The following is a 55003-nucleotide window of genomic DNA, read 5'->3' on the forward strand; positions in this document are numbered from 1 at the left end:
GATTCGAACCCACGGTACGCTTTCACGCACACACGCGTTCCAGGCGTGCGCCTTAAACCACTCGGCCACCTGTCCTTGGTTGCTTTGCGTCGTCTGAGAAGCAAAACGTTGGAACGGCCGCGATATATACCGATCAATTCCCCGGGATCAACCCGAATCTGAACGTTTTTTGACAGTGGGCGGGAAAACCCGTCTGGCTGCGTTGCCAAGCCTTCGCGCGGGGACTATTTCTTCCCGCCAGAAACGCTGTCGCGCTGCAGGCGGCGCGACCGTGATCAACGACGCGGGCTTGTTCGGGATGGCAGTCATACGGTTCGTTTTCCATCTGCTCAGCGGGCTTGCATTGGTTGCCGCGATCGTTGCCGGCACGCTGGATTCGATCCAGTCCGTGTCGGCTTCGTCCATGGTGCTGACCAGCCTTGGTAACGCCTGGCTCAACCTCGATCCGGAAAGCCTGACGCTCGCGGAATTCGTGGTGAGCACATATGTCAGTCAGGATATCTGGCGGCCCTTCGTCACACCGGTGCTGGCGCAGCCGGCATTCGTGGTGTTTCTGGCGATCGCGCTGATCTTCTGGATGGCCGGATATAGCAGGCCGCATTTCGCCGGGCGGTTTTCCGCCTGAAGCCAGGCTGATCCCGCAGCCCTCTGAGATCTCGCCGAAAACTGTTGCCTGTAGCGTCGTAAGTGGTGCCGAGCCGCAATCATGGACTGTATGTTGGTTGCCCGCGATCCCCCTTGGCTCACCCGCGGGACCGCGCCTCAAGCCGTCCGTTTGTGCAGTTTTTCCAGAACATTGGCGAAGTTTTCAGCAGGCCGGTTGTTTTTTACCAGTTGAAAAAAATCTCGTGAATTTTTCGCAAACCCGTGCAAGAGTGCCCGAAGCCAGACCCTTCACAGAAAGGGCAGGTGGCCGCAGACATCACCGGGGAACGGGGATTGCGGGAGGACCTAACAGCTAAAAAACAGGGCTGCACGATGAAGAAAACCCTTTTGAGCCTCATTGCCATGGCTGCCATGTCGGCGACCGCGCTTGCTGCGGATATCAAGCCGGCGCTGGTCTATGGCACGGGCGGCAAGTTCGACAAATCCTTCAACGAGGCGGCCGCCAATGGCGCCGAAAAGTTCAAGAAGGAAACGGGGATCGAATTCCGGGATTTCGAGCCGACCAACGACACCCAGGGCGAGCAGGCGATCCGCAACTTCGCGAGCCGCGGTTTCAATCCCGTGGTCGCCGTATCGTTCGCCTGGACCTCGGCCATGGAAAAGGTCGCCGCTGAATTCCCGGACACCAAGTTCGTGATCGTTGATTCGGTCGTCAAGCTGAAGAACGTCCGCTCTGTCCTCTATAAGGAAGAAGAAGGCTCCTACCTCGTCGGCCTTCTCGCCGGCATGGCGTCGAAGACCGGCAAGGTCGGTTTCGTCGGCGGTATGGACATCCCGCTGATCCGCAAGTTCGCCTGCGGTTACGTTCAGGGCGTCAAGGCGGCCAAGCCCGATGCGCAGGTCTTCCAGAACATGACCGGCACGACCGGTGCTGCTTGGAACGACCCCGTCCGCGGTGGCGAGCTTACCAAGAACCAGATCGACCAGGGTGCTGACATCGTTTACGCGGCTGCCGGTGCGACCGGCCTCGGCGTGCTGCAGACTGCCGCCGACAACAAGAAGCTGTCGATCGGCGTCGATTCGAACCAGAACCACCTGCATCCGGGTTCGGTCCTGACCTCGATGGTCAAGCGCGTCGATCTTGCCGTCTACAATGCCTTCAAGGACACCAAGGAAGACAAGTTCACGGCCGGCATCCTGGCGCTCGGCGTCAAGGAAGATGGCGTCGCCTACGCGCTCGACGACAACAACAAGGCACTGATCACGCCTGAAATGAAGACTGCTGTCGAAAAGGCCAAGGCCGACATCATCGCCGGTACCGTCAAGGTGCATGACTACATGTCGAACAACGCCTGCAACAAGTAAGGCGGGTTTAGAGGGGGCGCAGGGCGATGATGATCGCCATGCGCCCTTTTTGCATATCAGGCGGAAGGGCGGACCATTGAGCCTCGATTCTCCGAAGGATCCCGCGATCGAGCTTGTCGGCATCGACAAGAAGTTCGGCACGGTACACGCGAACAAGAACATCAATCTGACGGTCGCCAAAGGCTCGATCCACGGTATCATCGGGGAGAACGGCGCCGGCAAATCGACCCTGATGTCGATCCTCTATGGCTTCTACCAGGCCGACCATGGGGAGATCCGCATTTCCGGAAAGCCGGTGACGATCCGGGATAGCCAGGCGGCCATCGCCGCTGGCATCGGCATGGTGCACCAGCATTTCATGCTGGTCGAGAATTTCACCGTGCTGGAAAACGTCATGCTCGGGGCCGAAGGCGGCCAGCTGCTGGCCAAGGGCGTCGCGAGCGCCCGCAAGGAACTGAAGCGGCTGGAGGACGACTACGGCCTCGAGGTCGATCCGGATGCGGTCATCGAGGAACTGCCGGTCGGCAGCCAGCAGCGCGTCGAGATTTTGAAGGCGCTTTATCGCGGTGCCGACATCCTCATCCTCGATGAGCCGACCGGCGTGCTGACGCCGCCGGAAGCGGACCACCTCTTCAAGGTCCTGCGCGTGCTGCGCGATCAGGGCAAGACGATCATCCTCATCACCCACAAGCTGCGCGAGATCATGGCGATCACCGACACGGTGTCGGTCATGCGCCGCGGCGAAATGGTCGCGACCCGCAAGACCGCCGAAACGACCGTCGAGGAGCTTGCCGAACTCATGGTCGGCCGCCGCGTCCTGCTGCGCGTCGAAAAGGGTGCCGCCCATCCGGGCGCCGTCCTGATGTCGGTCAGGAACCTGACGGTCAAGGACAGCCGCGGCGTCACCATGGTCGATGATGTCTCCTTCGATGTCCGCGCCGGCGAGATCGTCGGTATCGCGGGCGTTGCCGGCAACGGCCAGTCGGAGCTTCTCGAAGCGATCGCCGGCATCCGCAAGCCATCGTCCGGCGAAATCCTTATCCACGGCAAGCCTGTCGCGGGGGTCGATCCGGCGGGCCTGCGCGATCTCGGGCTGGCGCATATCCCCGAAGACCGCCACCACATGGGCCTGGTCCTGAAATTCGAGGAATACGAGAACTCGGTCCTCGGCTATCACCGGGATGCGAAATACGGCCGGGGGCCGCTCCTGGACCTCGATGCGATGCGCAAGGATGCCGAGGAAAAGATCGCGAAATACGATATCCGCCCGCCGAACCCGCGGTTGCGGACGGCCAATTTTTCCGGCGGCAACCAACAGAAGATCGTCGTGGCCCGCGAAATCGAGCGCGATCCGAAAATGCTGATCATCGGTCAGCCGACCCGCGGCGTCGATATTGGTGCGATCGAATTCATCCACAAGCGGATCATCGAGATGCGCGATGCCGGCAAGGCGGTACTGTTGGTCTCGGTGGAGCTCGACGAGATCCGTTCGCTCTCCGACCGCATCCTGGTGATGTTTGCCGGCAAGATCGTCGGCGAAAAGTCGAGCGAGGCGGGCGAGCAGACGCTGGGCCTGATGATGGCCGGGATCGCCGCATGACGCCCGGACCAATGACGCTTTCAGCAATGACCCATCCGGAGCATGGAATGATTGAACTTTCGGCGGCGGCACGGCGGACGAGGGCAGGGGCATGAGCACCGCATCCGTTCCGCTTCCCGCCTGGATCAATTACGGCCTCATTCCGCTGCTCAACCTCATCCTGGCGTTCTTTTTTTCCGGCCTGGTCGTCTGGGCGATCGGCGAAAGCCCGTTCGAGGCGCTGCAATTGCTGCTGGTCGGCGCGCTCGGCCGTGGCGAGGGCATCGGTTTCACGCTGTTCTACACGACGAGCTTCATCTTCACCGGTCTTTCGGTGGCGGTCGCGATCCATGCCGGCCTGTTCAACATCGGTTCGGAAGGCCAGGCCTATCTCGGCGGTCTTGGCGCGGCGCTCGTGGCGCTCGCCATGGACAGTTATGTGCCCTGGTATGTGACCATGCCGTTCGCTGTCATCGGCGCCGCGCTGTTCGGCGCGGCCTGTGCCGCCATTCCCGCCTGGCTGCAGGCCAAGCGCGGCAGCCATATCGTCATCACCACCATCATGTTCAATTTCATCGTCTCGTCGCTGATGAACTACGTGCTGGTGCGCCTGCTGATCGTGCCGGGCAAGATGGCGCCGGAAACACGCACCTTCCTGCCCGGGGGCCAGCTCCCGAAGCTCGACTGGCTGATCGCCATGTTCGGCGGCAAGATCGGCGCAGCCCCGTTCAACTTCTCCTTCCTGATTGCATTGGTCATGTGCTTCCTGGTCTGGGTACTGATCTGGCGCACGAAGCTCGGGTATGAAATGCGCACGCTCGGCATCAGCCCGACGGCCGCCAGTTACGCCGGCATCCGCTATTCCAGGATCGTCATGATCACCATGCTGATCTCCGGCGGCCTTGCCGGCATGATGGCGCTGAACCCGGTGATGGGCGCCTCCGCCCGCCTGCAGATCGAATTCGTCGGCGGCGCCGGTTTCGTCGGCATCGCCGTCTCGCTGATGGGCCGCAATCACCCGGCCGGCATCATCCTGGCAGCGCTGCTGTTCGGCATTCTCTATCAGGGCGGTGCCGAACTCTCCTTCGACATGCCGGGCATCACGCGCGACATGATCGTCGTCATCCAGGGCATGGTGATCCTGTTCGCCGGTGCATTGGAATACATGCTGCGCCCGTCCATCGTCCGGCTCTACCAGCAGCTCACCGGGAAGTAGGCTCATGGATTATTTCGATATTTTCATCAGCATTCTCGGATCGGCGGTTCGTCTTTCGATCCCGCTTCTGTTCACGGCGCTCGCCGGCCTCTTTTCGGAACGCGCCGGCATTTTCGATATCGGCCTGGAAGGCAAGATGCTGGCGTCGGCTTTCGCAGCGGCTTGCGTTGCCTATTGGACCGGCAATGCCTGGTTCGGCCTGCTCGGCGGCATCGGCGTGTCGATCGTGTTTTCGTTCGTGCACGGCTTTGCCTCGATCACCAATCGCGGCAACCAGATCGTCTCCGGCGTGGCGCTGAATTTCGTGGCTGCCGGTCTGACGATCGTGCTGGGCCAGGCCTGGTTCAGGCAGGGCGGACGCACCGGCCAGGTGCCGCCCGAGGGACGGTTCTCGTCCATCGTCCTGCCGGGCGCCGACATGATGCGCGACGTACCGATCATCGGCCCGCTATATGCCAACGTGATCTCCGGCAACAACATCCTCACCTACATCGCCTTCCTGATGGTGCCGATCTCCTGGTGGGTTCTCTATCGCACTCGCTTTGGGTTGCGCCTGCGCGCCGTGGGTGAAAATCCGGGTGCGGTGGATACCGCCGGCATTTCGGTTGCCTGGATGCGCTATCGCTCGCTGATCGTCGCCGGGTTCCTCTGCGGTTTCGCAGGCACCTATCTGTCGATCGCCCAATCGGCCGCCTTCATCAACAACATGTCGGCCGGCAAGGGTTATATCGCGCTCGCGGCGCTGATCTTCGCCAAGTGGAAGCCGGTGCCGGTCATGCTTGCCTGCCTTCTCTTCGGTTTCCTCGATGCGTTTGCCAATTTCATGCAGGGCAAGTCGCTGCCGCTGATCGGCGAAGTACCGGTACAGATCTTCCAGGCGCTGCCCTATATCCTCACCTGCGTATTGCTGGCCGGTTTCATCGGCACCGCTCGTCCGCCCAAGGCCGGCGGCGTGCCCTATACCAAGGAGCGCTGATAAGATGTCCCACGACCTTTTCGAAGCCGCCCGTGGCGCGATGGCCAAGGCCCATGCCCCCTATTCGAAGTTCCCGGTAGGTGTGGCGCTCCGTGCCGATGACGGCAAGGTCTATCTCGGCGCCAATATCGAGAACATCTCCTTTCCTCAAGGGTGGTGCGCCGAGCCGACGGCGATCGGCGCAATGATCATGGGCGGGGGAAAGAAGATCGTCGAGTTGGCGGTGATCGCCGAAAAGCTGGCGCTGTGCTCGCCCTGCGGCGGCTGCCGGCAGAAGATTGCCGAGTTCGCCTCCGCCGGTACACGTATCTATCTCTGCGACGATCTCGGCGTGCAGAAAACCGTCACCATGGCGGAACTCCTGCCATTTGCGTTCGAAACCGATGCGATCGGCTGAGGCGGTGGACATGAGGCAAGTCATCGATCTGCTCGTCGATCGCCTGAACGGCCTGGTGCCGCGCCACGCGGTCGTGCTCGGCTCCGGCCTCGGTTCGCTGGTGAACGAGGTGACGGAGGCTGTCCGCATACCTTACGGTGCGCTCGAGGGTTTCCCGGTGAGCGGCGTCACCGGGCATGCGGGCGAAATCGTCGCCGGTTATCTCGGAGCCGAGCCGGTTATCATGCTTTCCGGACGCGCTCACTATTACGAGCGCGGCGATGCCAAGGTGATGCGCCTTCCGATCGAGGTGATGAAAGGCCTCGGCGTCCAGTCGCTGATCCTGACGAACTCGGCAGGCTCCCTCAGGGAAGATATGCCACCGGGCTCGGTGATGCAGATTTCCGACCACATCAACTATTCCGGCATGAACCCGCTGATCGGCGAAGAAGGCGACGGGCGTTTCGTCGGCATGACCACCGCTTATGATGCAGACCTGGCACTCGACATGCGCAACGCGGCGATCCGTTGCGGCATCCCGCTGTTCTCAGGCGTCTACATGTGGTTCTCCGGACCGAGCTTTGAGACACCGGCGGAAATCCGCATGGCACGCACGCTTGGCGCCGACGCGGTCGGCATGTCGACGGTGCCGGAAGTCATCCTCGCACGCTATTTCGGGCTCAAGGTCGCGGCCGCATCGGTCATCACAAATTTCGGCGCAGGCATGACCGGTGCAGAGCTCAGTCACGCGGAAACCAAGGACATGGCACCCGTCGGCGGGCAGCGACTGGCGGCTATTCTGAAAGAAATGTTGGCCTGATTACACGATGTATTTCAATCGGATACGTCCCGTGCGGCCACGCGTTCCGCCGGTGCGGCTTGCATCTAATCGTTTGAACGGTAAATATGATCGGGCGCATGGCCCAGACGTCGAACAGACTTTGATCGGACCTGCGTCGCCTTTGAATTTACTGCGTCCCTGATGCGGCCAACGGTCGCCCGGCGCAGTAACCAAGCCGGGGAGGCACTCGACATGGAACTCCTGAGCCCGCGTGAGGCGGCAGCCTTAGCGCTATCGCTTCTCGACCTGACGAACCTGCGCGACGATTGCGATAATGCCGCGATCGAAAAACTGTGCCTGCGCGCCCAGACGCCTTACGGCAACACGGCGGCGATCTGCATCTGGCCGCGTTTCGTCGCCCATGCCCGCCAGATATTAGGCCCCGAACATCCGATCCGTATCGCGACGGTCGTGAACTTTCCGTCCGGCGATCTGGCCGTCGCGACCGTGATCGAAGAGACGCGGCAGGCGATCGACGATGGCGCCGATGAGATCGACATGGTCATTCCCTATCGCAAGCTGCTCGCAGGCGACGAGGCGGCGGTGACCGAAATGGTCGAGGCCGTCCGCGCTGCCTGCCCCGATGCGTGCCTGAAGGTGATCCTGGAGACGGGCGAGATCAAGGACAGCGCCGTCATCCGCCGTGCCTCCGAACTTGCGATCGCTGCCGGCGCTGATTTTATCAAGACTTCGACCGGCAAGGTCGCGGTCAACGCGACTCTCGAAGCCGCCGACATCATGCTGCAGGCGATCCGGGATTCCAAGAAGCGGGTCGGCTTCAAGCCCGCCGGTGGGATATCGACCGTTGCAGACGCCGATCTCTACTTCCGGCTTGCCGAAACGATCATGGCTCCGAACTGGATCATGCCCTCCACCTTCCGTTTTGGCGCATCGGGCCTGCTCGATGATATTCTCGGCGTGTTGAGCGGCGGCACCACCGTCCGTGCTTCGAGCGGTTACTGACGCGATGATCCCGCAGGAAATCATCCGCCGCAAACGCGACGGAAAAGTCCTCGCCGGCGAGGAGATCGCATCCTTCATTGCGGCCCTGACAAAAGAGGAAATCTCCGAGGGCCAGGCCGCTGCCTTCGCCATGGCTGTCTTCTTTCGGGGCATGTCCCGTGATGAGACAGTGGCGCTCACTCTCGCCATGCGCGATTCCGGGACAGTGCTGAATTGGGACGGTCTTGGCCGGCCGGTAGTGGACAAACATTCGACAGGCGGCGTCGGCGATAATGTCTCGCTGATGCTTGCACCGATCGTCGCGGCTTGCGGCCTTGCGGTTCCAATGATTTCCGGACGTGGGCTTGGCCATACCGGTGGCACGCTCGACAAGCTGCAGTCGATCCCGGGTTACAACGTGATGCCGGATGAGACACTGTTCCGGAAGGTCGTCGATGAGGTCGGCTGTGCCATTATCGGACAGACGAGCGATCTCGCTCCCGCCGACCGTCGGCTCTACGGCATCCGCGACGTGACGGCCACCGTCGAATCCGTACCGTTGATTACCGCCTCGATACTTTCGAAGAAGCTTGCGGCCGGGCTCGGCAGCCTCGTGCTCGACGTGAAGGTCGGCAACGGCGCCTTCATGGAAAGTCCGGAGGAGGCGGAGACGCTGGCCCGCTCGCTGGTCGAGGTGGCGAACGGTGCCGGCGTGAAGACTGCGGCACTCATCACCGACATGAACCAGCCGCTCGCCGATGCGGCCGGTAATGCGCTCGAAATCGTCAACTGTCTCGATTTCCTCGCGGGGCTTAAGGCCGGCACGCGGCTGGAAACCGTCGTCCTGGCGGAGGCGGCGGAAATGCTGGTTCAGGCAGGCGTTGCGAGCGATCCGGGACAGGCCGAGGAAACCGCGCGGATGGCGCTGACATCAGGCGAAGCGATGGAACGTTTCGCGCGCATGGTCCATGCGCTCGGCGGACCGGCAGATTTCTGCGAGCGGCCGGATACCTATCTTGAGCGCGCGCCGGTGCGTTTGCGCGTGCCGGCGCCCCGAGATGGATACCTTGCCGCCTGCGAGACCCGCGCCCTCGGCCTTGCCGTGGTCGAACTCGGCGGAGGCCGTAAACGCGCGGCGGATCCGATCGATCATCGCGTCGGTATCAGCGAGCTGCTGCCCCTCGGGAGCCGGGTGTCGGAAGGCGAGCCGATCGCCATGGTGCATGCCGGAACTGAACAGGATGCCAGACGGATTGCCGCGGATATCGGGCGTTTCTACACGATCTCCGATGCCCCCGCCGCAGCTGCGCCGGTAATCCTCCAGCGCATCGGCTGATCACTGCACCAGCTTCAGGTTCCCGCCTTCCACCTGGAAGGATTTCAGCTTCTTGAGGAAGCTCATGCCGACCAGGGTGCCGGTCAACGCCTTGTCGCGCAGTACGAAGGCATCGACATCCTTGACGCGCACGCCGCCGATCTCGATCCGGTCGAGGACCACATGCGCCGCCTCGGTGCCGCCGTTGGCGGTGTTGACCGTGTAGCGGAAATCCAGTCCGTTGGCGCTGTAGCCCAGCTTGCGGGCGGTGCTCTCGTTGATCGCCACCAGCGACGCGCCGGTATCGACGAGGCCGTCGACGGATTTGCCGTTCATCCGGAACGTGCCGTTGAAATGTCCGCGTCCATCCGCTTCCAGCGTCACGCTGCCGGACGTCACCGAGACAGGCGTCGCCTTTGCAGGTGCTTCGACGGCCGTCGTCTCCGGCGGATGATCGGCGCGCTGGATCATGGCTGGGATCTGTGTCGCCAGCAGTGCCGCAACGGTTGCAAAAATGACGGTGCGCAGGAGCATGAACAACCCTCTCGGCATGAACCGGATATCCGCTTCCTGCATAACCGACAAATCATAAGAAAACGGCCCGCGAAGTCTCCGCAGGCCGTTCAATTCAAAGCTTGGTAAGCGAATTCTAAACTACTTACTTGGTGCCGTACATGCGGTCGCCGGCGTCACCGAGACCGGGCACGATATAGCCCTTCTCGTTGAGATGGCTGTCAATCGAGGCGGTATAGATCCTTACATCCGGATGCGCCGCGTGGAAGTTTGCGATGCCCTCGGGTGCCGCGAGCAGGCACAGGAAGCGGATGTTGTGCGCCCCGCGTTCCTTGAGCTTGTCCACGGCGGCGATCGAGGAATTGCCGGTCGCCAGCATCGGATCGACGACGATGATCAGCCGTTCGGCGATATCTTCCGGCGCCTTGAAGTAATATTCGACCGGCTGCAGCGTCTCGTGGTCGCGATAGACGCCGATATGCGAGACGCGGGCCGAAGGCACCAGTTCCAGCATTCCTTCGAGAAGCCCGTTGCCGGCACGCAGGATCGATGCGAAGACCAGCTTCTTGCCCTCGACAACGGGCGCCTGCATCTCCACCAGCGGCGTCTCGATTGTTTCCATGGTCAGTTCGAGGTCGCGGGTGACTTCGTAGCAGAGCAGCATCGAGATCTCTCGCAGCAGCCGTCGGAAACCGGCCGTCGAGGTCTCCTTCTTGCGCATGATCGTCAGCTTGTGCTGCACCAGCGGATGATCGATGACAGTGACGCCGTCCATGAGCTTCCCCTTTTCTGTTTGCCTGTTTCTTCTTTCAGGAAAAAGGCCGGTTCCGCAACCCGTCAGGCGCGCATGGCCGCCTCATCCCCAGCCTCTGGCCCGCTCTGCGCATCAAGCCGGGCGATGAGCTTTGCCCTTGTCGCTTCATCCACGAAGGCAGCCTCGACCGCTGTCCGCGTCATCGCGTTGATTGCCCCGTCCGACATCCCCATGATCGCCGAGGCGATCTCGTATTCGCGGGCGAGCGAGGTGTGGAAGAAGGGCGGGTCGTCGGAGTTGACGCAGACCCGCACGCCGGCGGCCTTGAGGCGTTTCAGCGGGTGGCTGTCGAAATCCGGAAACACGTTCAGCGCAATGTTCGAGCCCGGGCAGACCTCCAGCACGGTGCCCAGCTCGACAAGCCGCTCCACCAGTGCCGGATCTTCGATTGCGCGCACGCCATGGCCAATCCGGGAGGGTTTCACCAGATCGAGCGCGTCGGAAACGCTGAAGGCGCCGCAGACTTCGCCGGCGTGGATGGTGAGGCCCAGTCCCGCATCGCGGGCGATATCGAAGGCGCGGGCATAGTCGGCGACGCGGCCCATGCGCTCCTCGCCGGCCATGTTGAAACCGGTGACCAGAGGGTTTTTCGCCCGGGCGGCGTATTCGGCGGCCGAGACCACCCGGTCCGGGCCGAAATGCCGCTCGCCGGTCACGATGATCCGCGCCTCGATGCCGGTCTTCTCGCGCGCCGCATGGATGCCGTCGCAGATCCCGGCGAGGTAGGCATCAGCCCCGAGCCCGATCCGGTCTCCGTGATCGGGCGAGACGATGATCTCGCTGTAGATCGTGTTGGCGGCGGCGAGTTCCAGAAGATAGGTCTCGGTCAAAAGCGCGTAGTCGTCGGCCGTTCTGAACAGGCTGGCCACCGCATCGTAACAGACGAGAAATTCGGAAAAGTCCGACCAGACATAGGCGCCGTCGCGCAAGATCTTGCTCGCATCGACGCCGTATTTCATGGCCTGGCTCGCTGCCAGCGCCGGCGGCGTGGCACCTTCGATATGGCAGTGTATCTCGGCCTTGAGGAGGTGGCTGGTCAAAGGAAGCTCCATCCGTTGGGACCGGGCGGGATCGACAGATGCGCGGCGATGGTCTCGGCAATGTCCGAATAGGTGGACCTGATCCCGATCGAGCGGGAGCGGATGCCCGGCCCGAACGCCATGACCGGCACCCGCTCGCGCGTGTGGTCGGTGCCGCGCCAGGTGGGGTCGCAGCCATGGTCGGCGGTCAGGATGACGAGATCGCCGGGCTTCAGCCGCCGATGGACGTCCGGCAGGGCGCGGTCGAAGGCTTCGAGCGCCGCGGCATAACCAGGCACATCACGACGATGGCCGTAGAGCATGTCGAAATCGACGAAATTGGTGAAGACGAGATCGCCGAGAGCCGCCTCGTCCATCGCGGCAAGCGTCGCCTCCATCAGCGCCGCATTGCCGTCCGCCTTGATGACGCGCGAGACGCCCTGGTGCGCGAAAATGTCGCCGATCTTGCCGATGGCATGTACCGACCGGCCGCCCCGGATCAGCCGGTCGAGCAATGTCGGTTCCGGCGGCGGCACGGAGAAGTCGCGGCGATTGCCGGTGCGCTGGAACGTCTCCGCCGTTTCGCCGAGGAAGGGCCGCGCGATCACCCGGCCTATATTCATCGGATCGAGTAGCACCCGGACGGTTTCGCAGAGCCTGAGCAACCGGTCGAGGCCGAAATGGGTTTCGTGGGCGGCGATCTGGAAGACGGAATCCGTAGATGTGTAGCAGATCGGCTTGCCGGTGCGGATATGCTCTTCTCCAAGCCGGGCAATGATTTCGGTGCCTGATGCGTGGCAATTGCCCAGAATGCCCGAAATGTTGCCTTCACGGCAGATGGCGTCCACCAGTTCGGGGGAGAAGGCCTCGCCTTCGGTCGGGAAGTAACCCCAATCGAACATCACGGGCGTCCCGGCGATTTCCCAGTGGCCGGATGGCGTATCCTTGCCGCGGGAGATCTCGTTGGCTGCGCCATAAAGGCCGAAGATCCGCTCCGGCATCGGCATCCCGGCTGGATAGTCGCCGCTGGCAAGCTTGGCGATTTCCAGAAGCCCGAGCGACGACATGTTCGGCAGATGCAGCGGGCCTTCCCTCAGGCCCGCCCGGTCGCCGACGCCGGCAGCGCAGAACTCCGCGATATGCCCGAGCGTGTTGGAGCCCAAATCGCCATACTCGTCCGCATCCGGGGCGCCGCCCACGCCGAATGAATCAAGAACGAACAGGAAGGCACGCGCCATCGGTCACCCGGAAGTTTGAATATCGTCAGGCCGACGGTTCTGCTGGCCGGCTCGAATCGGGATTCATATAGCCGCAGCGACGTATTGGCAAAGGGGATAACGTCCGACGCGCTTCAGCAGTTGGTGCAGTTGACACTGTCTCCGAGGCGCTGGCGGTAGAAATACTCGCGCGAAATGGTGAGGTCCCGCATCTCACTCGGCAAAAGACCGGGCATGAACATCAGGAGTTCATGGTGAACGGAGACCTCCGCCCGGACAAGGAAGGAATTGGCTATGTGCATATCGGCCGGCACCTGTACCGCAGAGCCGATCACATACGGCCTGCCATTGTCCTGGTCCCATGACCAGGCGACGGTCGGATTGCCAGTGGCATCGAGCGTCACCCCCGTGACTTTAATGCTGGGTGGGCTATCGGGCGTATAGGGCGCAAAAAGACTTGCGGTCACCGCCTTCATCGTGGTGAGCATCGTCTTGTCGACGCTCGTTTCCCGGGTCACGAGATCGGCGATGGTGCTGGCGCTGTGCGTCACCCGCTTGGAGACACTGAGGCCAATGGTAATCTCGAACGATGTAATATAGAGGCTGAGAAGCAGCGGCGCGATCAACGCGAACTCCACTGCTCCCACGCCGCGCCTGTCGGCCATCAACTGCTTGAGGCGGACCAAGAGGCCACGATATCGCTTATCCGGCTGGGACTTTTGCTCTTCGATCACGGGTAGTCCTCGGCTCGGAAGGCGGATGTTTCGACGATCAGGAAATAGTTCGGCCGTCCGCCGTCCGCAGGCCGGACGTTGGTGATATAAGGCCGGATCAAATCGGTGATGACGTCCCAGCGGTAATAGGCGCGCAGCATGTTGATGCTTTTCGCGGGGCCAGGTGCATAGGCGAAGGAGGAGGTGTCGAGTTCCCCGAATCGGCCGCCGGAAGCCGAGCGCGGAATCGTCGTCGGGATCAGTTCAAAGCTGGCGAACGAGCGGACATCGAGCAGGAGTTTATCCGGCGTCGTTATTTCCTCCTCGCTGCACTTGATCATGATCGATATTTCTTCGCAGAAGGCGCGGCGGAATTCTGTCTGGGTCTTGTCGGTGCCACGATTGAGCCCATAGGTAATGTTGCCGGTCCTGAGCTTGCGCGCCATCGTATCGACGGCATTGGCGACAAGCTGTTCGCCCGTATAGGCGATGAAGGTTTCGACGATCGCGAAGACGATCAGGAAATAGGGAATGGCCAGCAACGCGAATTCGATCGCGGCCGCACCGTCCCTGGAGCGGACAATCCGCCACCACGCGCCCTTGGCTCTCACCGGCCGAGGCGCCTTGCTTCTGGTATCGTCATAATCCTGGCACATGGTTCCCGTCCGACAGCCCGGCTTGAGCGTGCCGATCCTATGGCTGGATTATTGAGATTCCGTTGCGGCGATACACAGCAGTTTAACGACCTGTCCCCGATCAGGGCGAGCCGGTGTTCTTGAACTCGGCGTGCTGTTCGCAATTGGGTGTGCAGGAGAGGATGGAGCGTTCCGTTTGCCGGAAGACCCGCACCGTGTTCCCCTCATCGATGGAAACGAGGATGCGTTCGTCGGCGATCGCATTGCCCTCGGCATCCAGCAGCACGAGATTGGTGGTGCCGAAACTGCGGCCGGTGAGGACGATCGTCGTGGAATCCGCAACGGTGGCATCGGCAACGTTCGAATTGCCGACGATGACCTTGCTGACCGGCCTGTCGAGCTTCAGCACGCGCGCGTGATTCATGAATACGCGCAGAAGGTCCTCTTGATCCTGCGCCGCCACTTGCCCTGCGCCCGCGAAGACGACACCGCAAATGGCGAGGAGTCGAACCATGACGCTACGGAACAGCATTGGAGGGGCCTTCAGGTGAGGTTGTTATCTGCGCAAGGATGGCTGCGATTGGTGAATGAAGGGTTAAGCGGCACAGAAGGCTGTTCTTGTTCTCGTCTTAACGATTGCGGATTGGCCGGGATTGCAGCTCACAGAAGCGAATTTCAGACTTTCCGCATTCAGATTAAGGCGTTGTAAAAAAATGCACATTAGCAAATTTTGAGCAGGAGCGGGCGGTCGCTCGAATGCAAGTTTTCTTCTTTCCCCTTCGTTTACCACGCAACCGGCATTACCCCATTAACCGGAAGGTAACGATATTCCTTAAGCCGATGGCAATCGTCCCTCTGTAGGTTGCAGTCATCCGAACAACGGAAAACAGTTGTCGGGAAGTGCTGAACAACCAATGTGGAGTAGGAGAGTTCCATGACCAAGATTTTCGCTCGTTTTATGAAAGATGAGTCTGGTGCGACCGCCATCGAGTATGGCCTTATCGCAGCACTCATCTCCGTTGCCCTGATCGCTGGTGCGACGACTCTCGGCAATTCGCTGAACAACCAGTTTGCCAACATCGCCACGAAGCTCAAGTGCAGCAACAGCACAACCTCGTGCTGATTGCAGCCTTGATAAATTTCGGAAGCCGGCTCGATCACAATCGGGGCGGCTTCGTCTTATTTGGTAGTTCAGCAGGGATTTGCGGATCGCGCGCATTCTGCCCACGCAAATCCTGACTGATGGCGGCGGATTCAGCAATGATCGTGATCACTCTGGCCATTCTCACAATCCTGCCGCTTTGCCTGGCGCTTGCCGCCATTTCCGATTTCGTCAGCATGACGATCCCGAACCATGTTTCAGCGGTTGCTCTTGCCGCCTTTCTGGTCCTGGCGCCGTTTTCGGGTCTCGCATGGCCGGAGATCGGCATGAGTCTCGTTGCCGGCCTGGCAGTGTTCGCCGTCTGCTTCGCGCTGTTTGCTGCGAACGTCATGGGCGGCGGCGATGCGAAACTCCTGACCGCAACTGCCGTCTGGTTCGGCTTTAATCATTCGCTCCTCGTGTTGCTCGCCACGGTCGGTTATGTCGGTGGCGCCGTGACACTCGTCTTCCTGCTTCTGCGCTCCCAAGCGGGGTCGGTCATGGCTATGGGCATTCCCCTTCCGCCATCCCTCGTCAATGTCAGGAAGATTCCCTACGGGATCGCCATCGCGATCGCCGGTTTCCTGACCTTCGAGCAGGCACCAATATATTCCTTGGCCATGAAGGCGTTTCAATAAAGGTTTCAGCGATTGAAAGATCGCGTTAACCAGAATTGTAAGCTTCTCATTAACTATAATTACACCATTGGAGGCCATTCTCCGGGAAGTTAGTGTTCCCTCAAGGAATGGCCATGAAGCCCACCCGTATCATTATTCTAGCGGTTGCCGTGGTGGCGGCGGGCCTCGCCGGTATGCTCGCCATGCGCCTTTCAGGCACGAAGGCACCCGAACTGGTGGAAACGGTCATCCAGAAGGAGCCGACGGTCAAGGTGCTCGTGACGGCTGAGAACCTGCCCGTGGGCAGCCGGCTGAACGACAAGTCGATGGCGTGGATGTCCTGGCCGTCGAGCGGCATCGTCGACGGGTTCATCACCGATTCCACGCGCCCGAATGCGATGACCGAGCTTCAGGGCGTCGTCGTCCGCATGCCGATGTTCAAGGGCGAGCCGATGCGCGCCGAGAAGATCGCCGATTCATCCAGCCGGATCATGTCCTCGCTGCTGCCGTCGGGAAAACGGGCAGTTGCTACCGAGATCTCGGTTGCGACAGGCGCCGGTGGCTTCGTGCTGCCGAATGATCGCGTCGACATCATCATGGTGCGCGAGAACAAGGATAGCGGCAATTACATTACCGAAAACATCCTGAGCAACGTTCGCGTCCTCGCGATCGACCAGCAGGTCCAGGAAAGCGAGGACGGCAAGAAATCCGTTGTCGGCACCACGGCGACGCTGGAACTGACGCCGGATCAGGCAAAGGTCATCGCCGTCGCCCAGCAGATGGCTCAGCGGCTGACGCTCGCGCTACGTTCGGTCGCGGACGCGCAGGAGGCCGACACGGTGGCCCCGGACTACTTGCTGCACGGGGGTGATGGCAAGGCGGATATCCAGGTCATCAAATCGGGGGAGATCGTCAAGAGCACAGCGGCGGCGGTGCAGGCGAAATGAACGGAGCGTTCAAGTGAACAGTCTGAAACACAAGATTCGTAGCTCGGCAGCGGCAGGCATGGCTTTTTGCCTCGCCTTTTCCGGCGTTTCGCTGAATATCGCCCCGATCAGCGTTGAGCCGGCGCAAGCCCTTGCCGCCGAAAACAGCGTCGTCCGCATCACCGAAGGCGGTCCCGGAATACGCAAACGGCTTCAGCTCGGTCTCAACAAGGCCCTGGTCGTCGATCTGCCGTCGGACGCCCATGACATTCTGGTCGCCGACCCGACCATGGCTGATGCTGTGACGCGCACCTCCCGCCGCATCTACCTTTTCGGCAAGACCGTCGGGCAGACGAACATCTTCGTGTTCGGACCCAACGGCGAGGAAATCGTTAGTCTGGACGTCGCAATCGAGCGCGATATTTCCGGTCTCGAGCAGAACCTTCGCCGGTTTCTGCCGGAATCGAACATCAAGGTCGAGATCATCTCGGACAATATCGTGTTGTCCGGCAGCGTCCGCACGCCGCAGGATTCGGCGCAGGCGGAAAAGCTCACCACCGCCTTCCTCAAGGGCGGCGAGGCGACCACCCGCAATATCACGGCCCAGGGCAACAACGGCGACGCGGACATCTTCGCCGAAGACCGCCAGCAGTCCCAGATCGTCAACCTCCTGACGATCGAGGGCGAGGACCAGGTCACGCTGAAGGTGACGGTCGCGGAAGTCAGCCGGCAAGTGCTGAAGCAGCTCGGTTTCAATGGCTCGGTGGCTGGTCCCAAGGGCTCTATTGCCTTTGCCAATCCTGCCAACCTCGGAAATGCCGTCGGCTTGGCTGCTCAAGGCATCATGTCCGGCAACATCGGCAATGTCGGTCTCTCGACTTACATGAACGCTATGGAACAGGCGGGCGTCATGCGCACGCTTGCCGAACCCAGCCTGACCGCCATTTCCGGCCAGCAGGCGAAATTCTACGTCGGCGGCGAATTTCGCCTGCCTGGTCAGCAGGAAGTCGACAACGAGAACAACACTGTTACACAGACAGTCAACACGGTCGATTATGGCATCGAGCTGAACTTCAAGCCCGTTGTTCTGTCCCCCGGGCGCATCAGCCTGGTGATCGAAACCAACGTGTCGGAGCCGACATACGAAGGTTCTGCCGTGACGGGTAACGGTGCCTCGCTGCGGATACCCGGCAATACCTATATGTCGATCCGCAAGCGCGAGGCTTCGACCACCGTCGAATTGCCATCTGGCGGCTCCATCGTCATCGCCGGCCTGGTGCAGGACAATGTCCGGCAGGCAATGTCAGGCCTTCCGGGCATTTCAAAGGTTCCGGTGTTCGGGACGCTTTTCCGCAGCAAGGACTTTGTCCGCAACGAGACCGAACTGGTGATCATCGCGACGCCTTACCTGGTCCGTCCCGTTGCGCGCAACGAGATCGCCCGGCCGGACGACAACTTCAATCCGGAAAACGATGCCGCGAGCTTCTTCCTGAACCGCGTCAACAAGATCTACGGCCGTAAGGAACCCGTCGCGGCGGGCCAATATCACGGCGCCGTAGGCTTTATCTACAAGTGAGCGGTCATGGACATTGAAACCCAGAAAATCTCCGGCGAAGGACAGGATGCCATGGCCAAGGGTAGAACCAGCTCCCGTCGCCGCAGGATTGCCGCAGCCTTGGCGTTGACAGCATCCGGCCTGCTCCTGTCGGCCTGCGGCAACAGCCAGCTCACCACCGGCTCCATCCCCGACGATTATCGCACCCGCCATCCGATCGTGTTGGCGGAAGGTCAGTCGACGCTCGATATTCCGATTGCCTCGGGTGATGTCCGCCTGTCGACCGGGATGCGCGATACGGTCAAGGGATTTGCGCAAAACTTCATGTCGTCGCCCGCTGGCGTAGTACAGATCCAGGTGCCCCACGGCTCCTATAATTCCGGTGCGGCCCAGCATCTGGCGGGCGATATCCGCCGCGAACTGACGCGCTCCGGCATCAAGCCGCAGCGGATCCTGATGAGCAGTTACGCCGCCTCGCCGAACGGCGATGCCGCGCCGATCCGGCTGTCCTACGTGACGACCAAGGCGATGACCGGCCAGTGCGGCGAATGGCCGGCAGACCTGTCGGACAACACGTTCGGCAACAAGAACTGGTACAACTTCGGCTGCGCCAGCCAGAACAATCTTGCAGCTCAAGTGGCCAATCCCACGGACCTCATCGCCCCACGCGCCATAACGCCGATCGACGCCACCCAGCGCGCCAAGGTCATCAGCGACTACCGCACCGGCGGCACCGCCACGACGACGCCGTAAGCCAGTGAACCGGAGAACACGATGAGCGCGATCAACTACGAAATCCGCACTCCCGGCCAGGCTGAAGGGTTTGCCGAGGACGCCGATCGTCCGGGCGAATTCGACGCGCTGCGCCCACTGCCGCGTATCTCTATCCATTCCTTCTGCGAAAGCGACGGGATGCAGCGCATGATGGACCGCATAGCTCGCGATCGCCGCATGGCCAAGGTCAACCTGCGCGTGACGATCGGCGGCACCAGCGCTGCCGCCAACATGTTTTCGTCAACCCCGACCCCGAACCTCATCATCCTGGAAACCGACGCCGAGCCGAAGAACCTGCTCCATGAGCTCACGCCGCTTGCGGAAGTGTGCGACCCCTCGACCAGGGTCATCGTCGTCGGCCGCTACAATGACATCTCGCTCTATCGCGAGCTGATCCGCAACGGCATTTCCGAATACCTCGTCGGCCCCGTGCAGATGCCGGACATGCTCGCTTCGATCTCGGCGATCTTCGTGGATCCCGAAGCCGAGCCGCTCGGCAAATCGATCGCCTTCATCGGTGCCAAAGGCGGCGTCGGAGCCTCGACGATTGCGCATAACTGCGCCTTCGGTATTTCGAACCTCTTCTCGACCGAAACCATCCTGGCCGATTTCGATCTTCCCTTCGGCACCGCCAATATCGACTTCGATCAGGATCCGGCCCAGGGCATCGCGGAAGCCGTCTTCGCGCCGGAACGCCTGGACGAGGTCTTCCTTGATCGCCTTCTGACCAAATGCTCCGAGCATCTCTCGCTGCTGGCGGCTCCCTCGCTGCTCGATCGCGCCTATGATTTCGACCGCAACGCGTTCACTCCGATCATCGAACTCCTGCAGCGCAGCGCTCCCGTCGCAGTCCTCGATGTCCCGCACGGCTGGACGGAATGGACGCGCGCGGTTCTGTCGGAAGTCGACGAGGTGGTGATCTGCGCGGTTCCCGATCTCGCCAACCTGCGCAACACCAAGAACATGATCGATGCGTTGAAAAAGCTTCGCCCGAACGACCGTGCGCCGCATCTGATCCTCAACCAGGTCGGCATGCCGAAGCGTCCGGAGATCGCTCCGAACGATTTCATCGAACCATTGGAGATCGAGCCGATCGCCATCCTGCCGTTCGACGTGCAGTTGTTCGGCAATGCCGCCAATAGCGGCCGCATGGTTTCCGAAATCGATGCAAAATCGCCCGCCGCCGAAACCTTCTCCCAGATCGCCCATATCGTCACGGGTCGTGTCGCCATGAAGAAGGTGAAGAAGGGTGGCCTCGGCAAGATGCTCGGCATGCTCGGGCGCAAGAAGGCATAACACCAGGAAACCGGTATGTTTGGAAAACGCGGAAACGAGGGATTTGGGAAGAGCGGCAGCGTGGCGCCGCCGCTGCCGGCTGCACCTGCGCCTGCCGCGGTGCGGTCCGCCGCTCCGGAAGTCCTTGCCGAGCCGGTGCGCGATCCCGCCGCCCAGCGGCAGCAGATCTCTTCGCCGCCGCCGCTCGCCCCCCAATCGGCGGCTCGCAAGCGTCCGGCGCGCACGGAACTCTATTACGACACCAAAAGCCAGGTCTTCTCGGCGCTGATCGATACGATCGACCTTTCCCAGCTTGCCAAGCTCGATGCGGAAAGCGCGCGCGAGGAAATCCGCGATATCGTCAACGATATCATCACCATCAAGAACTTCGCGATGTCGATCTCCGAGCAGGAGGAACTGCTCGAGGACATCTGCAACGACGTTCTGGGTTATGGCCCGCTGGAGCCGTTGCTCGCTCGCGACGATATCTCCGACATCATGGTCAACGGCGCCGGGCAGACCTTCATCGAAGTCGCCGGCAAGACGATCGAATCCGAGATCCGCTTCCGCGACAATTCCCAGCTCCTGTCGATCTGCCAGCGCATCGTCAGCCAGGTCGGCCGCCGCGTCGACGAATCCTCGCCGATCTGCGACGCGCGCCTGCCGGATGGTTCGCGTGTCAACGTCATCGCCCCGCCGCTCGCCATCGACGGACCGGCGCTCACCATCCGCAAGTTCAAGAAGGACAAGCTCAACCTCGACCAACTGGTCAAGTTCGGCGCGATCACGCCGGAAGGGGCGACGCTCCTGCAGATCATCGGCCGCGTCCGCTGCAATATCGTCATTTCCGGCGGTACCGGTTCCGGCAAGACGACGCTCCTGAACTGCCTGACCAACTATATCGACAAGGAAGAGCGGGTCATCACCTGCGAGGACACGGCCGAACTGCAGCTGCAGCAACCGCATGTGGTCCGGCTCGAAACCCGCCCGCCGAACATTGAGGGCGAGGGCGAGATCACCATGCGCGACCTCGTCAAGAACTGCCTGCGCATGCGTCCCGAACGCATCATCGTCGGCGAAGTGCGCGGACCGGAAGTCTTCGACTTGCTTCAGGCGATGAACACCGGCCACGACGGCTCGATGGGCACGATCCACGCCAACACGCCGCGCGAATGCCTGAGCCGTATGGAATCGATGATTGCCATGGGCGGTTATTCGCTGCCGGCCAAGACCGTGCGCGAGATCATTACCGGTTCGATCGACGTGATCATCCAGGCGGCCCGCCTGCGCGACGGTTCGCGCCGCATCACCCAGATCACCGAGGTGGTCGGCATGGAAGGCGACGTGATCGTCACCCAGGACCTGATGCGCTACGAGATCGATGGCGAGGATGCGAATGGCCGCCTGATCGGCAAGCATATGTCGACCGGCATCGTGAAGCCGCATTTCTGGGATCGCGCCCGTTATTACAACGAGGAAAAGCGCCTTTCTGCGGCCCTCGACTCGATGGAAAAAACCAAGGACTAAGGAGCAGGGTTCCATGTTCGGGCTGGATATCAACGTCGTGGCGATCATCGCCCTCGTGGCGGTCGCCGCGGCGGCGGTCTGTTACGGGCTGTTGTTCTCCCGCATGGAAGTGGAAAAGAAGGCCGACAGCCGGCTCAACCGGGTGAAATCGGCGGAAACCGACCTCAACAAGGTCAAGGCCGCGCGCGACCGCGTGCAGGAGCTTTCCAAGCGGCGAAAGTCCATGCAGGATTCGATCAAGGACCTGGAGAAGAAGCAGGAAGAGAAGAACAAGAAGATGGCCGACGGCAGCTTGAAGGCCAAGCTCCCCCAGACCGGGCTTTCCCTGACGATGGGCCGCTTCTACATGTTCAGCGTCCTTTTCGGCGTCTTCGTTTTCCTCGTCACCCTGATCGCCGGCCTGCCGCTGCTCGCCGCCCTTGGTGCCGCCTTCGTCAGCGCGGTCGGGTTGCCGCGCTGGATCATCGGTTTCCTGGTCAAGCGCCGCCAGAAGAAGTTTCTGGAGGAATTTCCGAATGCGCTCGATGTCATGGTGCGATCGATCAAATCCGGTCTGCCGCTCAACGATGCGATGCGGTTGATTGCTTCCGACGGCCAGGAGCCGGTGAAGACGGAATTCCGCCGCGTGATCGAATCCCAGCAGGTGGGCCTGAGCATTCCGGAAGCCTGCACCCGCATGATGATGACCATGCCGCTGCCGGAGGTGAATTTCTTCTCGATCGTCATCACCCTCCAGGGCCAGGCCGGCGGCAATCTTTCCGAAGCGATCGGCAACCTTTCCAAGGTGCTGCGCGAACGCAGGAAGATGAAGGCCAAGGTGCAGGCGTTGTCGATGGAAGCCAAGGCGTCGGCGGTGATCATCGGGGCTCTGCCCTTCATCGTCTCGCTGCTCGTCTATCTCACGTCGCCTCAGTACATCTCGATCATATTCACTGATCCGCGCGGGCACCTGATCCTTTTGCTTTCCGGGGTCTGGATGTCGATCGGCATCTTCGTCATGCGCAACATGATCAACTTCGACATCTGAGGGGATGGAGCGATGGGACTGGCAACGACGCTCACCGATCCGACCACACTGCTCGCCATCCTGGTGGCCGTGGCGGTTTTCGCGACCCTCTACACGCTGGCGAGCCCTTTTCTCGAAAAAGGAGATCTCGACAAGCGCATGAAGGCGGTCTCCACGGAGCGCGAACAGATCCGCGCCCGCGAACGCGCCCGCATGAATTCCGAACAATCGAAGACGTCACTGCGCGCGCAGAACAATCAGTCGGTCCGGCAGATCGTCGAGCGCTTCAATCTGCGCAAGGCGCTGGTGGACGACAACACCGTCAACAGGCTTCGTGCCGCCGGTCTGAGGTCGCAGAACGCCCTCAACATGTTCCTGCTGGCCCGTTTCCTGCTGCCCTTCGTTTTCCTGGCAGCTGCCATCGTCTGGATTTTCGTGCTCGGCAACCTCGCCACCCGGCCGTTCCCGATCCGTATGCTGGCGGCGATCGTCGTCGGCTATATCGGTTTCTACGTGCCGAACATCTACATTTCCAACCGGGTGAATAAGCGCCAGCATTCCATCAAGCGGGCCTGGCCCGATGCGCTCGACCTGATGTTGATCTGCGTCGAATCCGGGATTTCCATGGAAGCGGCGATGCGACGCGTGGCCGAGGAGATGGCGCAGACATCGCCGCCGCTGGCCGAGGAAATGGTGCTGACGACGGCCGAGCTCTCCTTCCTGCAGGACCGCCGCACCGCACTCGAAAATCTCGGCATCCGTACCCAGCTCGATATCGTCAGGGCCGTGACCCAGGCGCTGATCCAGGCGGAACGCTACGGCACGCCGATTGCTTCGGCCCTGCGTGTGCTTGCCCAGGAAGGCCGCGACGAGCGGATGAACGAGGCGGAAAAGAAGGCAGCCGCCCTGCCGCCGAAACTCACCGTGCCGATGATCCTGTTCTTCCTGCCGGTGCTGATCGCCGTCATCCTCGGCCCCGCCGGAATCCAGGTCGCCGACAAGTTTTAATGAAGTCGGCCGCATCGCCGAGCCGACGGTGAACGCCACCTGAATTCCAGCTTCAGACCGCATTCAGCGGCGATCGATCAATATCCCCTTATCGAGCGAAAAATCTGTCCGTTTAACGAAGGCGGACAGGAGCGCCACATGATTTTGGAGGATACCGATGCTGGCAAGACTTTGCGTGAACCTCGTCCTGATCGGCGGAATCATCACGGTGATTTCGCGCCTCATCTGAAGGCGTATCGATGGAGGACCACCCGAAAACAGGAAAACCGGCGCAAGGCCGGTTTTTTGTTGGAATGACGGAAGCCTGATCAGTTCGTATTGTTAGGCTTGCTCTTGCCATCCTTGTCGGCGAGTTTCGCCCAGGCATTCTGCTGGGAGAGCATCGAGCGAAGATAGGTGACGTTGGCGTCGGCCTGCTGCTGCGAGAGTTCCTTGCGGGCGATCTGTTCGGCTTCCGCGAAACGGCCCTGAAGACCGACCACCAGCGCCAGATTCTGGCGGACGCGGCTGTCGGCCGCGGGCTGGCCGGCGGCATTGCGCATGTAGGTTTCCGCCGTCTTCAGGTCGCCGGAGAGCACGTAGGACATTCCGAGATTGGACATCACGCTCGGCTCGTTCGGCTGGGTATCGAGCGCCATGCGGTATTTCTGGCGGGCCTCCGCCGAGCGCCCGAGCTGGTCGAGCACCGCACCTTCGGCGGAATAGAGCCGCCAGTCGGGGTGATCGGGGGTCTGGGCGCGGTTGATCGTGGCGAGCGCCTGCTCGAGCTGGCCGGCACCGGCCTGGGCTTTGCCGTAGGCCGCCAGCACGTCGCGATCGGCCGGGTGGGCGATCGCCACCTGCTGCATCACGGCGAGCGCCTGCGCGTTCTTGCCCGTCATGCCGAGCACCGTCGCGTATTGCAGCCCGATCTGCTTGTTCTTCGGATCGCGGGCATAGCTCTCGCCGACAGACTTCTCGGTGCTGGCAAGATCGTTCGCGTTCATGCCGTCCATGGAGGCGGCCGAGGCCCTTGGGATCGAGCCCGTCGTTGCGACATCCCGCTTCGTCGCGCAGCCGGTGACCGAGAGAGTGGCGAGGATCACGAGGACGGCGGTCTGGGCGAGGCGGGTCTTGCGAAGCGTCACGGCTGCGGAAGCGGTCATGGGGTGCGGTCTCGTTCGGTCCGGTGCCACGTCTTCCGAATAAGGAGCGGGGCATATGGCGCATTTCCACTCCAGCAATAAACTGTTAACCCTAACAGATCGTTAAGATGAGCGATTCCAGCAGCTTCCGAAGGCCCGCCCATGACCCCTTATCAGTATATCGAACGCCCCTCTCCCTTCAGCATGAAAGGAGCGGCGACCAGGCCGATCCATGCGGTGACCCCTTCCGACCTCGACGCGGGGAAGCTCGATGCGGCAGCGCTCGCCTGGGCGAAGGCTTCGGGCTTCAAGGCGGAAGCCGGCGCGGTGCTTCTGTTGCCGACGGCCGGCGGTGAGGTGGGCAGCGCCCTGTTCGGCCTTGGCAGCGATCCCGCCGAGGCGCCGTTCATTACCGGAAAACTCTCCAAGCTCCTGCCCGCCGGTGACTGGCATGTCGAGACATCGCCGCTTGGCGCCGCGCATCTGGCCCTCGGTTACGGCCTCGGCACCTACGGCTTCAGCCGCTACAAATCCGAAAAGCCGAAGGATGTCCGGCTTTCGATCCCCGACACGGCCGATGCCGCCGATGTCGAGCGTCAGTTGGCCGGCGTTTTCCTGGCCCGTGACCTCATCAATATTCCGACCAACGAGATGGGGCCGATCGAACTGGAAGCCGCTTTCAGGGCGCTCGGTGAACATTACGGCGCAACCGTCACCTCGATCGTCGGCGAGGACCTGCTCGCCCGGAATTTCCCGCTCGTTCACACGGTCGGCCGCGCCAGCGTCTCAGCCCCGCGGCTGCTCGAAATGCGTTGGGGAGAGAAGGGTCATCCGCGCGTCACCCTGGTCGGCAAGGGCGTCTGTTTCGATACCGGTGGCCTCGACATCAAGGGTGCCGCCAACATGGCGCTGATGAAGAAGGACATGGGCGGTGCCGCGAACGTCATGGGGCTTGCCCTGATGATCATGGATGCCGGCCTCAAGGTGGATTTGCAGGTTCTGGTGCCGGCCGTCGAGAATTCCATTTCCGGCAACGCCTTCCGCCCCGGCGATATCTACAGGAGCCGCAAGGGCATCACCGTCCAGATCGACAATACCGATGCGGAAGGCCGATTGGTCCTTGCCGATGCGCTTGCCTATGCGGACGAAAACCCGCCGGACCTGATGATCGACATGTCGACGCTGACGGGGGCTGCCCGCGTGGCGCTCGGCACCGAGCTTGCGCCCTATTTCACCGACGACGAAGCGCTCGCCGGCAAGCTGATGGACGCGGGCCGGGCCGAGGCCGATCCGATGTGGCGCCTGCCGCTCTGGATGGGCTACGACAAGGATATCCGCTCCCGCGCCGCCGACATCACCAATTCGCCATCGGGCGGAATGGCCGGTGCGATCACCGCGGCACTTTTCCTCAAGCGCTTCGTCACCGCTACCAGGAGTTGGGTGCATTTCGACATCTACGGCTGGGTGGCGGCCGAAAGGCCGCAGGCGCCGATCGGCGGCGAGGCGTTTGCGATCCGCGCGCTCTACCGCACGATCAGCGACATGGCCGCGAAATAAACCGGAACCGAAACAAACCGGTAAGATCTTCGGCCTAAAATTCGTCGGATTGTGAAGCGAGGCCGGATTTTTGAACCGAGGTGGTGATGCCGGTTGAACTGACGGCCACGGAAGCGCTGGGCCTCTGGCACCGGGTATCCCTGGAGCAGGTGCGGCATGATGGCCGCGATCTGACATTGCGCCAGATGTCCATTCTGCTGCATATTTACCTCGTGCCGCCGCCCCACACGGTGCGGGGGCTCGCGGCGACGCTCGGCGTCACCAAGCCGGTCATCACCCGCGCGCTCGACACGATGGGCGAGATGGGTCTGGTGGACCGCCAGCGCGACGAGCGGGACCGCCGCAACGTGGTGATCAAGCGCACGGTGGCGGGTGCGCTCTATCTGGAAAAGCTGGGCGACCTGATCATCCGGGAGGGTCGCCAATGAGGGTTTCGACGGGGTATTTGAAGTGACGACACTGCTCGATAGACGCCTGCACGCCTTTCGCCCCGACCTTGCCGACGAGAAGCTGAAAGGCAGCGTCGAGGCCGGCCAGTTCGTCCGCGGCGAACCGGCGCGCATTGGAGTACCTGTCGCGCAGCTGCGTCCGGCACCGGACCTCGCCCGCGGCTTCGATAGCGAACTTCTCTTCGGTGAAACGGTGCGGGTCTTCGACCGCGCCGACGGTTTTGCCTGGGTGCAGGCCGATCAGGACGGTTATGTCGGCTACCTGCCCGAAACGATGCTTGGAAGCCTGGACGAGCCGACCCATCGCATCGCTGTGCCGCGCACTTTCCTTTATCCGGAACCGGAGCTCCGCAAGCCGCCGGTCGGCGCCCTGTCCATGGGCAGCCGCATCACCATCGTCGGCGAGGTGGAAACCCGCGGCACCCGTTATTTCGTCCTGGCGAACGGCGAGGCGGTGATCGCCCGCCATTGTCTCCCCATCGCCGAGACCTTGGGTGACGACTACGTCGCCGTCGCCGAAAAATTCATCGAGACGCCCTATCTCTGGGGTGGCCGTTCCGGTTTCGGTCTTGATTGCTCGGCGCTCGTACAGCTCGCCCTGATGATGACCGGCCAATCCGCCCCGCGCGATTCCGATATGCAGGCCTCGATCGGCAAAGAGATCGGCCGGGGGGAACTTCGCCGCGGCGACCTCGTTCTATGGATGGGTCATGTCGGCATCATGGAGAATGCCGAGACGCTTCTCCACGCCAACGGCCACACGATGAGCGTCGCCCGCGAGAATTTCGAAGCGGCCGTTCAGCGGATCGGCTGGCTCTACCAGCAGCCCACCGGTTATCGCCGCCTGGATAACCGCCGATGATCACGCAAACGTGGTCCCCGGCCCATGGATTGGACATCCTGCCGTCCATATCTCTCATTCGTCCGCAGCTTTCGTGGATGAGGAGTCGATTGATGCTCAAAGGTGCATGGATATTGCCGGCCGTGATGCTCGTGGCGCTGCTTGTCGCCGCGCTGGTTCCGGCTGAGGTATTCGCGGCCGAGCCCCAGGCCTTCCCCAAGGATGTGCAGACCTACTTCCGCAACCTGCCCGGCGTCGTGCCGGAGGAAGAACACGCGAAGAAACAGGCCTATGAGTGCACCAGCGATATCGAGAACGTCTATCGCAGCCGTGGCGGTTTCGACATTCTCTACGGCGACGTTATGCCGACGCGGATCTATCGCTGCAAGACGCCGAGCGGCATCACCTATACCGGTACGCGCATGCCCAATACCGAGTGGGTCCCCGGTCTCCACCCGCACCATCTTCCCGAATAAGGCAATCTTTGTTCAAAGCCGGCGCGGCGGAAGACCGTATCTTGCGATATCGGGCATGGGCGCCTCCGGCCCATTGACGACCTGCCGCCGCTGCCCCACAACTTCCTGATATACAAATTGGTACACCGGGAGGATGCAGGGTGTTCCACGCAAGCATGAACTTTGCGCTCGGCGAGGAGGTCGACGCTGTTCGTGAGACAGTCCACCGTTTCGCGCAGGAAAAACTCAAGCCTCGCGCCGAAGAGATCGACCGCAGCAACGAATTTCCCCGCGACCTCTGGCCGGAACTGGGCGCGCTCGGCCTGCTCGGCATTACCGCCGACCCGGATTTCGGCGGTTCCGGCCTTGGTTACCTCGCCCATGTGGTGGCCGTCGAGGAACTGGCCCGCGCCTCGGCCTCCACCTCGCTCAGCTACGGCGCCCATTCCAATCTCTGCGTCAACCAGATCAACCGCAACGGCAGCGCCGAGCAGAAGGCCCGTTACCTGCCAAAACTCTGCTCGGGAGAGCATGTCGGGGCGCTGGCCATGTCCGAGCCGGGCGCCGGCTCCGATGTCGTGTCGATGAAGCTCCGCGCCGAAAAGCGCGGCGACCGCTACGTCCTGAACGGAACCAAGATGTGGATCACCAACGGTCCGGATGCGGATGTGCTGGTGGTCTACGCCAAGACCGATCCATCCGCCGCCTCGAAGGGCATCACCGCCTTCCTGATCGAAAAGGGTTTCAAGGGGTTCTCGACCGCCCAGAAGCTCGACAAGCTTGGCATGCGCGGCTCCAACACCTGCGAACTGGTGTTTGAGGATTGCGAAGTGCCGGCCGAAAACGTCATGGGTGTCGAGGGTGGCGGCGTGCGCGTGCTGATGTCGGGGCTCGACTACGAGCGCGTGGTGCTCTCCGCCATCGGTATCGGCATCATGCATGCCTGCCTCGACGTGGTCATGCCCTATGTGCATGAGCGAAAGCAGTTCGGGCAGCCGATCGGCGAGTTCCAGCTGATCCAGGCCAAGGTCGCCGATATGTACACGGCGATGAATTCTGCCCGCGCCTATGTCTATGCCGTCGCCGCCGCCTGCGACCGCGGCGCGGTGACGCGGCAGGACGCCGCCGCCTGTTGCCTTTATGCCTCGGAACAGGCGACCCAGCAGGCACTCCAGGCGATCCAGATCCTCGGCGGCAACGGTTATATCAATGACAATCCGACCGGCCGTCTGCTGCGCGACGCCAAGCTGATGGAGATCGGCGCCGGCACGTCGGAAATCCGCCGCATGCTGATCGGTCGCGAACTCTTCAAGGAAACCGCCTGATGGCTGTCATCCGGTCGCAGGTCAATCTGAGGAGCGAAGCGGCCGAAGCCAATCGAGCCTCGATGCAGGCGAAGATTGTCGAGGTCGAGGCGGCCGTGGCGCTCGCCGAAGCCGGCGGCGGGGAAGAAGCGCGGGCGCGGCACATGAAGCGCGGCAAGCTGCTTCCGCGTGAGCGCATCGCCCGGCTGCTTGATCACGGCTCCCCCTTTCTCGAAGTCGGCGCCACCGCTGCCCACTGGCTTTACGGCGGCGCGAGCCCATCCGCCGGCATCGTCACCGGCATCGGCCGGGTCGAGGGCCGCGAAGTGATGATCGTCGCCAATGACGCCACCGTCAAAGGCGGCACCTACTATCCGATAACGGTCAAGAAGCATCTTCGCGCCCAGGAAATCGCCGAGGAGAACCGGCTGCCTTGCGTCTATCTGGTCGATTCCGGCGGCGCCAACCTGCCGAACCAGGACGAGGTGTTTCCCGACCGCGACCATTTCGGCCGTATCTTTTTCAATCAGGCTCAGATGTCCGCCAAAGGCATAGCCCAGATCGCCGCCGTGATGGGTTCCTGCACGGCGGGCGGCGCCTATGTGCCGGCCATGTCCGACGAGGCGATCATCGTCAAGGATCAGGGCACGATCTTCCTCGCCGGCCCGCCGCTGGTAAAGGCGGCGACAGGCGAGGAGGTCTCGGCCGAGGATCTCGGTGGCGGCGACGTCCACACAAGGCTCTCCGGCGTGGCCGATCATCTCGCCCGCGACGACGTTCATGCCCTGGCGCTGGTCCGCCGTGCCGTCGCCGGCCTCAACACCCGCAAACCCGACACTGTCGTGCTGGCGACCCCCGAGGAACCGCTTTACGATCCCGAAGAGATCGCCTCGATCGTGCCGTCCTCCCTCAGCACGCCCTACGATATCCGTGAAGTCATCGCCCGTGTGGTGGACGGCTCGCGATTCGACGAGTTCAAGGCCCGGTTCGGAATCACCTTGGTCTGCGGTTTCGCGCATGTCTTCGGCATCCCCGTCGGCATCATTGCCAACAACGGCGTGCTGTTTTCAGAAAGCGCCCAGAAGGGCGCGCATTTCATCGAACTCTGCTCGCAGCGAAAGATCCCGCTGGTCTTCCTGCAGAACATTACCGGCTTCATGGTCGGCCGCAAATACGAGGCGGAGGGGATCGCAAAGCACGGCGCCAGGCTGGTGACGGCGGTTGCCACCACGTCCGTGCCGAAGGTCACGATCCTGCTCGGCGGCTCCTTCGGCGCCGGCAATTACGGCATGGCCGGCCGCGCCTATTCGCCGCGTTTCCTGTGGACCTGGCCGAACAGCCGGATTTCGGTGATGGGCGGCGCGCAGGCCGCCGGTGTGCTGGCGACTGTGCGGCGCGAGGCCATCGAACGCAGCGGCAAGACCTGGGACGCGGAAGAGGAGGCGGCCTTCAAACAGCCGGTGCTCGATCAGTTCGAACAACAGAGCCATCCGCTCTATGCCTCCGCAAGGCTCTGGGACGACGGCATCATCCATCCTGCCAAGACGCGCCAGGTGCTGGCGCTGAGCGTCTCCGCAGCGTTGAACGCACCGATCGAAGAGACGCGCTTCGGCGTGTTCCGGATGTGAGGGGCGGATGAACACTTTCGCCCCCATCAGCTTAGCTGATGACGTTGCACAAGGCCGGCGCGGCAGGCTCCCGATCTCCCCCCTTGCGGGGGAGATGTCATCGGAGATGACAGAGGGGGGTGGCGCTCCGGGCTCAACTGAGGAGGAGTGTGCGGAGCTACCCCCCTCTGCCCTGCCGGGCATCTCCCCCACAAGGGGGGAGATTGACCTGCGCCGCCGCCGTTTTCCCAAATCGAGGACCGCCTCATGCTGAGAAAAGTCCTCATCGCCAATCGCGGCGAGATTGCCTGCCGCATCATCCGCACCTGCCACCGGCTGGGTGTCGCGACCGTCGCGGTCTATTCCGACGCCGACCGGGACGCCCTGCATGTGTCGCTTGCCGGCGAGGCGATTCATATCGGCCCGTCCCCCGCAGCGGAAAGTTATCTGCGCGGCGATAAGATCATCGAGGCGGCATTGCGGACAGGCGTAGATGCCATCCATCCCGGCTACGGTTTCCTTTCGGAAAATCCCGACTTTGCCGACGCGGTGACATCCGCCGGCATCCGGTTCATCGGCCCGTCGCCCGATGCCATCCGCGCCATGGGCCTGAAGGACGCCGCCAAGGCGCTGATGGAAAAGGCCGGCGTCCCCGTCGTGCCGGGTTATCACGGCACCGAACAGGACCCGGATTTCCTGCTGGCCGAGGCGGAGCGGATCGGCTTCCCGGTATTGATCAAGGCGCGCGCCGGCGGCGGCGGCAAGGGCATGCGGCGGGTCGAGGATGCCGAGGCCTTCAGGGAAGCGCTCGTTTCGGCGCAGCGCGAGGCTTCGGCCGCATTCGGCGATGCCGCCTGCCTGATCGAGAAATACATCGCCCATCCGCGCCACATCGAGATCCAGGTTTTTGGCGACGACCACGGCAATGTCGTGCACCTCTTCGAACGCGACTGTTCCCTGCAGCGCCGTCACCAGAAAGTCATCGAGGAAGCGCCGGCCCCCGGCATGCCGGACGACATGCGCATTGCCATGGGCGAGGCGGCGGTCAAGGCGGCGATGGCGATTTCCTATTCCGGTGCCGGCACGATCGAGTTCATCGCCGATGCCTCCGATGGGCTGAAGGCCGACCGTTTCTGGTTCATGGAGATGAACACCCGCCTGCAGGTGGAGCATCCGGTGACCGAGGCGATCACCGGCGTCGATCTCGTCGAATGGCAGCTTCGCGTCGCATCCGGCGAACCTCTGCCGCGCAGCCAGGACGAGCTGTTCATCAGCGGCTGGGCCTTCGAGGCGCGGCTTTATGCGGAGGATGCCGAGCGGGGTTTTCTGCCTGCGACCGGCAGGCTTGCCCATCTGGACTTGCCCGAGGGACTGGCGCGCGTGGACAGCGGCGTGCGCGCCGGCGACCGCATCTCGCCCTTCTACGATCCGATGATCGCGAAGATCATCACCCGGGGCCCGGACCGCCAGACGGCGCTCTCGCTGTTGTCGGCCGCCCTTGCCGAGGTTCGCGCCACCGGCGTCACCACCAATGCCCCGTTTCTTCGTCGGCTAACGATCCAGCCGGATTTTGTCGAGGGTTGGCCAGACACCGGCCTGATCGACAGGCATCTGGCGGAATTGACGATCGGACAGGCCCCGTCTCGCGAGGTCATGGCCCTGGCCGCTGTGAAGCTCTGCGGCGCCCTGGAGCCGAAGCCCGACAGCGAGCCCTGGGACCGCTTATCCGGATTCCGGTTATGGTCGCAAGCGTCCGATTTCGTTGAGCTGGACTACCGCGGCCAGCACGTGCCGGTTTCGCTCGGATCGGTCGGGGAGGGCGCATATGCGGCCATGGTCGATGGCAGGCCGGTCGATTTCCGCCTCTCACGCCTGGGCGCCGAGGCTTGTCTTCTGGAGGCCGCCGGCCGGAAACATCGCGTCCATCTGGTCTGCGGCGAACGTGACGTGACGATCTTCGGTGATGGCGAAAGCTGGCATTTTGGCCTCATCGACCCTCTCGCCGGCGAGGATGAGACTGCCGACGGCGGCGGTCGCATCGTCGCGCCCATGCCGGGCCTCGTCAAACTCCTTCGTGCCGCGCCGGGAGCCGCCGTTACAAAGGGTGAGGCCCTGGCCGTCATGGAAGCCATGAAGATGGAACTGACGCTGACCGCGCCGCGCGACGGGACGATTGCCGAGGTCCTGGTGTCGCAGGGCGAACAGGTAGTCGAAGGCGCGGTGCTGCTGACCCTTGAGCCGGAGCCGGAAGCCGGGGAGCCGAAGGATGGCTGACTTCGTCCGCGTCCACGAAATGGGCCCGCGTGACGGGCTCCAGAACGAGAAGCGGCTGATTTCCACCGCCGACAAGATCCGGCTGGTCGACCTGCTCTCCGCCTGTGGCTTCGAAAAAATCGAGGTGACGAGCTTCGTGCGTGCCGACTGGGTGCCGCAGATGGCCGACGGCGCCGAGGTCATGGCCGGCATCGCCCGCCGCCCGGGCACGCTCTACACCGCGCTGACGCCGAACGTGCAGGGATATGCGGCCGCCGTCTCGGCCAAAGCGGACGAGGTCGCCGTCTTCGCTTCGGCATCCGAAGGCTTCAGCCATCGCAACATCAATTGCAGTATCGCGGAGAGCTTTCAGCGTTTTGCGCCGCTGATCGAAAGCGCTCGCGGCGACGGCATCCCGGTCCGCGCCTATGTGTCCTGCGCCGTCGATTGTCCCTTTGACGGTCCAACGCCCCCGGCCCAGGTGGCGCGGGTGGCAACGGAACTCCACGCGCTCGGCTGCAGTGAGGTGGCGCTGGCAGACACGATCGGCACCGGCACACCGGAGCGGGTCGCCGCCATGCTCGATGCGGTCTTGGAGCACCTGCCGGCGGCTAAACTCGCCGGGCATTTTCACGACACCAACGGCCGGGCGCTCGACAACATCACCGTCTCGCTCAAAAAGGGATTGCGTGTATTCGATGCCGCAGCCGGCGGCCTTGGCGGCTGCCCGTATGCGCCGGGCGCCGAAGGCAATGTTGCAACCGGAAAAACGATCGATCATCTGCATGCACTGGGTTTCGAGACCCGAATCGACCGCGACCGGCTGACCGACGCAGAGGCTTTTGCCCGCAGCCTTAGAGGAGCGCGCTAAATGGGTGCTTACGACACGCTGACACTGGAACGGGATGCCCGCGGAGTGGCCACACTGACGCTCGCCCGGGCCGAGAAGCACAACGCCATGAACGCGCAGATGATCGCCGACCTGACGGACGCGGCCGGCAGGCTCGCGGTCGACGAGGCGGTCCGCGTCGTGGTTCTCGCATCCGCCGGCTCCACGTTCTGCGCCGGCGGCGATCTGCAATGGATGCGCGACCAGGCGGCGAGGGATCGCGCCGGCAAGATCGAGGGGGCGACGGAACTTGCCCTCATGCTGAAGGCGCTCGACGGCCTGCCGAAACCGCTGATCGGCCGGGTTCAGGGCAACGCCTTCGGCGGCGGTATCGGCCTGATGGCCGTCTGCGATATCGTTGTCGCGGTGGAAAGCGCCTGGTTTGCGCTCACCGAAACGCGGCTAGGGCTGATCCCCGCCACCATCGGACCCTACGTCGTCCGTCGGATCGGCGAAGGCCATGCCCGTCGCCTGTTCCTCAATGCCCGCCGCTTCGATGCGGCCACGGGTCGCGAGATAGGTCTCGTGTCCGTCGTTAGCACTGCCGGTGAACTCGATGCGGCAGTGGAGGAGGAGGCCTCGGCCTTTCTCGATTGCGCTCCCGGCGCCGTCGCCAGCGCCAAGAGCCTTGTGCAAAATCTCGCCCGTCAGGCGATCGAAGATCCGGTCGGCTACAGCACCGGTCTGCTCGCCGACCGTTGGGAAAGCGCCGAAGGCCGCGACGGCATCGACGCCTTCCTCAATCGCCGGCCGATGCCCTGGGCGGCTCCCAAGGCAGGCGAGGATTAGTCCCGGATCGCCTCCGGGACCGATCGAAGTGGTCATTGTTTCGGAATCCCGGCCTTCTGGATCACGTCCGACCATTTCTGGATATCGGCTTTCAGGCGGTTGCCGATCTCTTCCGGGGTGCTGGACCGGGCTTCGACCCCGAGATCCGCGAACCGTTTCTGGAGGGCTGGATCGGCCAGGACTTCGACAAGCGTGGCGTTCAGCTTCTTCACCGCTTCCGGCGGTGTACCCTTCGGCGCGAAGATGGCATTCCAGGACGTGACGTCGAAGCCCTTGACGCCTTCTTCCGCGGCGGTCGGGACGTTCGGCGAGAGACTGGAGCGCGCCGGGCCGGACGAGGCGATGGCGATCGCCTGGTTCTGCTGCAGGGCAGCTTTCAGCGCCGTCTGGCTGTCGATGATGACATCGAGTTCGCCGCCGAGCAGGGCGACCTGAAGATCAGGCGTGGCCTTGTAAGGAACGATGGTGAAATCGATCCCGGACGTCGACTTGAAGAGTTCCGCCGCAAGGTTCTGGCTGCTGCCCACATTGATGGTTCCGACATTGAGCGCGCCCGGCTTGGCCTTGGCGGCTTCCAGCACGTCCTTGAGGGTTTTGAACTTGCCGCCCGACTTGGTGACGAACACGAAATCGAAATAGGCAAGGCTCGATACCGGCACGAAATCGACGACGGGATCGAATTGCAGGTTCTTGAACAGCGGCACGCTGATCGCGGTTCCGTTCGAGAGAAGCGCGAGCGTGTAACCGTCCGCCGGAGCGTTCAGCGCCGCCCGGGCTGCGACGGAACCGCCGGCACCCGGCTGGTTCATGATCACGATCTGTTTGCCGAGTTTCTTGCCGAGCTGCTCGGCAACCAGGCGTGCCGTGATGTCGGCGATCCCGCCGGGACCGAAAGGCAGCACCAGGGTGATGTCCCGAGACGGATAGGCGTCCTGCGCAAAGGCGCCGGCCGGCAGCATCAGGGTCAGGACGACGGCCAGGGATTTCATCCATCGCGCCGGCTGTCGGAACCGCCCCGACGATCTCCCCGTAGTCTTGTAATCCATTCTTTCCTCCTCCTTATAAGGCCGCTCAGGCGGCAAAACCGTATAGACGTGCGGGATTGTCGACGAGCAGCCGCCGCCGGTCCTCTTCCGTCAGCGCGAACCTGGGCACGAGATCCACGAGATCGGCCTCCTCGACCGGCTCCTTGAGGTTCGGGTGGGGGAAGTCGGTACCCCAGAGGCTCCGCTCCGGGCTCGCCTCCACCAGTGCTTTCGCGAAAGGCATCGCCGCATCGAACGGAAAACGCGAAATCCGCTCCGAGCCGCAAACCTTGATCCAGCAGTTGTCCCGACGCACCAGTTCCAGCAGCGTCTGAAACGCCGGCTGGTCGGTGCTGAGGCTGGTGTCGACGCGCCCCATATGGTCGATGACGAAGGGCACCGGCAGGCGGGCGATCATGTCGGAAAGCGGAATGATGTCGCTCGCGTCGAGATGCAGCACCACGTGCCAGCCGCGACCCTTGATGCGGTCGATCACCCGGTTGAAGACATCCATGTCAGGCGCACCGCCGAGGTGGCGGACGAAATTGAAACGCACGCCGCGGACGCCGCCATCGTCGAGCGTCTGGTAGGCGCGGTCGTCGAAACCGTCGTCGACGATGGCGACGCCGCGGTAGCGATCCGGGCGCCAGGCGATCGCGTCGAGCATGGCGCGATTGTCGGTCCCGTGGCAGCTCGCCTGAACGATGACGGCGCGGTCTATACCAAGCCGGTCGTGGAGTTTCGCCAGGGCCTCCTTCGGGGCGTCCTCCGGCGTATAGCTGCGGTTGGGCGCATAGGGGAAAATGGCTCCCGGACCGAACACGTGGCAATGGGCGTCGCAGCTGCCGTCAGGCAACCGGAACTCAGGCTTCCGCCGTGCGGCCGCTGTCCCGTGACCGCTCTCCTGGCGATGTTCGTTCATTTTTCCTCCCATGCGAATTTCAGGTTGCCGCATATTGCCTGGCTTCGACGCGCAAGCTTCGGAAGCTGGCATAGCTTGCCTCGACGATTTGATTGACGGCGGCCTCCCGATCGTTTCCGTCGACCGCGCCGCCCGAAAGACGCGTCACGCGCTCCGGGTTGATCAGGGCGTAGTAGAGCGAGCCGAGCAGGAACTGGCTGCGCCAGACGAGGCCGGCGAGCGGTGCACCCGGCACGCAATCGGCGAGCGCCTTGATGAAGGCGCGGCTGGTTTCGTCGAATGCGTCGGCGATGATCGCCTGGGCGTCGGGGTTTCCTTCCGCCGACAGAACCGCCCGCATCCGGGTAAATTCGGCACCGCCGCCATCGCCCTCCGAGGAGGAGACGAAGGCGGGCACGACATAGGCGCGAAGGATGGCCATCAGCCGCTGATCCGCATCGCTGATCCGCAGCGCTTCGCCCAGCAGTTCGCGGCGGCGGGCGTTCATCGGCACCGTGTGGCGCTCATAGACCTCCCGCAGCAATTTCGCCTTCGAGCCGAAATGGTAGGTGAGGCTGCCGACATTGGCTCCGGACGCCTTGGCGATATCCCGCAGCGACACGGCATTGTAGCCGCTGCGGGAAAACAGGGTCACGGCATTTCGGAGCAAGGCTTCCCTCAGGTTCGGGCGCATGGAGATCCATAGTCAATTGTCCGCCTAATTTGTACAGTTGTACAAATTAGGCGTCAATCGAAAAAAACCGCGATGAGGGCGGGGTCGTTTGTGGCGGGAATTGGCCCAAAACCAATGCCCACCGGAAGCCAGCTAGTTCTGTCGCAGCATGAAACCGTCGAAGAACGCCGACAGCTCGGCATACCCATCGAGTGGCAGGACATGCGCGATGTACTGGTCCGGCCGGACGATGACCATGCAGCCCTGTTCCCGATCTATGCCGCGCATCTCGAAAATGTCATGGCCGCCCTTGAAGTCGGGGCAGAACATCTTTTCGTAGTCGCAGAGCCCGTAACGGCCCTTTCGGGGCAGGAGGAAGGCCGGCATGGTTTCGACGGCGAGCGTCCGGTGGGCCTGCTGGAAGACGGCCCGGACATCGATCACTGAGTCGATGTCCCTGCCGGCCGGCGTATGTCTCTTCACCGGCGAGGCGGGGGAGACCGTCAGGAAGTCGCAAAGCGACCGCAGCCGCGAGGAGGGTGCCGCACTATCTTCCGCACCGGCAAAGGCATAGATGCGCCAGCGCCCGTCCACCTTCGCGCAATGGCCGAGTTGCACCGGCCTTGCATCGACCAGGCGGATCACCGGTGCCGAATGGAACCGGGTGCCGATCGTCAGCCCCTTGGCGAGATGCTGATGGGTCGCCTCGCCGGTGAGCACCGACGGCGTGTACCGGGTCGCCGTGCCCGCCGTATAACGCCCGGACCGCACGAAATATGTCTGGACTTCCGCTGGCTCGACGCCCTCGCCATCCGGATCATCCGGGGATTTCAGCGGCGCGCTCAGCATGGCCGACCATTCGCGGTCGAAGTCGATCAGTTCCTTGGCGATGGTCTGGCGTTCGGCGGAATAGCTGTGCAGCAGCTCAGGCCCGCTCCGCCCCTGCAGGACGGCGGCCAGCTTCCAGCCGAGGTTGAAACCGTCCTGCATCGAGACGTTCATGCCCTGGCCGGCCTTCGGACTATGTGTGTGGCAGGCATCGCCAGCGATGAACACATGCGGCAGGCGCCCCCCGGGCGCGTCTTCCGGCACGTCGTCGAACTTGTCGGTGAGGCGCTGGCCGATCTCGTAGACCGACCACCAGGCGACCTCCTTCACCTCGAATGTGTGCGGATGCAGGATGCGCTGCACGGCCGCGATCAGCCTGTCGACGGTGATGTTCCGGCTCGCGACCCGCTCGTTTTCGTTGAGCTTGTCCAGCTCCACATAGATGCGGACCATATAGCCGCCTTCGCGCGGGATCAGCACGATGCTGCCTTCGCCGGCAGACTGGATCAGCGCCTTGAGGCGAATGTCGGGAAAATCGGTGACGGCGAGCACATCCATGACGCCCCAGGCGTGATTGGCGGAATCGCCGTGCAGCGCCCGGCCGATCGACTTGCGCACCGTGCTGCGCGCGCCGTCGCAACCGACGACGTAGCGGGCCTTGATGATCTCGATCTCACCTTCGTGGAAGGAGTCGAGACGTTCCAGTCTTGCGGTCACCGGATAGTCGGAGGCCGTCGGGTCGGTCTGGAGATCGATCAGGCGCCGCGAATAATGCGGCTCGAGCCTGGTCGGCGATTTGCGCATGACGTCGAGGAAAAAATCCTGCACCCGCGCCTGGTTGAGGATGACATGCGGGAATTCGGAAAGCCCGTCCTCGGTATCGTCGATCCTGCCGCTGCGGATGATGTTTTCACGCTTCAAGTCGTCCGGCTTCCAGAACGAGGTCTCGTTGACCCAGTAGGATTCCCGAAGCACCCGTTCGGCGAAACCGAAGGCGTGGAACATTTCCATGGTCCGGCAGGCGATACCGTCCGCCTGGCCGCGCAGCAAGGGGCCGGACCTCTGGTCGACGATGCAGGTCCTGATATCGGGAAAGGCGGAGAGCTGCGCTGCAAGCGTCAGGCCTGCCGGACCGCAGCCGACGATCAGGACATCGACTTCGGCGGGAAGCGGTCCTTTGTCGGCTGGCGTGCTCTGTCGATCCTCCGGGTGAAAGATTTCGGGGTCGCCGGGCTCGAACCCATTCAGATGGAATTGCATGGAACCAGTTTCCTCCGCATGTTTCGTTGGGCGCCCGCGGAATGGATTCGGCGGATGCAATATTGATCAGTATGCTGATTATCAGTATACGTGTCAAGATCGCGGCGGTTTGGGAGAGTTCGGTGAAAGACAATGATGATATGCCGGGGCATCTCGCCCGCCGGTTCCAGCAGATCGCCGTGGCGGTCTTCCATGCGGAGGTCGAGCAAGCCGGCTACGATCTGACGCCCGTCCAATACGCGGCGCTCGCCGCGATCAGCACCAATCCCGGGATCGATCAGGTGACGCTCGCCGGGCTGATCGCCTACGACCGGACGACGATTACCGGTGTCGTTGACCGGCTGGTGCAGAAAGGCCTGCTGGTGCGTAACGCCAGCACCAGGGACAGGCGTGCCCGCGAGCTGCAGATCACCGACGAGGGGCGCAAGACCTTGAACGGCGTTGCGCCGGTGGTCGAGGCCGCGCAGGAACTCATGCTGCGCGGGCTGACGGCAGAGGAGGGCGACGAACTGCTGCGGCTTTTGCGCAAGGCGATTGCTGCCGGCAACGAGTTGAGCCGCGCGCCGTTGCGCGAGGTTTCGGACACTCCCAGGGCCGGGCCGGCCACCTGACCCACCACGGACGCCGCTGCGCGCAAGGCGGCCCGACTGCCCGGCAAGCCGCCTATCCAATCCCGCTTCGTTAACCTTTTGTTGACCATATTGGTCGAGCCTTCGCTCTCGGCAGGCCAGCCGTAACCCGGATACAGCAGGGAGAAGAGCATGACGCTCGTGACATTGCCCAACAAGATCATGCGAAACAGCCACCACACCGTTCTGGTGATGCGCGACGGCGGCACATGCCAGGCCGTCTGCGTCGTCAACGACGGCAGGATCGGCGACGTCTGCTCCAAGCTCGGCCTTATCGAAAGCATCGCCAGCAGCAAGCTCGATCACGGCGAAGTGGCGTTTGACGGCCGCGTCTGGATCACCCATTCCGACATGCCGCGCCCGCTGCATGCGGGGCGCCACTGACAATTGCGTGGCCTTGCGCTGAAGGTGCGCGACGCCGACGCCATCGCGTCTGGCTTCCTGTCGCAGGGACGGGAATGAAGAGAGTGGGGATGCCCTCCCGCTGGGTCTTATCCCGCGGGCGAACGAAACATCCGGCCCCCTGAGCAAGCTCAAGCGCCGGATATCGGGGAGGTATCAGCGGAAGAGGTCGAGAATGCGTTTCGACTGTTCGTTGACGATGCTGAGACCGATCGTCTGGAGTTGCTGCTGCACCTTCGTGGCGGCGAGCTTGACGGCGCTCTCCTCCATGTTGGCATCGACGAGGCGCCCGACGCCGCGGTCGATCGCATCCTGCAGCCTGGAGAGGAATTCCGTATTGGCGCTGATGCGGCTCGACGTGGAGCCGAGCTTGGCGCCGGCGGAGGTGAGGCTCGAAAGCATGCTGTCGGTGGCGGAGATCATGCCGTCCAGCTCGTCCTCGGTCGTCGAATTCGAGATCTTGATTTCGCTGGCGGTTGCCGATGACTGCGACCCGGTATCGAGCAGGTAATATTCGTAGGGCGTGCCATTCTCCGTCGTGCCCGAATAGGCCTTGGTCAGAAGGCCGTTCGCGGCATCGCCACTGCTGGTCAGCGTCGTCGAGGCGGTATCGAAATCGATGGTGTTGAGGGCGGTGGTGCCGTCCGGATTGGTCGATGCGGACGCCAGCAGCGACTTGACGCCCGGCGTTCCGGCGGAACGCAGCCAGTTCTCACCGTTGAAGGAAGAGGACTCCGTCACCGTGCCCAGCTGCTCTTTCAGCTGCGTGATCTCGGCGTTGATCGCATCCCTGTCGATACCGGGTGAGCGGGCAAGGATAAGCTTCGACTTGATCTCGGAAACAAGGCTGGTTGCGGCTTCCATGCCGAGCGCGGCGGTATCCGTGGTCGCGGCTGCAAGGCCCGAAGCATCCTGCACCGCCGAGAGCGACATGCCCGTGGAACGCATGGAGGTGGCGATCGACCAATAGGCGGCGTTGTCGGATGCCGTATTGACGTTACGCCCGGAGGCGACTTGGACGGTCTGGCGCTCCAGCGCCTTGGTGGAGCCGGTCAGCAACAGCAGCGCCGAGGCGGCCGATGCATTATAAGAAATGCTGCTCATGAAGCGTCTCGCAGGTGGGTAGAACACGTTACGGGCTCAGGCAGTGAAGATGGCGTCATGCCTTTGAGCTGTCGCCGCGTTGGCGCACGAACTCATCACCTGTAATCACTGTGCAGGAGGGAGCTTTCAAAGCATTTGCGGGATTTATTAAGGTTTTAGTGATTGGGGGATTTTTGAGGCGCGAGGGCGGCGCAAGATCAAACCGCGTCGTCAGAACTGGCGATACTTTGCCAGCGGCAGGCCATGCTTTTCTACATACTCATTGTCAAACCGAATTGCCTCGGCATTCTCCAGTCGCCAAAGGCGCTCGCGCTCGGCCTTGATAGCCTTGGCGATACCGTCCTCAGCCGCGCGATATGTCTAGCTTCAGCGCGCGAGCTTCAGAAACAAGATTGGTGTTCAGCGGAAGCCTGGTTGATTTGCGAACGGGCGGGGACGTGCCAGTCTCCGGAGTTTATGCGCAAATCATATGCGCATAAACTGTCCGTGGAAGGATCAATCGTCCTTCATCTTCAGCGCGGCAATAAACGCTTCCTGTGGGATGTCGACCTTGCCGAACTGCCGCATGCGCTTCTTGCCTTCCTTCTGCTTGTCGAGCAGCTTGCGCTTGCGGGTGGCGTCGCCGCCGTAGCATTTGGCGGTCACGTCCTTGCGCATCGCCGAGATCGTTTCGCGGGCGATCACGTTGCCGCCGATCGCGGCCTGGATCGGGATCTTGAACATGTGCCGCGGGATCAGGTCCTTCAGCTTCTCGCACATGTCGCGGCCGCGCTTTTCCGCCGCCGAGCGGTGGACGAGCATGGAGAGCGCATCGACCGGCTCGCCATTGACCATGATCGACATCTTCACGAGGTTGCCCTCGCGATAGCCGTGCAGGTGGTAGTCGAACGAGGCGTAGCCCTTGGAGATCGACTTCAGGCGGTCGTAGAAATCGAACACCACTTCGTTGAGCGGCAGCTCGTAGGTGAGCATGGCGCGCTTGCCGACATAGGTAAGTTCGGTCTGGATGCCGCGCCGATCCTGGCAGAGTTTCAGGATGCCGCCGAGATAATCGTCCGGCGTCAGGATCGTCGCCTTGATCCAGGGTTCGCGGATTTCGGCGATGCGGACAACGTCCGGCATGTCGGCGGGATTGTGCAGTTCGCGTTCGGACCCGTCGCTCATTGTCAGCTGGTAGACGACTGAAGGCGCGGTGGCGATGAGGTCGAGGTCGAACTCGCGCTCCAGGCGCTCCTGGATGATTTCCAGATGCAGGAGGCCGAGGAAGCCGCAGCGGAAACCGAAGCCGAGAGCGGCGGACGATTCCATCTCGAAGGAGAACGAGGCGTCGTTGAGGCGCAGCTTGCCCATCGCGGCGCGCAGGTCCTCGAAATCGGCCGCGTCGACCGGGAAGAGGCCGCAGAACACCACCGGCTGGGCCGGCTTGAAGCCCGGCAGGGCCTTGGCGGTCGGGCGCTTGTCCTCGGTGATCGTATCGCCGACGCGGGTATCGGCCACTTCCTTGATCGAGCCGGTGAAAAAGCCGATCTCACCCGGGCCGAGGCTGTCGACGGCGAGCATCTTCGGGGTCAGCACGCCGACGCGCTCGACCTGGTACTTGGCATCGGTTCCCATCATCCGGATGGTCTGGCCCTTGGCGAGTACGCCATCGATGATGCGCACCAGAACCATGACGCCGAGATAGGTGTCGTACCAGCTGTCGACCAGCAGTGCCTTCAGGGGCCCCGTTGCGCCGAGTTCGCTCTTCGGCGGCGGCAGCTGGTGGACGATCGCTTCCAGCACGTCCGGGATGCCGAGGCCGGTCTTCGCCGATATCAGCACGGCCTGCGACGCGTCGATGCCGATCACTTCCTCGATCTGTTCGCGGATGCGGTCGGGTTCGGCGGCGGGCAGGTCGATCTTGTTGAGGACGGTGACGATCTCGTGGTTGTTGTCGATCGCCTGGTAGACATTGGCGAGCGTCTGGGCCTCGACGCCCTGGGAGGCGTCGACGACCAGAAGCGACCCTTCGCAGGCCGACAGCGAACGCGAGACTTCATAGGCGAAGTCGACATGGCCGGGCGTGTCGATCAGGTTCAGGATATAGGTCTCGCCGTTATTCGCCTTGTAATGCAGGCGCACGGTCTGGGCCTTGATGGTGATGCCGCGCTCGCGCTCGATATCCATCGAGTCCAGCACCTGTTCCGACATGTCGCGCTCGGCAAGGCCGCCGGTCGTCTGGATCAGCCGGTCGGCGAGCGTCGACTTGCCGTGGTCGATATGCGCCACGATCGAGAAGTTGCGGATATGGTCAAGCGGAGTGCGGGTGGAATTGGTGCTCATGGCTCGCGCATATAGCAGCGCGAATCCCTGCCGCAAAGCGGAAAGATAACCTTTCGTTGAGGATAAAGCCCGGCAGCGCGGGCTATTGGGCGGGTATTTCCGCCTCCGGGTCTGTCATGACGGAGGCGTTCGGGAACTGGGCACTCCGCACCCCGCAATTCTCCCGCTCGTCGGCAGGCACGCCCTCGCGTTCCTTGAGGCGCCAGATGACGTAGCCTGCATAGGCGATCGCCACCAGGATCACCGCATAGATGAACGTGTGCTGGCCGAAAGCCGGGGTGAGCAGCGTCACGCCGAGGGGCACGATGGTTGCCGCCGTCGACCAGGCGACCAAAAGCGTCGAGGAGAGCGGTACGAAATCGCCGGGATCGGCCCGGTCGTTGGCATGCGCATTGGCGACCGAATAGACGGTCTCGACCGCGCCGCCGAAGACGAGGAAGACGATCATCAGAAGGATCATCATCGAGAAGGAGACGAACAGCGCCGCGGTGCCCGCCGCGACGATCAGCGCGCAGGTGATCAGGAGCACGAAACGGCGGTCGATGCGGTCCGACAGCATGCCGAGCGGATATTGCACGAACAAGAGGCCGGTCTGCATCACCAGCATCAAGAGCGCGACATCCGTCTGCGCCACGTGACTGGTGGTGGCATAGATCGGCACGAAACCTTGTATCACCATGGAAAGGCCGCCCGACGCCAGCACGCCGATCAACCCGACCGGCGAGATGCGCCAGGCCATCTTGATGTCGACATTCACATTGGCCGGCGCCGGCGGGTTCGGCAGGCGGGTGAGCCCGATCGGCAGGATGGCGAGCGCGGTGACGAAGACGACGGCGAGCGGCGCCAGATTGCCGTCGGTCGGAATGCGGCCGAACAGCCAGGCGCCGGCCCCGAGCCCGAGCACGAAGGCCATGTAGAAGAACGACATCGCCCGGCCGCGCCATTCGTTCGAGGCGGCGTGGTTGAGCCAGCTCTGGGCGATAATGAAATTGACGTTGGAGGCAGCGCCGTAGACGCCGCGTGCCAAAACCCACCAGATCGGCGGCGGGTTGGTGGCGATCAGCACCGCGGCGATGATCACCATCGCCATCGAGCAGGAGAATAGCCGGGCATGGCCAACCCGGCGGATCAGCGGGCCGCCGACGAGGCAGCCGACCAGGCCGCCAAAGGCGAGCGCCGGGACGGCGGCGCTGGCGGCCCAGGCGTCGCCCGTTTGAGTGAGGACGAAAGGCACATAGGCGGACATGATGCCGCTGCCGATGGCAGCAATCGTCATCGAGATCACGATGCTGGCGATCGACAGGGGCGATGCTGTCTCGAATGTCTGGCCGTTCATCTCGTCCCCCGTAGCACGGGCGTCGGCAGTTTCCGCCGTCTTGAAACCCAGGATATTGCATAGCCGATAGACCGTGACAGGAGCTATCGCGGAAGCGCCATCACGTGTAAATTTCGACCGTTCCATCATGGTGCCACTTGATTCCATCATAAGAGAATGCAATTCTCAAATCATGGAAACGACGGATCATGACATCGAGAATGCCATCAGCGACCGGCTGAAGCGCTTGCGCGCCCGCGCCGGGCTGACGCTGGACGAGCTGGCGAGCCGCTCCGGCGTCAGCCGCGCGATGATTTCCCGGATCGAGCGGGCGGAGGCGAGCCCGACCGCCGCGCTGCTGGCAAGGCTGTCGGAAGCGCTGGGCCTCTCGCTCTCCGCCTTTTTCGCCGATGACGAACCGCAGAACTCGCCGCTCAGCCGCAGGGCGGAGCAGAAGCTCTGGCGCGATCCGCATACGGGTTATCTGCGCCGCTCGGTTTCGCCGCCGGGCACGCCGAGCCGGGTCGATATCGTCGAGGTGGATTTTCCCGCCCATGCGCGCGTCAGTTTCCCGCCACGCGAGGAAAGCCGGGTGATGACCCAGCATGTCTGGCTCTTCGAGGGCGTGCTGGAAATGATTATCGGCGACATCGTCCATACGCTTCATCCCGGCGATTGCCTGTACATGGATATCGGCGACGCCTTCGACTTCCACAATCCGTCCGACACGCCGGCCCGTTACGCCGTCGTCCTCGACCGCGGCCGCTGAGCATTTGGAGATTCTTGAAATGACCGTCACCATCCGCATCCTCAATGACGGCGAAACCCGCGCCGCAATAGCCGATCTCTCCGAGACCCTGTCCGACTGCGTCAACGGCGGGGCTTCGCTCGGCTTCATGCTGCCCTTCGGGCCGGAGGATGCGGTTGGCTACTGGCAGGAGATTGCCGACGCAGTCGAAAAAGGCGGCATCATCCTCGCGGTGGCAGAAGTGGAGGGAAAGGTCGTCGGCACGGTGCAGGTAGGCCTTGCCTCGAAGCCGAACCAGCCGCATCGCGGCGACCTGATGAAGCTCCTCGTGAACCGCTCCGCCCGCGGGCTCGGCCTGTCGCGCAAGCTGATGGAGGCGGTGGAAGCGGAAGCCGCACGGCGCGGCCGCACGCTTCTGGTGCTCGACACCGCGACCGGCAGCGATGCGGAAAAGATCTATCCGCGCTTCGGCTGGGAGCGGGTCGGTGTTATTCCGGATTATGCCCTGTGGCCGCAAGGCGGTTTCTGCGCCACCACGCTGTTTTACAAGCGGATTGCTTGATTCATCGATCTTTCACTTGGATGGATCCGCATTTCATGCGAGCTATCGTCCAAATGATGCGGGAGGTGTCGCATGCGGTCGCTCGTATATGTCCTGGCAGGCCTGTCGCTGCTCATGAGTGGGGCGATCTTCGGTTTCTTTTATGCCTGGGTATGCTCGACCATGTGGGGGCTTGACGCAGCCGATCCGGCAGTCGCCATCGAGGCGATGAAGGCCATGAATTCATCGGTGCGCAACATGGTGTTCGCGCCGGCCTTCTTCGGCACAAGCCCGCTCCTGCTCATAACGGCTCTTCTGGCCTTCCTCTTGGGGTTGCGAGGTCCGGCTGCGGCTTTCGCGCTGGCGGCTGTTGTTTATCTGATCGGCGGTCAGGTGCTCACCATGAGCATCAATGTGCCGATGAACGAGGCGCTGGCTGCAACCGCGACCCCGGCCGATGCCGACGGCGCGAGGCGTGTGTGGCGGGAATATTCCCAACCCTGGCAGTATTGGAACATCGTCCGCACCCTCGCCAGCGGCGTATGCCTCCTGCTTGCCGGGCTTGGGGTTGCGTTACTTGGACATCAAGGATCCAGGCACGGGCGGTTTGGTTGATCCAAGAAAAACTGCCCAAGCTCTTCTCTCCCACCTCGCTTTCTTCTTGCAAATCACGTCATATGCGCTGGCGCCGATTGATCCGGCGCTTCTGAAGAGGGGCTTTATGTTTATACTCAATTCTGTGTCGGCGGTGCGCCGTGCAGCCGCGCTGGCGCTTGTCCTGGCTACCTGTTCGGGAGCCGGCCAGGCAGTGTCTGCCGACGTGAGCTTCGTGATGCGCAACGAGCATCCGAACGCCGTCGAGGTCGAGCTTTACAGCCAGGACCGCAAGCATGTCTGGCCGGGTGGCAACCAAGTCTACTATCTGGATGACGGCGAATCCAAGCAGATCCACCTCTCCTGCAAGCAGGGTGAGAACATCTGCTACGGTGCCTGGGTCTCCGGCGACAAGCAGACCTATTGGGGCACCGGTCCAGGCAACAAGGAAGCTTGCGAGGATTGCTGCTACGTCTGCGAAGGCGGCGAGACCGAGGAAATCAACCTGGTCGAATAAGCGGGAGTCGATCGAACCCGAACCGGGATCGGCCGCTTGACCGGCCGGTCCGCACAGGCTCAATAGCCTTCCTGTCGCTTCCACGATCGCCCACAGTACCGGATTATATCGGGAACATGACGCGCAAACTGCAGATCCGGGAATTGCTGGCCTGCTTCTCGCTGAGCGTGGCAACGGCCTCAGCCGCCGAGGACGTGCCGAAATTCGCGCAATTTTCCGAGACCGTCTATTCGGGCGCCACGGCTCCGGTAAGCTGGTGACGGAGGATGACCGGAGCTTTGCGACCCGCTTGCGGGCAGGGGCGAAACAGCCGGTGAATTTTGCCGGGCACTATGTCCTCACGACATGGGGCTGCGGCGCCGAATGCCTGGGCGGCGCGGTCATCGATGCCCGCAGCGGCAAGGTTGCCTTCCTTCCCTATTCGGTCTGCTGCTGGGGTGAGGGCGAGCCCTTTTATTACCGCAAGGACAGCCGGCTGATCGTCTTTTCCGGCGTGCTCAACGAAGAAAGCCCGAAGGGCGCGCATTTCTTCGAGTTGCGGGATGGCGTGTTTCTGCATGTGACGAGCCGTGCCAAGGACGGCACGGCCCTTTCCGGCATTCCGAAGCCGGCGAAATAGTCTGCCGATCAATTGCCGGTTTTCAACATCCTGTTGAAAGCGGTGATGATCAGTCCGGTCAGTTCGCGATGGATATCGCCGCGGGGCCGGCCGGTGTCGTTGCAGATCGGGTCTGGTTCGCCGACCCTCTTCAGGAATTCGACGGCGCCAGGCTTGCAGACGGGCAGGAAGCTGAAATGGTCGGCCTTAGCGACCCGCGCATACGTCGCGTTCGGAGCCTGTTTGGCGAGCGCATCCGAAAGCACGGCGGCCGGGATCTGACCCGCGCTGCCAAGATTGATGAAGGCGAGCGGGATATCGATTGCCCTGATACTATCGGGCTTGAGAGCCTCGACCAGACCGGGATCAATCAGCACCGCTCCTGAAATGCGGGCGTCTCGGTTCGACTGCTCGAAGCGGCTGCGGTCGACGCTGCCAAGGTTCAGCGGCTCGACCGCCACCTCTTCGCCGCCGGCAAAACCGCGCCCGCCGCGGAACCAGCGGCAATCCATCATGTCGGATTTGGTCTCGCAATATTGCTTGTAGGCATTGAGATCGGCACGGGCGCCGGCGAGCTCGATCGCCGTGCTGCCGCCAAGCGAGAAGCCGAGCACGCCGATGCGTGTTTTGTCGACCGAAGTCTTGAAGCGCGGATCGGCTGAAAGCGCGGTGATGACCTCCGAGATATCCTGCGTCCGCTCCCAGATTTTCGGCGTGGCCTCCGGCGTGGAATCGCCGCTCGTCGTACCGGGATGGTTGGGGCCGGCAACGATGAAGCCGGCTTTCGCCAGTTCGATGGCGATCCAGCCCATGCCGTCTGCTCGCGAGCCGGAACCATGGGAGACGAGTACAAGCGGAAAATGGCCGGCTTCGATGGCGGCGTTTCGGGAGGCGGTGGAGCTTTCGAATATCGGGTTTTCGCCGACGGAGGCGGTCTGGCCGTCGCCTTTCGACGGATACCAGACAGTCACCGCCAGCGCGCGGTCGCGGGTGGGTGAGACGACGCTGATCTTCTGCATGCCGACGGGCAGAGCATCGGTGGCAAGGGCGGTATCGGCCAGGAACGGGCCGATGAAGGGAAGAAGAACAAGAATGGGAAGTTTCAATCGCATGGGAGCCTCGTCCTGTTTAAAAACGACAGCTCCTTCTTGGCGTTATGGCGGCCTTTCGGCGTCCTCAATCACGTTCGAGGTCATCCTCGAACGTGATCTTGTCCTGTCGCCTCAAACCCTGGCGCGCTTTTCCGTCAGGAAATACAGGAAGGCGATGACCGGCAGGGCCAGGCCGAGCGACGAGGCAAGCAGCCAGCCACCCTCGGCGAACGCCCAGGCGCCGACGGCCGAACCGATTGCGCCGCCGCAGAAGAAGGTCGCCATGTAGAGGCCGTTGAGCCGGCTTCTCAGGTCCGCGCCGAGATTGTAGATCGACCGCTGGCCGATCACGAGCGTCATCGTCACCCCGAAATCGAGCAGGATGGCAGCGATCGTCAGCAGCGCGAGTGCAATAACCGAGCCCTCCGGTGCGATATGGGTGATCAGGAATGCGACGGCGACGGCAGCGATACCGAATATCGTCGCGGGCTTCCCGAGATCCCGGTCCGCAAGGCGTCCGGCGATCGGCGAGGCGATGGCGCCTGCGACACCGGCCAGCGCGAACAGCGCGATGCCGGCCTGGCTGAGATGGAAGGCGGGGCCGGCGAGAACCAGCGGCGTCACCGTCCAGAACAGGCTGAAGGTGGCGAACTGGCACGCCTGGTAGAATGCCCGGCGGCGCAGAACCGGCTGGGTGGCGTAAAGGCGGCCCATCGAAGCGAGCAGGGCGATATAGGAGAGCTTCGTCTGCGGCATGCGCTTCGGCAGCCGGGCGGCAAGCACGAAGCCGAGCAGGATCATGACCGCCGCCGACAGGAAGAAGACGATGTGCCAGGAGGAAAACTCGGCAATGAAGCTCGAGACCGGCCGGGCCATCATGATGCCTATCATCAGCCCGCTCATGACATTGCCGACCACCCGGCCGCGATTGGCGTCGTTCGCCAGGCTGGCGGCGAACGGCACGATCATCTGCACGGCGGTGGAGCCGACGCCGATCACCAGCGATGCGGCAAGGAACGGCACCGAGGCGGTCGAGAGGCCGGCGCCGAGCAGCGCCACTGTGACGACGCCGATCATGGTGAGGATCAGGCGGCGGTTTTCGAGAAGGTCGCCAAGCGGCACGACCAGCAGCAGGCCGAGGCCGTAACCGATCTGGGTCAGCGTCACGATGAGGCCCGTGGCACTGGCCGGAAGGCCGATCGAAGCAGCGATCGGGCCGGCGAGCGGCTGGGCATAATAGAGATTGGCGGCGATCAGCCCGCAGGCGGCGGCCATCACGAAGGTCATGGCGGCAGACAAGCCTGAGGCGGCCGCCGGCGTAGCCATCGTTGCGGTATTGGTGGTCATGGGAAGCTCCTTGGGAGGAAGGATTGCATTGAAAAATCAGTCGAGAAGTTTCATGGCCGCATCGACCACGGAGAAGGCCCGATCCCGGTTCGGCCCGGTTTTTCCGAGCACTCTCAGGCCTTGCGTCACAGAGAGCAGGACGTGGGCTGTGGCGAGGGGATCGATTGCCGGCGGAATGGAGCCATCCGCCTGGCCTTCGCGGATGAGTGCCTCGATCATGGCTTCGGTCCGGGCCATCGAGCGGCCCACCCGCTCGGCGGCGTCCGCATCGTAGACCGCAAGCTCGATCGCCGTGCCGACAACGAGGCAGCCGCGCCGGCCGTTCTGGCCATGCGAGGCTTCGGCATAAAAGCGCAGCATGCGGGAAACCTTGTCGCGGCCGTTCGCGCCTTCGGCCAGTTCCTGGTCGAGAAGCGCATTGCGAACCTGCTTGTAGCGGTCGAAGCTGGCGAGAAAGATCGCCTTCTTGTCCTTGAACGCCTTGTAGAGACTGCCGGCGGCAAGCCCCATCGCGTCCTTCAGCTCCGAAATCGAGGCGGCGTGATAACCCCTCTCTGAAAAGACGACGATCGCCTTGTCGAGCGCTTCTTCGATCTCGAATTCGCGGGGACGACCCGGCGGGCGCGTCGCTGTCTTGATGTCCATGATGTCGGCTTATTTTGGAAACGATCGTTCCCAAATAGAGGCGCCTTTGCGCTTCGTCAAGGGAAAACCTGCCCGTGGTGTGTGAAGCTTCGGTGTCGGCCGGGGGGCGGGTTCCTGCAAATCGGCAGGGAACACTTGGCACACCTGACGGTTACGTCCCTGTCACCAACCCCAAAGCTGGAGGCAGACATGAGCAAGAGTGACGTACAACAGGCCGTCAAACGCGCCCAACGCCAGGTCGAGAACACCAGTTCCGGCGGCCACCTCGGCGGCACCTATTACGGTCAGAATCCGGACGGCAAGACGGCATCGACCAACACCAATGTCGGCAAGAACCGTCCCAACACCGGCAGCAACTAAGACGTCACCACGATCAACGGATTTGGAAAGCCCCGCCGCGTGCGGGGCTTTTTGTCGTAGACTCTAAAAAATCCGGTTGCGAAAAAAAATCGGTTCGGTCTGTCGGGGAGGGTAGAACCCGGACGTCCTAGGTTCAAGGATGCATTGCGATGCTGCGCAATCCCTCCGGATTTCGGAACCTTTGACATAGGGGAATGGACATGAGTAGCAATTATCGTTGGGTGATCGTCGCCGCCGGCGCCCTGATGGGCTGTGTCGCCGTCGGCACGATGTTCTCGCTGGCCATCTTTATCGAGCCGATCGCCAAGGCGACCGGCTGGTCGCGTGCCGGCATTTCGAGCGCCATGACGCTCAATTTCATCGTCATGGGCCTTGGCGGCTTCATGTGGGGCACGCTGAGCGACCGGTTTGGCGCGCGCGTCGTCGTGCTGATCGGGGCCGCACTTCTCGGTCTGGCGCTGGTGCTCGCCAGCCAGACGCAAAGCCTCATCGCCTTCCAGCTGATCTATGGCTGCCTGATCGGGCTTTCCGCCAGCGCCTTCTTCGCTCCGATGATCGCCGTCACCATGTCCTGGTTCGACGAGCATCGCAGCCTGGCGGTCTCGCTGGTATCTGCCGGCATGGGCATGGCGCCGATGACCATCTCGCCCTTCGCCCGCTGGCTGATCACCGCCTATGACGACTGGCGCCTGGCGATGCTCTTCATCGGCATCGGCGCCTGGATACTGCTCCTGCCGACGGCCTTTTTGGTCCGCAATCCGCCAGCCGTGACGGCTGCGGGCGGCACGGCCTCTGAACCGCAGCCTGAAGGCGCCGGCATGCCGCTGTGGCGGGTGTTTCGCTCGCCGCAGTTCCTGGTGCTCGGGCTCACCTTCGCCGCCTGCTGCGCGGCCCATTCCGGCCCGATCTTCCACATGGTGAGTTATGCGATGTTCTGCGGCGTGGCGCCGATGGCGGCCGTCAGCATCTACAGCGTCGAGGGCGCGGCCGGCCTCGGCGGCCGAATTCTGTTCGGCGTGCTGGCCGACCGACTGGGCGTCAAACCGGTGCTGATCGGCGGGCTGATGATCCAGGCAGTCGTCATCGCAGCCTACACGATGGTGACCGACCTCGGCCAGTTTTATACCCTGGCGGTGATCTTCGGCGGCACCTACGGCGGCGTGATGCCGCTTTATGCGGTGCTGGCGCGGGAGTATTTCGGGCCGAAGATCATGGGTACCGTGTTCGGTGCGGCGGCGATGCTGTCGAGTCTCGGCATGGCCTTCGGACCTCTTGCGGGCGGCTGGGCCTTCGACCACTTTGCCAATTACGACTGGCTGTTCTTCGGCTCGGCACTGGTCGGCCTCGGGGCGGTGGCGATCGCTCTCGCCTTTCCGCCGCTGCCGCGCCGGCCGGCGCAGCTCCAGGCTGCCTGAGCAGCTCCCGGGCTGTGAGCCACGCAGCAAAAAGCCCGGAAAATTCCGGGCTTTTTGACATTCAGTGATCGGCTGGGGCCTTGCGGCTCTTGGCTCGAGCCGGGGCCGGAGCAGGCTCCGCGGCTTCGCGTTCGAGACGAAGTTGCCTCAATTTCTCGGTTTTCTTTTCCCGCTGGGTCGCTTCCGCACTGATGATCGAGCGCGCGGTGTGATCTGTCGCAGCGGCTTTGTCACGCGCGGAAAGCTTGGTGGGATTGAAGAATTCGTCCTTGGTGGCGGCCATAATATCCTCCTTCCTGATGGGGTGTCCGTGCGGTTGACAAGTTATCCGCGTGCCGGACGGATCACTTTCTTGGGCGCCGGCAGGAGGCCTTCGCGCTGCATCTTTTTGCGCGCAAGCTTGCGGTAGCGGCGAACGGCTTCGGCCTTTTCGCGTACCCGCTTTTCGGAGGGCTTCTCGTAGGCGCTGCGCGCCTTCATCTCGCGGAAGACGCCTTCGCGCTGCATCTTCTTCTTCAGCACCCGGAGTGCCTGCTCGACGTTGTTGTCTCTGACTAGAACCTGCAAACTAAATCCTTTCCATTGCGGGCAGATCCCGCGTTCGATCGAAGTGTTGAATCACTTGCCAATGCGAATGCTCGACGGCTTCAGCCACGGTCCGCTCGGAGCGTCGGCGGAAGCCTCGTCCTTCTTGGCGGACGATGCGGTCTCGGAAGTGTCGATATCACTTTCAACGATCCGGCGCTCGAAATTCTCGCTGCCGAAACGTACCCGGTATTGGTTTTCACCGCGATCGGCTGCCGGCAAAAGGCCCACGACGCGGCATGTCCGGTCGCCAGTGGCGGTCCGGGTAAGGCCTGCCTTGAGGACGATGTTATCGCCTATGGCATAGACATTTGCGCTCATCGTGTTCTCCTTGGACCGGCCGAAAGCCGGGGCAAAACAAAAAGGCCGGGCGTTACCCCGACCTCTTCCCGTCATTCAAGCCGTCGCTGCCAGTACATCCGTGGTCAGCCGAGGCGAATGACATCCTTATGCGGCCCGGAGGTTGTCGGCCGAGCTCTTGCCGGACTTGCGGTCGCGAACGATCTCGTAGGAGATCTTCTGACCTTCCGTCAGGGAAGACATGCCGGCACGTTCAACAGCCGAAACGTGAACGAAAACGTCCGTCGCGCCGTCATCAGGCTGAATGAAGCCGAAACCCTTGGTGCTATTGAACCACTTTACGGTGCCAGTATTCATAACGATTTCCTTTCAATCGTTAGAGATTGCGGACAGTATTCCATCCGCTTTGATCGATATTTGAGAGGAAATCTGACTGAGCACCAGGCCCGTGAACAAAGGTCGCAAGCAATTTTCGATAGCGTCAATATAAGCTTTATCCGTTGATAATCAATGCTGCCGCGGAGATTTAATTTTCCGGGAGCTCAACGGTGATGCCGATTTTCTCTATCAACGGCATGA

The 55003-nt window shown here is 62.6% G+C and carries 60 protein-coding genes, 1 tRNA gene and 1 pseudogene (1 of these 62 running past the window's edge); 38 read left to right on the forward strand and 24 right to left on the reverse strand.

All coding sequences use genetic code 11. The features are described from left to right. Positions 1-75 (reverse strand) — tRNA-Ser (locus tag ABCW43_RS23845); it reaches 15 nt to the left of the window's first position. A 196-nt stretch (positions 76-271) separates the two neighbouring features. Here ABCW43_RS23845 and ABCW43_RS23850 point away from each other — a divergent pair. From ABCW43_RS23850 to deoA, 9 genes are all read left to right on the forward strand, one after another. Beyond that, on the forward strand, positions 272-625 hold the full coding sequence (locus ABCW43_RS23850; protein ID WP_345929073.1) for a hypothetical protein: 354 nt from the start codon (positions 272-274) through the stop codon (positions 623-625). A 353-nt stretch (positions 626-978) separates the two neighbouring features. After that, positions 979-1971, forward strand: coding sequence for a BMP family lipoprotein (locus tag ABCW43_RS23855; protein ID WP_345929075.1), 993 nt, complete (start codon positions 979-981; stop codon positions 1969-1971). A gap of 76 nt (positions 1972-2047) precedes the next feature. Beyond that, positions 2048-3571, forward strand: coding sequence for an ABC transporter ATP-binding protein (locus ABCW43_RS23860; protein WP_345929077.1), 1524 nt, complete (start codon positions 2048-2050; stop codon positions 3569-3571). 91 nt (positions 3572-3662) lie between these two features. After that, the gene (locus tag ABCW43_RS23865; RefSeq protein WP_345929079.1) at positions 3663-4766 is read left to right on the forward strand and encodes an ABC transporter permease; all 1104 of its coding nucleotides are present in this window, start codon (positions 3663-3665) and stop codon (positions 4764-4766) included. Between the two features lie 4 nt (positions 4767-4770). Next, the gene (locus ABCW43_RS23870) at positions 4771-5742 is read left to right on the forward strand and encodes an ABC transporter permease (protein ID WP_046638057.1); all 972 of its coding nucleotides are present in this window, start codon (positions 4771-4773) and stop codon (positions 5740-5742) included. A 4-nt stretch (positions 5743-5746) separates the two neighbouring features. Further along, on the forward strand, positions 5747-6139 hold the full coding sequence (locus ABCW43_RS23875; RefSeq protein ID WP_345929083.1) for a cytidine deaminase: 393 nt from the start codon (positions 5747-5749) through the stop codon (positions 6137-6139). Between the two features lie 10 nt (positions 6140-6149). Next, positions 6150-6938, forward strand: a complete 789-nt coding sequence (locus ABCW43_RS23880) for a purine-nucleoside phosphorylase (RefSeq protein ID WP_345929085.1) — start codon at positions 6150-6152, stop codon at positions 6936-6938. Positions 6939-7151: 213 nt separating this feature from the next. Continuing rightward, positions 7152-7922, forward strand: a complete 771-nt coding sequence (gene deoC / locus ABCW43_RS23885; RefSeq protein ID WP_345929087.1) for a deoxyribose-phosphate aldolase — start codon at positions 7152-7154, stop codon at positions 7920-7922. A gap of 4 nt (positions 7923-7926) precedes the next feature. Then, the gene (deoA, locus tag ABCW43_RS23890; RefSeq protein ID WP_345929089.1) at positions 7927-9237 is read left to right on the forward strand and encodes a thymidine phosphorylase; all 1311 of its coding nucleotides are present in this window, start codon (positions 7927-7929) and stop codon (positions 9235-9237) included. Here the strand turns inward: deoA and ABCW43_RS23895 are convergent, their stop codons facing one another. The 7 genes from ABCW43_RS23895 to ABCW43_RS23925 form a co-directional block, all read right to left on the reverse strand. Next, a complete protein-coding gene (locus tag ABCW43_RS23895; protein ID WP_345929091.1) occupies positions 9238-9750 on the reverse strand; it encodes a TIGR02281 family clan AA aspartic protease in 513 nt (170 codons plus the stop codon). It abuts the gene before it with no gap. A 124-nt stretch (positions 9751-9874) separates the two neighbouring features. Then, positions 9875-10504: a uracil phosphoribosyltransferase gene (gene upp / locus ABCW43_RS23900; protein WP_046603487.1), complete on the reverse strand. Its 630-nt coding sequence runs from the start codon at positions 10502-10504 to the stop codon at positions 9875-9877. Between the two features lie 62 nt (positions 10505-10566). Next, on the reverse strand, positions 10567-11583 hold the full coding sequence (locus tag ABCW43_RS23905) for an adenosine deaminase (RefSeq protein WP_345929094.1): 1017 nt from the start codon (positions 11581-11583) through the stop codon (positions 10567-10569). Beyond that, on the reverse strand, positions 11580-12800 hold the full coding sequence (locus ABCW43_RS23910; RefSeq protein WP_345929096.1) for a phosphopentomutase: 1221 nt from the start codon (positions 12798-12800) through the stop codon (positions 11580-11582). The genes ABCW43_RS23905 and ABCW43_RS23910 overlap by 4 nt, the downstream gene beginning before the upstream one ends. Positions 12801-12913: 113 nt before the next feature. Further along, positions 12914-13444: a TadE/TadG family type IV pilus assembly protein gene (locus ABCW43_RS23915; RefSeq protein ID WP_345929407.1), complete on the reverse strand. Its 531-nt coding sequence runs from the start codon at positions 13442-13444 to the stop codon at positions 12914-12916. A 65-nt stretch (positions 13445-13509) separates the two neighbouring features. Continuing rightward, positions 13510-14148, reverse strand: a complete 639-nt coding sequence (locus ABCW43_RS23920) for a TadE/TadG family type IV pilus assembly protein (RefSeq protein ID WP_345929097.1) — start codon at positions 14146-14148, stop codon at positions 13510-13512. A 100-nt stretch (positions 14149-14248) separates the two neighbouring features. After that, complete coding sequence (locus tag ABCW43_RS23925; RefSeq protein ID WP_445738998.1) at positions 14249-14641, reverse strand: pilus assembly protein N-terminal domain-containing protein; 393 nt, start codon at positions 14639-14641, stop codon at positions 14249-14251. Positions 14642-15061: 420 nt separating this feature from the next. Here ABCW43_RS23925 and ABCW43_RS23930 point away from each other — a divergent pair, with 420 nt between their 5' ends. The 10 genes from ABCW43_RS23930 to ABCW43_RS23975 all read left to right on the forward strand — a co-directional run bounded on the left by ABCW43_RS23930 (position 15062) and on the right by ABCW43_RS23975 (position 24253). Continuing rightward, positions 15062-15250, forward strand: a complete 189-nt coding sequence (locus ABCW43_RS23930; RefSeq protein WP_345929101.1) for a Flp family type IVb pilin — start codon at positions 15062-15064, stop codon at positions 15248-15250. A 143-nt stretch (positions 15251-15393) separates the two neighbouring features. Next, entirely contained in the window at positions 15394-15906 is a 513-nt protein-coding gene (locus tag ABCW43_RS23935; RefSeq protein ID WP_345929408.1) for an A24 family peptidase, read from the forward strand. 113 nt (positions 15907-16019) lie between these two features. Then, entirely contained in the window at positions 16020-16832 is an 813-nt protein-coding gene (gene cpaB / locus ABCW43_RS23940; RefSeq protein ID WP_345929103.1) for a Flp pilus assembly protein CpaB, read from the forward strand. A gap of 58 nt (positions 16833-16890) precedes the next feature. Continuing rightward, positions 16891-18387, forward strand: coding sequence for a type II and III secretion system protein family protein (locus ABCW43_RS23945; RefSeq protein WP_345929410.1), 1497 nt, complete (start codon positions 16891-16893; stop codon positions 18385-18387). A gap of 6 nt (positions 18388-18393) precedes the next feature. Continuing rightward, entirely contained in the window at positions 18394-19119 is a 726-nt protein-coding gene (locus ABCW43_RS23950; RefSeq protein WP_345929105.1) for a CpaD family pilus assembly protein, read from the forward strand. A gap of 21 nt (positions 19120-19140) precedes the next feature. Continuing rightward, a complete protein-coding gene (locus ABCW43_RS23955; protein ID WP_345929107.1) occupies positions 19141-20436 on the forward strand; it encodes a CpaE/TadZ family protein in 1296 nt (431 codons plus the stop codon). A 15-nt stretch (positions 20437-20451) separates the two neighbouring features. Next, a complete protein-coding gene (locus tag ABCW43_RS23960) occupies positions 20452-21942 on the forward strand; it encodes a TadA family conjugal transfer-associated ATPase (protein ID WP_345929109.1) in 1491 nt (496 codons plus the stop codon). 13 nt (positions 21943-21955) lie between these two features. Continuing rightward, positions 21956-22969: a type II secretion system F family protein gene (locus tag ABCW43_RS23965; RefSeq protein ID WP_345929111.1), complete on the forward strand. Its 1014-nt coding sequence runs from the start codon at positions 21956-21958 to the stop codon at positions 22967-22969. A gap of 12 nt (positions 22970-22981) precedes the next feature. Next, positions 22982-23956 (forward strand): type II secretion system F family protein, encoded by a 975-nt coding sequence (locus ABCW43_RS23970; RefSeq protein ID WP_345929113.1) that lies wholly within the window; start codon positions 22982-22984, stop codon positions 23954-23956. A 138-nt stretch (positions 23957-24094) separates the two neighbouring features. After that, complete coding sequence (locus ABCW43_RS23975) at positions 24095-24253, forward strand: hypothetical protein (RefSeq protein ID WP_345929115.1); 159 nt, start codon at positions 24095-24097, stop codon at positions 24251-24253. Positions 24254-24264: 11 nt separating this feature from the next. Here ABCW43_RS23975 and ABCW43_RS23980 read toward each other — a convergent pair whose 3' ends face one another. Further along, complete coding sequence (locus ABCW43_RS23980; RefSeq protein WP_345929117.1) at positions 24265-25101, reverse strand: tetratricopeptide repeat protein; 837 nt, start codon at positions 25099-25101, stop codon at positions 24265-24267. Between the two features lie 141 nt (positions 25102-25242). On the opposite strand from ABCW43_RS23980, the gene ABCW43_RS23985 reads away from it, so the two are divergent. The 9 genes from ABCW43_RS23985 to ABCW43_RS24025 all read left to right on the forward strand — a co-directional run bounded on the left by ABCW43_RS23985 (position 25243) and on the right by ABCW43_RS24025 (position 35224). Beyond that, positions 25243-26637 (forward strand): leucyl aminopeptidase family protein, encoded by a 1395-nt coding sequence (locus tag ABCW43_RS23985; RefSeq protein WP_345929119.1) that lies wholly within the window; start codon positions 25243-25245, stop codon positions 26635-26637. A gap of 86 nt (positions 26638-26723) precedes the next feature. Continuing rightward, positions 26724-27065, forward strand: coding sequence for a MarR family transcriptional regulator (locus tag ABCW43_RS23990; protein WP_037079769.1), 342 nt, complete (start codon positions 26724-26726; stop codon positions 27063-27065). Positions 27066-27096: 31 nt separating this feature from the next. Further along, a complete protein-coding gene (locus ABCW43_RS23995) occupies positions 27097-27948 on the forward strand; it encodes a C40 family peptidase (RefSeq protein ID WP_345929412.1) in 852 nt (283 codons plus the stop codon). Between the two features lie 92 nt (positions 27949-28040). Beyond that, a complete protein-coding gene (locus ABCW43_RS24000; protein ID WP_345929122.1) occupies positions 28041-28403 on the forward strand; it encodes a hypothetical protein in 363 nt (120 codons plus the stop codon). A 155-nt stretch (positions 28404-28558) separates the two neighbouring features. After that, entirely contained in the window at positions 28559-29707 is a 1149-nt protein-coding gene (locus ABCW43_RS24005; protein ID WP_345929414.1) for an isovaleryl-CoA dehydrogenase, read from the forward strand. Further along, entirely contained in the window at positions 29707-31314 is a 1608-nt protein-coding gene (locus ABCW43_RS24010; RefSeq protein WP_345929123.1) for a carboxyl transferase domain-containing protein, read from the forward strand. Before ABCW43_RS24005 ends, ABCW43_RS24010 begins: the two co-directional genes overlap by 1 nt. A gap of 246 nt (positions 31315-31560) precedes the next feature. Continuing rightward, on the forward strand, positions 31561-33567 hold the full coding sequence (locus ABCW43_RS24015; RefSeq protein ID WP_345929124.1) for an acetyl/propionyl/methylcrotonyl-CoA carboxylase subunit alpha: 2007 nt from the start codon (positions 31561-31563) through the stop codon (positions 33565-33567). After that, a complete protein-coding gene (locus ABCW43_RS24020; protein WP_345929126.1) occupies positions 33560-34417 on the forward strand; it encodes a hydroxymethylglutaryl-CoA lyase in 858 nt (285 codons plus the stop codon). Before ABCW43_RS24015 ends, ABCW43_RS24020 begins: the two co-directional genes overlap by 8 nt. Then, positions 34418-35224, forward strand: coding sequence for a crotonase/enoyl-CoA hydratase family protein (locus ABCW43_RS24025; RefSeq protein ID WP_345929128.1), 807 nt, complete (start codon positions 34418-34420; stop codon positions 35222-35224). A 32-nt stretch (positions 35225-35256) separates the two neighbouring features. Here ABCW43_RS24025 and ABCW43_RS24030 read toward each other — a convergent pair whose 3' ends face one another. From ABCW43_RS24030 to ABCW43_RS24045, 4 genes are all read right to left on the reverse strand, one after another. Next, positions 35257-36270 carry a Bug family tripartite tricarboxylate transporter substrate binding protein gene (locus tag ABCW43_RS24030; RefSeq protein ID WP_345929129.1) on the reverse strand — a complete coding sequence of 338 codons (1014 nt, stop codon included), beginning with the start codon at positions 36268-36270 and terminating at the stop codon, positions 35257-35259. A gap of 25 nt (positions 36271-36295) precedes the next feature. After that, complete coding sequence (locus tag ABCW43_RS24035) at positions 36296-37171, reverse strand: amidohydrolase family protein (protein ID WP_345929131.1); 876 nt, start codon at positions 37169-37171, stop codon at positions 36296-36298. 19 nt (positions 37172-37190) lie between these two features. Next, complete coding sequence (locus ABCW43_RS24040; protein WP_345929133.1) at positions 37191-37844, reverse strand: TetR/AcrR family transcriptional regulator; 654 nt, start codon at positions 37842-37844, stop codon at positions 37191-37193. A gap of 132 nt (positions 37845-37976) precedes the next feature. Next, positions 37977-39911, reverse strand: a complete 1935-nt coding sequence (locus ABCW43_RS24045; RefSeq protein ID WP_345929135.1) for an FAD-binding monooxygenase — start codon at positions 39909-39911, stop codon at positions 37977-37979. 122 nt (positions 39912-40033) lie between these two features. Between ABCW43_RS24045 and ABCW43_RS24050 the strand changes: the two genes are divergently transcribed. Together ABCW43_RS24050 and ABCW43_RS24055 are read left to right on the forward strand one after the other, a co-directional pair. After that, positions 40034-40522: a MarR family winged helix-turn-helix transcriptional regulator gene (locus ABCW43_RS24050; protein WP_345929137.1), complete on the forward strand. Its 489-nt coding sequence runs from the start codon at positions 40034-40036 to the stop codon at positions 40520-40522. Positions 40523-40672: 150 nt separating this feature from the next. Next, complete coding sequence (locus ABCW43_RS24055) at positions 40673-40924, forward strand: hypothetical protein (protein WP_345929139.1); 252 nt, start codon at positions 40673-40675, stop codon at positions 40922-40924. 174 nt (positions 40925-41098) lie between these two features. Here the strand turns inward: ABCW43_RS24055 and ABCW43_RS24060 are convergent, their stop codons facing one another. The 4 genes and pseudogenes from ABCW43_RS24060 to ABCW43_RS24075 form a co-directional block, all read right to left on the reverse strand. After that, positions 41099-42046, reverse strand: coding sequence for a flagellin N-terminal helical domain-containing protein (locus ABCW43_RS24060; protein ID WP_345929141.1), 948 nt, complete (start codon positions 42044-42046; stop codon positions 41099-41101). Positions 42047-42256: 210 nt separating this feature from the next. After that, positions 42257-42449 (reverse strand): annotated as a pseudogene (locus ABCW43_RS24065) (type II toxin-antitoxin system CcdA family antitoxin). 92 nt (positions 42450-42541) lie between these two features. Beyond that, positions 42542-44368, reverse strand: coding sequence for a translation elongation factor 4 (gene lepA, locus ABCW43_RS24070; RefSeq protein ID WP_345929143.1), 1827 nt, complete (start codon positions 44366-44368; stop codon positions 42542-42544). Positions 44369-44450: 82 nt separating this feature from the next. Continuing rightward, the gene (locus tag ABCW43_RS24075) at positions 44451-45854 is read right to left on the reverse strand and encodes an MFS transporter (RefSeq protein WP_345929145.1); all 1404 of its coding nucleotides are present in this window, start codon (positions 45852-45854) and stop codon (positions 44451-44453) included. A gap of 22 nt (positions 45855-45876) precedes the next feature. Here ABCW43_RS24075 and ABCW43_RS24080 point away from each other — a divergent pair, with 22 nt between their 5' ends. The 6 genes from ABCW43_RS24080 to ABCW43_RS24105 all read left to right on the forward strand — a co-directional run bounded on the left by ABCW43_RS24080 (position 45877) and on the right by ABCW43_RS24105 (position 48702). Continuing rightward, on the forward strand, positions 45877-46452 hold the full coding sequence (locus tag ABCW43_RS24080) for a helix-turn-helix domain-containing protein (RefSeq protein WP_345929147.1): 576 nt from the start codon (positions 45877-45879) through the stop codon (positions 46450-46452). A 19-nt stretch (positions 46453-46471) separates the two neighbouring features. Continuing rightward, positions 46472-46993: a GNAT family N-acetyltransferase gene (locus ABCW43_RS24085; protein ID WP_345929148.1), complete on the forward strand. Its 522-nt coding sequence runs from the start codon at positions 46472-46474 to the stop codon at positions 46991-46993. Positions 46994-47065: 72 nt separating this feature from the next. Beyond that, positions 47066-47587 (forward strand): anthrone oxygenase family protein, encoded by a 522-nt coding sequence (locus ABCW43_RS24090; protein ID WP_345929149.1) that lies wholly within the window; start codon positions 47066-47068, stop codon positions 47585-47587. Between the two features lie 106 nt (positions 47588-47693). Next, positions 47694-48083 (forward strand): hypothetical protein, encoded by a 390-nt coding sequence (locus ABCW43_RS24095; protein ID WP_345929151.1) that lies wholly within the window; start codon positions 47694-47696, stop codon positions 48081-48083. A gap of 116 nt (positions 48084-48199) precedes the next feature. Continuing rightward, positions 48200-48343 carry a hypothetical protein gene (locus tag ABCW43_RS24100; protein ID WP_345929153.1) on the forward strand — a complete coding sequence of 48 codons (144 nt, stop codon included), beginning with the start codon at positions 48200-48202 and terminating at the stop codon, positions 48341-48343. Beyond that, positions 48340-48702 (forward strand): hypothetical protein, encoded by a 363-nt coding sequence (locus ABCW43_RS24105; RefSeq protein ID WP_345929155.1) that lies wholly within the window; start codon positions 48340-48342, stop codon positions 48700-48702. Before ABCW43_RS24100 ends, ABCW43_RS24105 begins: the two co-directional genes overlap by 4 nt. An 8-nt stretch (positions 48703-48710) precedes the next feature. On the opposite strand, the gene ABCW43_RS24110 is transcribed toward ABCW43_RS24105, so the two are convergent. The 3 genes from ABCW43_RS24110 to ABCW43_RS24120 form a co-directional block, all read right to left on the reverse strand. Beyond that, positions 48711-49793 carry an alpha/beta hydrolase family protein gene (locus ABCW43_RS24110; RefSeq protein ID WP_345929157.1) on the reverse strand — a complete coding sequence of 361 codons (1083 nt, stop codon included), beginning with the start codon at positions 49791-49793 and terminating at the stop codon, positions 48711-48713. 111 nt (positions 49794-49904) lie between these two features. Beyond that, positions 49905-51098 (reverse strand): MFS transporter, encoded by a 1194-nt coding sequence (locus ABCW43_RS24115; protein WP_345929416.1) that lies wholly within the window; start codon positions 51096-51098, stop codon positions 49905-49907. Between the two features lie 57 nt (positions 51099-51155). Then, on the reverse strand, positions 51156-51764 hold the full coding sequence (locus ABCW43_RS24120) for a TetR/AcrR family transcriptional regulator (protein WP_345929158.1): 609 nt from the start codon (positions 51762-51764) through the stop codon (positions 51156-51158). 189 nt (positions 51765-51953) lie between these two features. Between ABCW43_RS24120 and ABCW43_RS24125 the strand changes: the two genes are divergently transcribed. Further along, on the forward strand, positions 51954-52124 hold the full coding sequence (locus ABCW43_RS24125) for a hypothetical protein (RefSeq protein WP_345929160.1): 171 nt from the start codon (positions 51954-51956) through the stop codon (positions 52122-52124). A 200-nt stretch (positions 52125-52324) separates the two neighbouring features. Continuing rightward, on the forward strand, positions 52325-53539 hold the full coding sequence (locus ABCW43_RS24130; RefSeq protein ID WP_345929162.1) for an MFS transporter: 1215 nt from the start codon (positions 52325-52327) through the stop codon (positions 53537-53539). 61 nt (positions 53540-53600) lie between these two features. Here the strand turns inward: ABCW43_RS24130 and ABCW43_RS24135 are convergent, their stop codons facing one another. From ABCW43_RS24135 to ABCW43_RS24150, 4 genes are all read right to left on the reverse strand, one after another. Further along, the gene (locus ABCW43_RS24135; RefSeq protein ID WP_345929164.1) at positions 53601-53822 is read right to left on the reverse strand and encodes a hypothetical protein; all 222 of its coding nucleotides are present in this window, start codon (positions 53820-53822) and stop codon (positions 53601-53603) included. A gap of 41 nt (positions 53823-53863) precedes the next feature. After that, entirely contained in the window at positions 53864-54106 is a 243-nt protein-coding gene (rpsU, locus tag ABCW43_RS24140) for a 30S ribosomal protein S21 (protein WP_037079713.1), read from the reverse strand. Positions 54107-54157: 51 nt separating this feature from the next. Further along, positions 54158-54445: a hypothetical protein gene (locus ABCW43_RS24145; RefSeq protein WP_037079707.1), complete on the reverse strand. Its 288-nt coding sequence runs from the start codon at positions 54443-54445 to the stop codon at positions 54158-54160. Between the two features lie 126 nt (positions 54446-54571). Beyond that, positions 54572-54781, reverse strand: coding sequence for a cold-shock protein (locus ABCW43_RS24150; RefSeq protein WP_007770461.1), 210 nt, complete (start codon positions 54779-54781; stop codon positions 54572-54574). Positions 54782-55003 lie beyond the last annotated feature (222 nt).

Origin of the sequence: Neorhizobium tunisiense (assembly GCF_039631515.1) — a bacterium.
GTDB lineage: Bacteria > Pseudomonadota > Alphaproteobacteria > Rhizobiales > Rhizobiaceae > Neorhizobium.

Coding starts and splice junctions, on each gene's coding strand:
- ABCW43_RS23855 (WP_345929075.1), top strand. CDS start 979: ATGAAGAAAACCCTTTTGAGCCTCATTGCCATGGCTGCCATGTCGGCG.
- ABCW43_RS23865 (WP_345929079.1), top strand. CDS start 3,663: ATGAGCACCGCATCCGTTCCGCTTCCCGCCTGGATCAATTACGGCCTC.
- ABCW43_RS23870 (WP_046638057.1), top strand. CDS start 4,771: ATGGATTATTTCGATATTTTCATCAGCATTCTCGGATCGGCGGTTCGT.
- ABCW43_RS23875 (WP_345929083.1), top strand. CDS start 5,747: ATGTCCCACGACCTTTTCGAAGCCGCCCGTGGCGCGATGGCCAAGGCC.
- ABCW43_RS23880 (WP_345929085.1), top strand. CDS start 6,150: ATGAGGCAAGTCATCGATCTGCTCGTCGATCGCCTGAACGGCCTGGTG.
- deoC (WP_345929087.1), top strand. CDS start 7,152: ATGGAACTCCTGAGCCCGCGTGAGGCGGCAGCCTTAGCGCTATCGCTT.
- deoA (WP_345929089.1), top strand. CDS start 7,927: ATGATCCCGCAGGAAATCATCCGCCGCAAACGCGACGGAAAAGTCCTC.
- ABCW43_RS23895 (WP_345929091.1), bottom strand. CDS start 9,750: ATGCTCCTGCGCACCGTCATTTTTGCAACCGTTGCGGCACTGCTGGCG.
- upp (WP_046603487.1), bottom strand. CDS start 10,504: ATGGACGGCGTCACTGTCATCGATCATCCGCTGGTGCAGCACAAGCTG.
- ABCW43_RS23910 (WP_345929096.1), bottom strand. CDS start 12,800: ATGGCGCGTGCCTTCCTGTTCGTTCTTGATTCATTCGGCGTGGGCGGC.
- ABCW43_RS23915 (WP_345929407.1), bottom strand. CDS start 13,444: ATGGCCGACAGGCGCGGCGTGGGAGCAGTGGAGTTCGCGTTGATCGCG.
- ABCW43_RS23920 (WP_345929097.1), bottom strand. CDS start 14,148: ATGTGCCAGGATTATGACGATACCAGAAGCAAGGCGCCTCGGCCGGTG.
- ABCW43_RS23925 (WP_445738998.1), bottom strand. CDS start 14,641: ATGGTTCGACTCCTCGCCATTTGCGGTGTCGTCTTCGCGGGCGCAGGG.
- ABCW43_RS23930 (WP_345929101.1), top strand. CDS start 15,062: ATGACCAAGATTTTCGCTCGTTTTATGAAAGATGAGTCTGGTGCGACC.
- cpaB (WP_345929103.1), top strand. CDS start 16,020: ATGAAGCCCACCCGTATCATTATTCTAGCGGTTGCCGTGGTGGCGGCG.
- ABCW43_RS23945 (WP_345929410.1), top strand. CDS start 16,891: ATGGCTTTTTGCCTCGCCTTTTCCGGCGTTTCGCTGAATATCGCCCCG.
- ABCW43_RS23950 (WP_345929105.1), top strand. CDS start 18,394: ATGGACATTGAAACCCAGAAAATCTCCGGCGAAGGACAGGATGCCATG.
- ABCW43_RS23955 (WP_345929107.1), top strand. CDS start 19,141: ATGAGCGCGATCAACTACGAAATCCGCACTCCCGGCCAGGCTGAAGGG.
- ABCW43_RS23960 (WP_345929109.1), top strand. CDS start 20,452: ATGTTTGGAAAACGCGGAAACGAGGGATTTGGGAAGAGCGGCAGCGTG.
- ABCW43_RS23965 (WP_345929111.1), top strand. CDS start 21,956: ATGTTCGGGCTGGATATCAACGTCGTGGCGATCATCGCCCTCGTGGCG.
- ABCW43_RS23970 (WP_345929113.1), top strand. CDS start 22,982: ATGGGACTGGCAACGACGCTCACCGATCCGACCACACTGCTCGCCATC.
- ABCW43_RS23975 (WP_345929115.1), top strand. CDS start 24,095: ATGATTTTGGAGGATACCGATGCTGGCAAGACTTTGCGTGAACCTCGT.
- ABCW43_RS23980 (WP_345929117.1), bottom strand. CDS start 25,101: ATGACCGCTTCCGCAGCCGTGACGCTTCGCAAGACCCGCCTCGCCCAG.
- ABCW43_RS23985 (WP_345929119.1), top strand. CDS start 25,243: ATGACCCCTTATCAGTATATCGAACGCCCCTCTCCCTTCAGCATGAAA.
- ABCW43_RS23990 (WP_037079769.1), top strand. CDS start 26,724: ATGCCGGTTGAACTGACGGCCACGGAAGCGCTGGGCCTCTGGCACCGG.
- ABCW43_RS24000 (WP_345929122.1), top strand. CDS start 28,041: ATGCTCAAAGGTGCATGGATATTGCCGGCCGTGATGCTCGTGGCGCTG.
- ABCW43_RS24005 (WP_345929414.1), top strand. CDS start 28,559: ATGAACTTTGCGCTCGGCGAGGAGGTCGACGCTGTTCGTGAGACAGTC.
- ABCW43_RS24010 (WP_345929123.1), top strand. CDS start 29,707: ATGGCTGTCATCCGGTCGCAGGTCAATCTGAGGAGCGAAGCGGCCGAA.
- ABCW43_RS24015 (WP_345929124.1), top strand. CDS start 31,561: ATGCTGAGAAAAGTCCTCATCGCCAATCGCGGCGAGATTGCCTGCCGC.
- ABCW43_RS24020 (WP_345929126.1), top strand. CDS start 33,560: ATGGCTGACTTCGTCCGCGTCCACGAAATGGGCCCGCGTGACGGGCTC.
- ABCW43_RS24025 (WP_345929128.1), top strand. CDS start 34,418: ATGGGTGCTTACGACACGCTGACACTGGAACGGGATGCCCGCGGAGTG.
- ABCW43_RS24030 (WP_345929129.1), bottom strand. CDS start 36,270: ATGGATTACAAGACTACGGGGAGATCGTCGGGGCGGTTCCGACAGCCG.
- ABCW43_RS24035 (WP_345929131.1), bottom strand. CDS start 37,171: ATGAACGAACATCGCCAGGAGAGCGGTCACGGGACAGCGGCCGCACGG.
- ABCW43_RS24040 (WP_345929133.1), bottom strand. CDS start 37,844: ATGCGCCCGAACCTGAGGGAAGCCTTGCTCCGAAATGCCGTGACCCTG.
- ABCW43_RS24045 (WP_345929135.1), bottom strand. CDS start 39,911: ATGCAATTCCATCTGAATGGGTTCGAGCCCGGCGACCCCGAAATCTTT.
- ABCW43_RS24055 (WP_345929139.1), top strand. CDS start 40,673: ATGACGCTCGTGACATTGCCCAACAAGATCATGCGAAACAGCCACCAC.
- ABCW43_RS24060 (WP_345929141.1), bottom strand. CDS start 42,046: ATGAGCAGCATTTCTTATAATGCATCGGCCGCCTCGGCGCTGCTGTTG.
- lepA (WP_345929143.1), bottom strand. CDS start 44,368: ATGAGCACCAATTCCACCCGCACTCCGCTTGACCATATCCGCAACTTC.
- ABCW43_RS24075 (WP_345929145.1), bottom strand. CDS start 45,854: ATGATGGAATCAAGTGGCACCATGATGGAACGGTCGAAATTTACACGT.
- ABCW43_RS24080 (WP_345929147.1), top strand. CDS start 45,877: ATGGAAACGACGGATCATGACATCGAGAATGCCATCAGCGACCGGCTG.
- ABCW43_RS24085 (WP_345929148.1), top strand. CDS start 46,472: ATGACCGTCACCATCCGCATCCTCAATGACGGCGAAACCCGCGCCGCA.
- ABCW43_RS24090 (WP_345929149.1), top strand. CDS start 47,066: ATGCGGTCGCTCGTATATGTCCTGGCAGGCCTGTCGCTGCTCATGAGT.
- ABCW43_RS24095 (WP_345929151.1), top strand. CDS start 47,694: ATGTTTATACTCAATTCTGTGTCGGCGGTGCGCCGTGCAGCCGCGCTG.
- ABCW43_RS24100 (WP_345929153.1), top strand. CDS start 48,200: ATGACGCGCAAACTGCAGATCCGGGAATTGCTGGCCTGCTTCTCGCTG.
- ABCW43_RS24110 (WP_345929157.1), bottom strand. CDS start 49,793: ATGCGATTGAAACTTCCCATTCTTGTTCTTCTTCCCTTCATCGGCCCG.
- ABCW43_RS24115 (WP_345929416.1), bottom strand. CDS start 51,098: ATGGCTACGCCGGCGGCCGCCTCAGGCTTGTCTGCCGCCATGACCTTC.
- ABCW43_RS24120 (WP_345929158.1), bottom strand. CDS start 51,764: ATGGACATCAAGACAGCGACGCGCCCGCCGGGTCGTCCCCGCGAATTC.
- ABCW43_RS24125 (WP_345929160.1), top strand. CDS start 51,954: ATGAGCAAGAGTGACGTACAACAGGCCGTCAAACGCGCCCAACGCCAG.
- ABCW43_RS24130 (WP_345929162.1), top strand. CDS start 52,325: ATGAGTAGCAATTATCGTTGGGTGATCGTCGCCGCCGGCGCCCTGATG.
- ABCW43_RS24135 (WP_345929164.1), bottom strand. CDS start 53,822: ATGGCCGCCACCAAGGACGAATTCTTCAATCCCACCAAGCTTTCCGCG.
- ABCW43_RS24145 (WP_037079707.1), bottom strand. CDS start 54,445: ATGAGCGCAAATGTCTATGCCATAGGCGATAACATCGTCCTCAAGGCA.
- ABCW43_RS24150 (WP_007770461.1), bottom strand. CDS start 54,781: ATGAATACTGGCACCGTAAAGTGGTTCAATAGCACCAAGGGTTTCGGC.